The organism is Lentzea alba (assembly GCF_011067745.1).
GTDB classification, from domain to species: Bacteria; Actinomycetota; Actinomycetes; order Mycobacteriales; family Pseudonocardiaceae; genus Lentzea; species Lentzea alba.
Window position 1 is genome coordinate 57,103 of sequence record NZ_JAAMPJ010000017.1, and the last position, 57,671, is coordinate 114,773.

The 57,671-nt window shown below is 68.3% G+C and carries 53 protein-coding genes and 1 pseudogene (1 of these 54 running past the window's edge); 23 read left to right on the plus strand and 31 right to left on the minus strand.

The window, feature by feature from the left end; genetic code table 11:
• The 4 genes in view from G7043_RS42790 to pgl are tightly spaced (each overlapping or abutting the next) and all read left to right on the plus strand, a layout consistent with a single transcriptional unit that may run on beyond the window.
• Nucleotides 1-1,445: the 3' portion of a glucose-6-phosphate isomerase gene (locus G7043_RS42790; RefSeq protein ID WP_313888363.1), read on the plus strand. It extends 142 nt beyond the left edge of the window; only the last 1,445 of its 1,587 coding nucleotides appear in the window; its start codon lies off the left edge, out of view; the stop codon is at nt 1,443-1,445.
• Nucleotides 1,442-2,983, plus strand: coding sequence for a glucose-6-phosphate dehydrogenase (gene zwf, locus G7043_RS42795; protein ID WP_166054585.1), 1,542 nt, complete (start codon nt 1,442-1,444; stop codon nt 2,981-2,983). The genes G7043_RS42790 and zwf overlap by 4 nt, the downstream gene beginning before the upstream one ends.
• A complete protein-coding gene (gene opcA, locus G7043_RS42800; protein ID WP_166054587.1) occupies nt 2,980-4,002 on the plus strand; it encodes a glucose-6-phosphate dehydrogenase assembly protein OpcA in 1,023 nt (340 codons plus the stop codon). Before zwf ends, opcA begins: the two co-directional genes overlap by 4 nt.
• Complete coding sequence (pgl, locus tag G7043_RS42805; RefSeq protein ID WP_166054589.1) at nt 3,999-4,778, plus strand: 6-phosphogluconolactonase; 780 nt, start codon at nt 3,999-4,001, stop codon at nt 4,776-4,778. Before opcA ends, pgl begins: the two co-directional genes overlap by 4 nt.
• A 60-nt stretch (nt 4,779-4,838) precedes the next feature.
• Here pgl and G7043_RS42810 read toward each other — a convergent pair whose 3' ends face one another.
• Nucleotides 4,839-5,669: a M48 family metalloprotease gene (locus G7043_RS42810; RefSeq protein WP_166054591.1), complete on the minus strand. Its 831-nt coding sequence runs from the start codon at nt 5,667-5,669 to the stop codon at nt 4,839-4,841.
• 427 nt (nt 5,670-6,096) lie between these two features.
• Between G7043_RS42810 and G7043_RS42815 the strand changes: the two genes are divergently transcribed.
• Nucleotides 6,097-8,997, plus strand: a complete 2,901-nt coding sequence (locus G7043_RS42815) for a substrate-binding domain-containing protein (protein ID WP_166054593.1) — start codon at nt 6,097-6,099, stop codon at nt 8,995-8,997.
• Here G7043_RS42815 and G7043_RS42820 read toward each other — a convergent pair.
• Nucleotides 8,985-9,374: a response regulator gene (locus tag G7043_RS42820; RefSeq protein ID WP_166054595.1), complete on the minus strand. Its 390-nt coding sequence runs from the start codon at nt 9,372-9,374 to the stop codon at nt 8,985-8,987. The genes G7043_RS42815 and G7043_RS42820 overlap by 13 nt on opposite strands.
• A 92-nt stretch (nt 9,375-9,466) precedes the next feature.
• Here G7043_RS42820 and G7043_RS42825 point away from each other — a divergent pair, with 92 nt between their 5' ends.
• From G7043_RS42825 to G7043_RS42835, 3 genes are all read left to right on the plus strand, one after another.
• A complete protein-coding gene (locus tag G7043_RS42825) occupies nt 9,467-10,195 on the plus strand; it encodes a DUF4360 domain-containing protein (RefSeq protein ID WP_313888364.1) in 729 nt (242 codons plus the stop codon).
• A 75-nt stretch (nt 10,196-10,270) separates the two neighbouring features.
• Nucleotides 10,271-10,900, plus strand: coding sequence for a DUF4360 domain-containing protein (locus G7043_RS42830; protein WP_166054597.1), 630 nt, complete (start codon nt 10,271-10,273; stop codon nt 10,898-10,900).
• A 131-nt stretch (nt 10,901-11,031) separates the two neighbouring features.
• Nucleotides 11,032-12,291 carry a sensor histidine kinase gene (locus tag G7043_RS42835; RefSeq protein ID WP_166054599.1) on the plus strand — a complete coding sequence of 420 codons (1,260 nt, stop codon included), beginning with the start codon at nt 11,032-11,034 and terminating at the stop codon, nt 12,289-12,291.
• On the opposite strand, the gene G7043_RS42840 is transcribed toward G7043_RS42835, so the two are convergent.
• Nucleotides 12,281-13,384 (minus strand): abortive phage infection protein, encoded by a 1,104-nt coding sequence (locus tag G7043_RS42840; RefSeq protein ID WP_166054601.1) that lies wholly within the window; start codon nt 13,382-13,384, stop codon nt 12,281-12,283. The two genes, G7043_RS42835 and G7043_RS42840, sit on opposite strands and share 11 nt — an antisense overlap.
• 38 nt (nt 13,385-13,422) lie before the next feature.
• Here G7043_RS42840 and G7043_RS42845 point away from each other — a divergent pair, with 38 nt between their 5' ends.
• Nucleotides 13,423-14,046 carry a TetR/AcrR family transcriptional regulator gene (locus G7043_RS42845; RefSeq protein WP_166054603.1) on the plus strand — a complete coding sequence of 208 codons (624 nt, stop codon included), beginning with the start codon at nt 13,423-13,425 and terminating at the stop codon, nt 14,044-14,046.
• Here G7043_RS42845 and G7043_RS42850 read toward each other — a convergent pair.
• Both G7043_RS42850 and G7043_RS42855 read right to left on the minus strand, forming a co-directional pair.
• A complete protein-coding gene (locus G7043_RS42850) occupies nt 14,033-15,631 on the minus strand; it encodes a serine/threonine-protein kinase (protein ID WP_313888365.1) in 1,599 nt (532 codons plus the stop codon). The two genes, G7043_RS42845 and G7043_RS42850, sit on opposite strands and share 14 nt — an antisense overlap.
• Nucleotides 15,628-16,251 (minus strand): hypothetical protein, encoded by a 624-nt coding sequence (locus G7043_RS42855; protein WP_313888366.1) that lies wholly within the window; start codon nt 16,249-16,251, stop codon nt 15,628-15,630. Before G7043_RS42855 ends, G7043_RS42850 begins: the two co-directional genes overlap by 4 nt.
• Nucleotides 16,252-16,636: 385 nt before the next feature.
• Here G7043_RS42855 and G7043_RS49025 point away from each other — a divergent pair, with 385 nt between their 5' ends.
• Nucleotides 16,637-17,317 carry a hypothetical protein gene (locus G7043_RS49025; RefSeq protein WP_242643310.1) on the plus strand — a complete coding sequence of 227 codons (681 nt, stop codon included), beginning with the start codon at nt 16,637-16,639 and terminating at the stop codon, nt 17,315-17,317.
• 122 nt (nt 17,318-17,439) lie between these two features.
• On the opposite strand, the gene G7043_RS42865 is transcribed toward G7043_RS49025, so the two are convergent.
• The 6 genes from G7043_RS42865 to G7043_RS42890 all read right to left on the minus strand — a co-directional run bounded on the left by G7043_RS42865 (nt 17,440) and on the right by G7043_RS42890 (nt 21,515).
• Nucleotides 17,440-17,784, minus strand: a complete 345-nt coding sequence (locus G7043_RS42865; protein WP_030470277.1) for an RNA polymerase-binding protein RbpA — start codon at nt 17,782-17,784, stop codon at nt 17,440-17,442.
• 66 nt (nt 17,785-17,850) lie between these two features.
• Nucleotides 17,851-18,093, minus strand: coding sequence for a preprotein translocase subunit SecG (secG, locus tag G7043_RS42870; RefSeq protein ID WP_166054607.1), 243 nt, complete (start codon nt 18,091-18,093; stop codon nt 17,851-17,853).
• 94 nt (nt 18,094-18,187) lie between these two features.
• Nucleotides 18,188-18,976: a triose-phosphate isomerase gene (tpiA, locus tag G7043_RS42875; protein WP_166054609.1), complete on the minus strand. Its 789-nt coding sequence runs from the start codon at nt 18,974-18,976 to the stop codon at nt 18,188-18,190.
• On the minus strand, nt 18,976-20,169 hold the full coding sequence (locus G7043_RS42880) for a phosphoglycerate kinase (protein ID WP_166054611.1): 1,194 nt from the start codon (nt 20,167-20,169) through the stop codon (nt 18,976-18,978). The genes tpiA and G7043_RS42880 overlap by 1 nt, the downstream gene beginning before the upstream one ends.
• A 16-nt stretch (nt 20,170-20,185) precedes the next feature.
• Complete coding sequence (gap, locus tag G7043_RS42885; protein WP_093601264.1) at nt 20,186-21,190, minus strand: type I glyceraldehyde-3-phosphate dehydrogenase; 1,005 nt, start codon at nt 21,188-21,190, stop codon at nt 20,186-20,188.
• Between the two features lie 115 nt (nt 21,191-21,305).
• Nucleotides 21,306-21,515, minus strand: a complete 210-nt coding sequence (locus G7043_RS42890; protein ID WP_166054613.1) for a hypothetical protein — start codon at nt 21,513-21,515, stop codon at nt 21,306-21,308.
• Nucleotides 21,516-21,606: 91 nt separating this feature from the next.
• Here G7043_RS42890 and G7043_RS42895 point away from each other — a divergent pair, with 91 nt between their 5' ends.
• A complete protein-coding gene (locus tag G7043_RS42895; protein ID WP_166054615.1) occupies nt 21,607-23,958 on the plus strand; it encodes an ATP-binding protein in 2,352 nt (783 codons plus the stop codon).
• Here the strand turns inward: G7043_RS42895 and whiA are convergent.
• From whiA to G7043_RS42935, 8 genes are all read right to left on the minus strand, one after another.
• Nucleotides 23,955-24,941, minus strand: a complete 987-nt coding sequence (gene whiA, locus G7043_RS42900; protein WP_166054617.1) for a DNA-binding protein WhiA — start codon at nt 24,939-24,941, stop codon at nt 23,955-23,957. The two genes, G7043_RS42895 and whiA, sit on opposite strands and share 4 nt — an antisense overlap.
• Complete coding sequence (locus G7043_RS42905; protein WP_166054872.1) at nt 24,932-25,900, minus strand: gluconeogenesis factor YvcK family protein; 969 nt, start codon at nt 25,898-25,900, stop codon at nt 24,932-24,934. The genes whiA and G7043_RS42905 overlap by 10 nt, the downstream gene beginning before the upstream one ends.
• A 5-nt stretch (nt 25,901-25,905) precedes the next feature.
• Complete coding sequence (gene rapZ, locus G7043_RS42910; protein ID WP_166054870.1) at nt 25,906-26,763, minus strand: RNase adapter RapZ; 858 nt, start codon at nt 26,761-26,763, stop codon at nt 25,906-25,908.
• A 285-nt stretch (nt 26,764-27,048) separates the two neighbouring features.
• Nucleotides 27,049-27,588, minus strand: a complete 540-nt coding sequence (locus G7043_RS42915) for an HD domain-containing protein (protein ID WP_313888368.1) — start codon at nt 27,586-27,588, stop codon at nt 27,049-27,051.
• Nucleotides 27,589-27,649: 61 nt separating this feature from the next.
• Nucleotides 27,650-29,587: an excinuclease ABC subunit UvrC gene (gene uvrC, locus G7043_RS42920; protein WP_166054621.1), complete on the minus strand. Its 1,938-nt coding sequence runs from the start codon at nt 29,585-29,587 to the stop codon at nt 27,650-27,652.
• 42 nt (nt 29,588-29,629) lie between these two features.
• A complete protein-coding gene (locus tag G7043_RS42925) occupies nt 29,630-30,100 on the minus strand; it encodes a Rieske (2Fe-2S) protein (RefSeq protein ID WP_166054623.1) in 471 nt (156 codons plus the stop codon).
• 106 nt (nt 30,101-30,206) lie between these two features.
• Nucleotides 30,207-30,605: a Rieske (2Fe-2S) protein gene (locus G7043_RS42930; protein ID WP_166054625.1), complete on the minus strand. Its 399-nt coding sequence runs from the start codon at nt 30,603-30,605 to the stop codon at nt 30,207-30,209.
• Between the two features lie 9 nt (nt 30,606-30,614).
• Nucleotides 30,615-31,109 (minus strand): hypothetical protein, encoded by a 495-nt coding sequence (locus G7043_RS42935; RefSeq protein ID WP_109637855.1) that lies wholly within the window; start codon nt 31,107-31,109, stop codon nt 30,615-30,617.
• Nucleotides 31,110-31,491: 382 nt separating this feature from the next.
• Between G7043_RS42935 and G7043_RS42940 the strand changes: the two genes are divergently transcribed.
• From G7043_RS42940 to G7043_RS42950, 3 genes are all read left to right on the plus strand, one after another.
• Entirely contained in the window at nt 31,492-32,925 is a 1,434-nt protein-coding gene (locus G7043_RS42940; protein WP_313888369.1) for a helix-turn-helix domain-containing protein, read from the plus strand.
• The gene (locus tag G7043_RS42945; RefSeq protein WP_166054630.1) at nt 32,925-33,401 is read left to right on the plus strand and encodes a hypothetical protein; all 477 of its coding nucleotides are present in this window, start codon (nt 32,925-32,927) and stop codon (nt 33,399-33,401) included. The genes G7043_RS42940 and G7043_RS42945 overlap by 1 nt, the downstream gene beginning before the upstream one ends.
• Before the next feature lie 131 nt (nt 33,402-33,532).
• Entirely contained in the window at nt 33,533-33,997 is a 465-nt protein-coding gene (locus tag G7043_RS42950) for a hypothetical protein (RefSeq protein ID WP_166054632.1), read from the plus strand.
• A gap of 68 nt (nt 33,998-34,065) precedes the next feature.
• On the opposite strand, the gene G7043_RS42955 is transcribed toward G7043_RS42950, so the two are convergent.
• Entirely contained in the window at nt 34,066-35,253 is a 1,188-nt protein-coding gene (locus tag G7043_RS42955) for an RNA-guided endonuclease InsQ/TnpB family protein (RefSeq protein ID WP_207312487.1), read from the minus strand.
• Nucleotides 35,254-35,273: 20 nt separating this feature from the next.
• Here G7043_RS42955 and tnpA point away from each other — a divergent pair.
• Nucleotides 35,274-35,534, plus strand: a pseudogene (tnpA, locus tag G7043_RS42960) (IS200/IS605 family transposase); the annotation flags it as partial.
• An 81-nt stretch (nt 35,535-35,615) separates the two neighbouring features.
• The gene (locus G7043_RS47910) at nt 35,616-36,476 is read left to right on the plus strand and encodes a hypothetical protein (RefSeq protein WP_207312488.1); all 861 of its coding nucleotides are present in this window, start codon (nt 35,616-35,618) and stop codon (nt 36,474-36,476) included.
• Between the two features lie 54 nt (nt 36,477-36,530).
• On the opposite strand, the gene G7043_RS42970 is transcribed toward G7043_RS47910, so the two are convergent.
• Nucleotides 36,531-36,722: a S1 RNA-binding domain-containing protein gene (locus G7043_RS42970; RefSeq protein WP_166054636.1), complete on the minus strand. Its 192-nt coding sequence runs from the start codon at nt 36,720-36,722 to the stop codon at nt 36,531-36,533.
• A gap of 179 nt (nt 36,723-36,901) precedes the next feature.
• Here G7043_RS42970 and G7043_RS42975 point away from each other — a divergent pair, with 179 nt between their 5' ends.
• Both G7043_RS42975 and G7043_RS42980 read left to right on the plus strand, forming a co-directional pair.
• A complete protein-coding gene (locus G7043_RS42975) occupies nt 36,902-37,864 on the plus strand; it encodes a helix-turn-helix transcriptional regulator (protein ID WP_166054638.1) in 963 nt (320 codons plus the stop codon).
• Complete coding sequence (locus G7043_RS42980) at nt 37,861-38,778, plus strand: sigma-70 family RNA polymerase sigma factor (RefSeq protein WP_166054640.1); 918 nt, start codon at nt 37,861-37,863, stop codon at nt 38,776-38,778. Before G7043_RS42975 ends, G7043_RS42980 begins: the two co-directional genes overlap by 4 nt.
• Here the strand turns inward: G7043_RS42980 and G7043_RS42985 are convergent.
• A complete protein-coding gene (locus G7043_RS42985; RefSeq protein ID WP_166054642.1) occupies nt 38,738-40,504 on the minus strand; it encodes a LamG-like jellyroll fold domain-containing protein in 1,767 nt (588 codons plus the stop codon). The genes G7043_RS42980 and G7043_RS42985 overlap by 41 nt on opposite strands.
• A gap of 196 nt (nt 40,505-40,700) precedes the next feature.
• Here G7043_RS42985 and G7043_RS42990 point away from each other — a divergent pair, with 196 nt between their 5' ends.
• Together G7043_RS42990 and G7043_RS42995 are read left to right on the plus strand one after the other, a co-directional pair.
• A complete protein-coding gene (locus G7043_RS42990) occupies nt 40,701-41,420 on the plus strand; it encodes a sulfite exporter TauE/SafE family protein (RefSeq protein WP_166054645.1) in 720 nt (239 codons plus the stop codon).
• Nucleotides 41,417-42,139, plus strand: a complete 723-nt coding sequence (locus G7043_RS42995; protein WP_166054647.1) for a hypothetical protein — start codon at nt 41,417-41,419, stop codon at nt 42,137-42,139. Before G7043_RS42990 ends, G7043_RS42995 begins: the two co-directional genes overlap by 4 nt.
• Here G7043_RS42995 and G7043_RS43000 read toward each other — a convergent pair.
• From G7043_RS43000 to G7043_RS43035, 8 genes are all read right to left on the minus strand, one after another.
• Complete coding sequence (locus G7043_RS43000) at nt 42,048-43,631, minus strand: alpha/beta fold hydrolase (RefSeq protein WP_166054648.1); 1,584 nt, start codon at nt 43,629-43,631, stop codon at nt 42,048-42,050. The two genes, G7043_RS42995 and G7043_RS43000, sit on opposite strands and share 92 nt — an antisense overlap.
• A 124-nt stretch (nt 43,632-43,755) precedes the next feature.
• Nucleotides 43,756-45,357 carry an alpha/beta hydrolase gene (locus G7043_RS43005; protein WP_207312489.1) on the minus strand — a complete coding sequence of 534 codons (1,602 nt, stop codon included), beginning with the start codon at nt 45,355-45,357 and terminating at the stop codon, nt 43,756-43,758.
• A gap of 62 nt (nt 45,358-45,419) precedes the next feature.
• Nucleotides 45,420-46,391 carry an L-histidine N(alpha)-methyltransferase gene (gene egtD / locus G7043_RS43010; protein WP_166054651.1) on the minus strand — a complete coding sequence of 324 codons (972 nt, stop codon included), beginning with the start codon at nt 46,389-46,391 and terminating at the stop codon, nt 45,420-45,422.
• The gene (gene egtC / locus G7043_RS43015; RefSeq protein ID WP_166054653.1) at nt 46,388-47,113 is read right to left on the minus strand and encodes an ergothioneine biosynthesis protein EgtC; all 726 of its coding nucleotides are present in this window, start codon (nt 47,111-47,113) and stop codon (nt 46,388-46,390) included. Before egtC ends, egtD begins: the two co-directional genes overlap by 4 nt.
• Nucleotides 47,114-47,116: 3 nt before the next feature.
• Nucleotides 47,117-48,406: an ergothioneine biosynthesis protein EgtB gene (gene egtB, locus G7043_RS43020; RefSeq protein ID WP_166054656.1), complete on the minus strand. Its 1,290-nt coding sequence runs from the start codon at nt 48,404-48,406 to the stop codon at nt 47,117-47,119.
• Nucleotides 48,403-49,491, minus strand: a complete 1,089-nt coding sequence (locus G7043_RS43025; protein WP_313888370.1) for a glutamate-cysteine ligase family protein — start codon at nt 49,489-49,491, stop codon at nt 48,403-48,405. The genes egtB and G7043_RS43025 overlap by 4 nt, the downstream gene beginning before the upstream one ends.
• Before the next feature lie 247 nt (nt 49,492-49,738).
• Nucleotides 49,739-52,654 carry a PQQ-dependent sugar dehydrogenase gene (locus tag G7043_RS43030; RefSeq protein WP_207312520.1) on the minus strand — a complete coding sequence of 972 codons (2,916 nt, stop codon included), beginning with the start codon at nt 52,652-52,654 and terminating at the stop codon, nt 49,739-49,741.
• Nucleotides 52,655-52,857: 203 nt separating this feature from the next.
• The gene (locus tag G7043_RS43035; RefSeq protein WP_166054660.1) at nt 52,858-53,010 is read right to left on the minus strand and encodes a hypothetical protein; all 153 of its coding nucleotides are present in this window, start codon (nt 53,008-53,010) and stop codon (nt 52,858-52,860) included.
• Between the two features lie 165 nt (nt 53,011-53,175).
• Between G7043_RS43035 and G7043_RS43040 the strand changes: the two genes are divergently transcribed.
• Nucleotides 53,176-53,769, plus strand: a complete 594-nt coding sequence (locus G7043_RS43040) for a TetR/AcrR family transcriptional regulator (protein ID WP_166054662.1) — start codon at nt 53,176-53,178, stop codon at nt 53,767-53,769.
• Nucleotides 53,770-53,800: 31 nt separating this feature from the next.
• Nucleotides 53,801-55,084, plus strand: coding sequence for a cytochrome P450 (locus G7043_RS43045; protein WP_166054664.1), 1,284 nt, complete (start codon nt 53,801-53,803; stop codon nt 55,082-55,084).
• Nucleotides 55,085-55,291: 207 nt separating this feature from the next.
• Here G7043_RS43045 and G7043_RS43050 read toward each other — a convergent pair whose 3' ends face one another.
• A complete protein-coding gene (locus G7043_RS43050; RefSeq protein WP_166054667.1) occupies nt 55,292-56,767 on the minus strand; it encodes a peptide MFS transporter in 1,476 nt (491 codons plus the stop codon).
• A gap of 143 nt (nt 56,768-56,910) precedes the next feature.
• On the opposite strand from G7043_RS43050, the gene G7043_RS43055 reads away from it, so the two are divergent.
• Nucleotides 56,911-57,474 (plus strand): TIGR03086 family metal-binding protein, encoded by a 564-nt coding sequence (locus tag G7043_RS43055; protein WP_313888372.1) that lies wholly within the window; start codon nt 56,911-56,913, stop codon nt 57,472-57,474.
• Nucleotides 57,475-57,671 lie beyond the last annotated feature (197 nt).

Here is a 57,671-nt window from a genome sequence, read left to right on the forward strand (position 1 = left end):
CGACGTTGCACGAGACGTCCCGAGCACTGCTCCCCGAGCTCGTGGCCCTGCGCGCCGATCTGCACGCCGAGGGCGTCGACCGCGTGGTGCTCGCCGGAATGGGTGGCTCGTCGCTGGCCCCCGAGGTGATCACGCGGACGCAGAACGTGCCGCTGATCGTGCTGGACACCACCGATCCCGCCCAGGTCGCCGACGCTCTCGCCGGTGATCTCGAGCGCACGGTGATCGTGGTGTCGTCCAAGTCCGGTGGGACCGTCGAGACCGACAGCCACCGGCGCATCTTCGAGAAGGCTTTCGCGGACGCGGGCATCGACGCCGCATCGCGCATCGTAGTGGTCACCGACCCCGGTTCGCCGTTGCAGAAGGCGTCCGAGGAAGCGGGCTACCGCAAGGTGTTCCTGGCCGACCCGAACGTCGGTGGCCGGTACTCGGCGCTGACCGCGTTCGGTCTCGTGCCGTCGTACCTGGCCGGCGCCGACGTCGAGTCGCTGCTCGACGAGGCGGCCGAGGTCGCGAAGCTGGTGTCGCAGGACTCGGTCGAGAACCCCGCGGTGGTCCTGGCCGCGATCTTCGGCGCCGCGCACGCGAACGGCGCCGAGAAGATCGTGTTCGCCGACACGGGGTCCGGCATCGTCGGGTTCGGTGACTGGGCCGAGCAGCTGATCGCCGAGTCGACCGGCAAGAACGGCACCGGCCTGCTGCCGGTCGTCGTCGAGGGCCCCGGCGCCCCCGGTTTCGTGGACGCGCGCAGCGACGCCACCACCGTGGCGATCGGACCGGCCACCGGTTCCGCGAACGTCGCGGTCGAGGGCAAGCTCGGCGCGCAGATGCTGCTGTGGGAGTACGCGACCGCGCTCGTCGGCCGGGTGCTCGGCATCAACCCGTTCGACCAGCCCGACGTCGAGGCCGCGAAGAAGGCCGCCCGCGCACTGCTCGACGCGCCGGTCGCCTCCTCCTCGGCACCGTCCTTCGTGGACGGACCGGTCGAGGGCCACGGCACCGACTGGGCTCCGCGCAAGGTCAACACCGTCGCGGAAGCGCTGGCGGCGCTGGTCGAAGTGGCGCCCGACCACGGCTACATCTCGGTTCAGGCGTACTTGGACAGGATCGACGACGCGTCGTTCGCGTTGCTCCGGGCGGAGATCGCGAAGCGGACGCACCTGCAGACCACCTTCGGCTGGGGTCCGCGCTTCCTGCACTCGACCGGCCAGTACCACAAGGGCGGTCACCAGAACGGCGTGTTCATCCAGATCACCGGCGCGTCCGGCGACGACCTGGAGGTGCCCGGCCGTCCCTACACGCTCGCGCAGCTGCAGCTCGCGCAGGCGCTCGGTGACGGTCAGGTGCTGATCGAACACGGTCGCCCGGTGCTGCGGCTTCACCTCGAAGACCGCATCGCAGGTCTGGCCCAGCTCGTCGAGGCAGTCCAGGAGGACGGTTCGTGACCGCATCCGACAAGTGGCGCAACCCGCTGCGGGACGCGCGCGACAAGCGCCTGCCCCGCATCGCGGGCCCGAGCGCGCTGGTCATCTTCGGCGTCACCGGTGACCTGTCGCGCAAGAAGCTCATGCCCGCGATCTACGACCTCGCGAACCGGGGTCTGCTGCCGCCGGGCTTCGGTCTCGTCGGCTTCGCCCGCCGCGACTGGGCCGACCAGGACTTCATGAAGGTCGTCCACGACGCGGTGAAGGAGCACGCGCGGACGCCGTTCAACGAGGCGGTCTGGCAGCAGCTCGCCGAGGGCATCCGGTTCGTGCAGGGCACGTTCGACGACGACCAGTCGTTCGACAACCTCGCGTCGTGCCTCGCGGCTCTGGACGCCGAGCGCGGCACGGGCGGCAACCACGCGTTCTACCTGTCGATCCCGCCGGGCGCGTTTCCGACGGTGGTCAACCAGCTCAAGCGCGCGGGCCTCGCCCAGACGGCACCGGACCAGTGGCGCCGGGTCGTCATCGAGAAGCCGTTCGGTCACGACCTCGCTTCCGCCAAGGAGCTCAACCGCACGGTCAACGAGGTCTTCCCCGAGGAGTCGGTGTTCCGCATCGACCACTACCTCGGCAAGGAGACCGTGCAGAACATCCTGGCGCTGCGGTTCGCGAACCAGCTGTACGAACCCATCTGGAACGCGAACTACGTCGACCACGTGCAGATCACCATGGCCGAGGACATCGGTCTCGGTGGCCGCGCGGGGTACTACGACGGCATCGGTGCGACGCGCGACGTCATCCAGAACCACCTGCTGCAGCTGCTCGCGCTGATCGCGATGGAGGAGCCGGTCTCCTTCAAGCCGTCGGACCTGCGGGCGGAGAAGGTGAAGATCCTCTCGGCGACGCGGCCCGCGGGCCCGTTCGAGGAGACCACCGCGCGCGGCCAGTACTCCGGTGGCTGGCAGGGCGGTCAGAAGGTGCCCGGTCTGCTGGAGGAGGGCGGTTTCTCGCCCGAGTCGAAGACCGAGACGTTCGGCGCGATCACCTGCGAGATCAACACCCGTCGCTGGGCCGGGGTGCCGTTCTACCTGCGCACCGGCAAGCGCCTGGGCCGTCGCGTCACCGAGGTGGCGGTCGTGTTCAAGCGGGCGCCGCACCTGCCGTTCGACGACACCGCGACCGAGGAGCTCGGGCAGAACGCCCTGGTGGTCCGGGTGCAGCCGGACGAGGGCGTGACGATCCGGTTCGGGTCGAAGGTGCCGGGCAACACCATGGAGGTCCGCGACGTCACGATGGACTTCGGTTACGGCCACTCGTTCACCGAGTCGTCGCCGGAGGCCTACGAGCGGCTGCTGCTCGACGTGCTGCTCGGTGAGCCGTCGCTGTTCCCGAAGAACGACGAGGTCGAGCTCTCCTGGGAGATCCTCGACCCGGTGCTGGAGTTCTGGGCGCGCAAGGACGAACCAGCTTTGGAAAAGTACAAGGCCGGTACGTGGGGGCCGCCGTCGGCGGACGCGATGACGGCTCGGACCGGAAGGCACTGGAGGCGTCCGTGATCATCGACCTGCCCTCGACCACCACCTCCCAGATCAACTCGCGGTTGGTTCGTCTGCGTGACGAAGGCGGCGCGACCACTCTGGGCCGGGTGCTGACCCTGGTCATCGTGACCGAGGACGGCCAGCGCACCGACGCCGCGATCGACGCGGCCAACGACGCCTCCCGCGAACACCCGTGTCGCGTGATCGTCGTGGCCCGCGGCGCTCGTCAGGCGGCACCTCGCCTGGACGCGCAGATCCGCGTCGGCGGCGACGCGGGTGCGTCCGAGGTCGTTGTTCTTCGTCTGTACGGAGAACTGGCCAAGGAAGGCGCCTCGTGTGTCATGCCGCTGCTGCTGCCGGACACCCCGGTCGTGGCGTGGTGGCCGTTCGACGCGCCGATCTCCCCGTCCAAGGACCCGATCGGCCAGCTCGCGCAGCGCCGCATCACCGACGCGGCCGCGGAGAAGAACCCGATCAAGGCCCTGGAGTCCCGCAAGGCGCACTACGCGCCGGGCGACACGGACCTGGCGTGGACGCGTCTGACGTTGTGGCGCGCCATGCTCGCGGCTTCGCTGGACCTGCCGCCGTACGAGAAGATCACCGAGGCCGAGGTGACCGGCGAGGCCGACTCGCCGTCCACGGATCTTCTGGCAGCCTGGCTGACGGACAAGCTGAAGGTGCCCGCGAAGCGCTACAAGGCGACTTCGGGCGAAGGCATCGTGCAGGTCAAGCTGGACCGCGCGTCCGGTGCCGTCGACCTGATCCGCCCGGACGGCAAGGTGGGCACGCTCTCGCAGCCCGGCCAGCCGTCGCGCCGGGTGGCGTTGCAGCGTCGTTCGGTCCGCGACTGCCTCGCCGAGGAACTGCGCCGGCTCGACCCCGACGAGGTCTACGCGGCGGCGTTGAAGTCGCTGTCGAAGATCGCGAAGGGCCGCACGCCCGCGCCGAAGCCCGCCGACGATGCTGCCGCTGCCGAGGAGTCTGCTGCCAACGGCAAGGCAGCTCCGAAGAAGTCGAAGGCGAAGGCGAGTTCGTGAGCAATCCGCAGGTAGTGGTCCACCGCGACGGCGACCTCCTGGCCGCCGCCGCGGCGGCCCGCCTGGTCACCCGCATGGTCGACGCCCAAGCCGCCCGCGGCTACGCGTCGGTCGTGCTGACCGGCGGCCGCACCGGCACCGCCGTGCTGGAGCACCTGAACCGCAACGCCGCCCGTGACGCCGTGGACTGGTCCCGCGTGGACCTTTACTGGGGCGACGAGCGTTTCCTGCCTTCCGGTCACGCGGATCGCAACGAGACGCAGGCACGCGCGGCGCTGCTGGACCACGTGCCGGTGGATCCCGCGCGCGTGCACGTGATGGAGCCTTCGGACGGCAAGTTCGGCGACGACCCCGAGGCAGCCGCCGAGGCCTACGCCTCACTGCTGGCCTCCCTGGCCCGTCCCGAAGACCACGGCGACGTGCCGACGTTCGACGTGTGTCTGCTGGGCGTGGGCGAAGAGGGCCACGTGGCGTCGGTGTTCCCCGCTTCTCCTGCTGTCTACGAGAAGGAACGGACCGTCGTCGCCGTCCGCAACTGCCCGAAGCCACCGCCCACGCGCGTGTCGCTGACGCTGTCGTCGGTGCGCCGCGCCCAGGAGGTGTGGCTGATGACCACCGGTGGTGCCAAAGCCGCCGCGGTGGCCATGGCTCTCTCGGGTGCGGGCGAGGTCCAGCTCCCGGCCGCGGGTGCCACCGGCCGCCGTCGCACGTTGTGGCTGCTGGACTCGGCCGCCGCCTCCGCGGTGCCCACCCTGTTCAAACCGCCCCTGGCCTGATTTTGTGCCATGGGGGGCACATTCATGGACCTGACGTCCATGAATGTGCCCCCCATGGCTTTACCTCCGCTGTTGGAGGCGGGCGATCCGCTGGGCGCACGACGGGTGCGAGGCCAGCATCCGCGCCCTGAAGCCTGCCCGTGCGCGGATGTCGTCGTGCCCCTCCCTGATCCAGCGTTGCAGCACCTCCAGCAGCCGCGGCCCGTACCCGAGCTCGGCGGCGACCCGGTCCGCGTGCAACTCGGCCCTCCTGCTCGTCAACGCCACCAGCGGCGCGATCACCGGTACCAGCAACAGCCACGGACTGGCCAGCACCGCGACAATCCCCAACGCCACCACGACAATCATGGACACGATGGCCGCCGTGCCACCGAACGCCTGCCCAATCCGGAGCACGACCACCCCGACCAGGACAACGACGAGAATCGTCGTCCGCGCCGGCAACTCGTACCACCACCGCAACAGACTGATCTTCGTGTGCCCGGCCAGGTGGTGCCCGAGCTCGTGCGCCAGCACCGCTTCCAACTGCTCCGCCGGCAGGCCGAGCGCCGCGGTCGACACCCCGACCACGTGCCCGCCCACCGCCATCGCGTTGATCTCGCGGGAGTTCTGAATCCGCAACCAGTACCGGCTCGGATCAACCCCCGCGTTGGCACACACGTCCTCCAGCAACGGCTGCAGGATCGCGCTTTCCGTCCTGGTGGGCTTCCTGAGCCGGTGCACGACCGCCGCCAGCACCCGATCCGTGGCCGGCACGAACACGATCGCCCCGGAAACCAGCCACACCACCGGAAACACCCACCACGTCTGCTGGCTCACCGCCCGCCCGAGCAACGCCACGACCAGCAGGCTGCTCAACACCGTCGGTACCCCGAGCAACAGCTCGGCCACGGCGGCAACGTGAAATCGTCGGGATGCGCGCATCGTCACCGCCCCTCGGCGTCCGAGCGTCGCAGCCACGTCCCGTTTGTGTCCAGCCGATTCGCCCGTCCCGCCCAACGGGTACGAGGTCCGCAAGGAGCAGGCGAACCTCATCAAGTGGTGGAGCTGAGCAGCTCCACCATCACAGCGACCGGCAACGACGGGTTCGCCGGCGGGAGCGCCGGGTTGCGCGCGAGTCCGTACAACGCGTTCACGAGATCCACCTGAGCAGTTCCTCCAGCGCGACGATCGGCAGCCGGGTGGCCAGCACGGCGTTCACCAGTCGCCCAGGTAACACGGCAGGCATTCCCCCCGACAACGCGTATCATCCCGAAACGCGTTGAGTAGCGGGGGTTTTGTGGCGAACGGCAGTGCGAAGCGACGTCCCACCATCGGGATGATCACCGCTGGCCCGCTGATCGAGCTCGCGGGCGAGCAGTGGCGTGGTGTCAGCGACGGGGCTCAGCACCTCGGTTGCGACCTCGTGTGCTTCGTGGGCAGCGAACTGGACCATCCGGAGCTGTACAAGCGTCGGGCGAACACGGTCTACGACCTGATTTCGCTGAACAGGATCGATGCGCTCGTTGTGTGGACTACGCGCGTGGGGCAGCTCGTCGGGTCCGACGGCATGGAGGAGTACGTCAAGCGGTACGCGCCCATGCCCATCGTGAGCGTTGAGACAGGCCTTGCTCAGTGGCCAACGATTTTGATGAACAACCGCGACGGCATGAAGCAGGCCGTCGACCACCTCATCGAGGTGCACGGCAAGCGCAGGATCGCGTTCATCAGGGGGCCGCAAACGCATGCGGGCGCCCGGGAACGGTTCCTGGGCTACGCGGATTCGTTGCGCAACCACGGGATTCCGTTCGATCCCTCGCTCGTCACGACGCCGGGCTCGTTCATCTGGGAACCGAACGGCGCGGCCGAGTCGGTGCGCAAGATGATCGCGAACGTCGAGGTGCCGCCGGACGCCATCGCCGCCGCCAACGACGACTACGCGATCGGGGTCGTGTCCGCGCTGGAGGGGATGGGCTTCCGCACGCCGGAAGACGTTGCCGTCGTCGGATATGACAACCACACGAACGTCCGCACGCACGACCTCGGCTACCTGGCGCTGGCCGGCGGTGGGACGTCCAGGGTGCAGCGCGAGGTCAACATCGACGCGGCGACGCCCGCGTTCACGACCGTCCGGGCGCCGTTCCACGAGATGGGTTTCCGGGCCGCGGAGCTGGCGCTCGCGCTGGTGCGGGGCGAGCCCACGGTTTCCCGGCAGATGATGCCGACCGAACTGATCGTGCGCCGGTCGTGCGGGTGTCTGCCGTCCGGGCTCGGCGACCACGCTCCCGCGCACGGCCGGCTGAACATCTCCGAGTCGGCTACCGCGTCCACCGTGGCCGACCACCTGCGCGACTCGCTCGGGCCGCTGCAGGCCGCGCTTCCCGAGGGCTGGGCCGAACAGCTCATCGTCGAACTGATGGCGGCGGGGCGCGGTGAGGTCGAGGGCGCGGAGTTCCTCAACCTGCTGGCCGAGTACATCCGCGCGAGCGCGCGCGCCGGGTGCGAACCGGAGCGGTGGTGGCCACCGCTGTTCGACCTGCATCGGTTCGTGACGGCACGGATCAGCGACGCGACACTGATCAACGACCTGTGGCTGCGCGTGCAGCTCCTTGTAGGCGATGCGTTCGCCACGGACGCACGCTTCAAGTACCTCTCGCACGAGCGTCACGACCAGACGGTGCGTGAAGCCGGGCAACGACTCATCGCGTCACGGGACGTGGACGAGCTGACCGACGCACTGGCAGAGGAACTCCCACGGCTCGGCATCCCCGGCTGTCACGTCGTCGCGTACGACACTCCAGGCACGGCGCGCGCGCTCGTCCGGTACGAGGACAACGAGCTCAAAGACGTCCCGGACACCCCGTTCCCCGCTATCAACCTCACGCCGTACCCGTTCCGGCGAGACCAGCCCTTCAGCTCACTGATCGCCCCGCTCTACACCGACGAGGAAGACCTCGGGTACGTGATCTTCGAGGAGGGTCCGGAGCCCGGCTGGATTTACGAGGCCGTGCAGCAGCAGCTCAGCAGTGCGTTGCGCACGATCCGTCTGATGCAGGACTTGAAGGACGCGCGCGCACGACTGGAGGAACGCGTCGGCGAGACCGAGGCACAGCTGCGGCACGCGCAGAAGATGGAGGCCATCGGCAGGCTGACCGGTGGCATCGCGCACGACTTCAACAACATCCTCACGGTCGTGAACGGCAACAGCGAGATGCTGCTGCGACGCACTCTTCAGGACGACCCGCGCCGCACGGCGATCGAGGACATACGGCACGCGGGCGAACGGGCCGCGAACCTCACGAGGCAGCTGCTCGCGTTCACCCGCCAGCAGGTCCTGCACCCGGAGTCGTTGGACCTCAAGCGCAACCTCACCAAAGTGCACTCGATGCTGCGCACGCTCGTGGGCGACCACATCGAGTTGGAGATGCACCTGCCAGAAGACGTGGCACAGGTGTGGGCGGACGCGGGCCAGGTCGAGCAGATCCTGTTCAACCTCGCGGTCAACTCCAGGGACGCGATGCCCGACGGCGGCAAGCTCATCGTCTCGATCGAGGACGCCACGCTCGGCGCCGGCGACACGGGCCGGATCGTGGGCGTGCGGCCGGGCGAGTACGTCGTGATGCGCGTGCAGGACACCGGCACGGGCATGGCGCCGGACGTGCGGGCGCAGGTGTTCGAGCCGTACTTCACCACCAAGCCCGTCGGCAAGGGCACCGGACTCGGCCTGTCCACGGTGTTCGGCATCGTGCAGCAGTCCGGCGGGCAGATCGAGGTCATCAGCACCGTCGGCGGCGGCACGACCGTTGAGGTCTATCTGCCCGTGCCGTACGAACGCGACGGCACGCCGGAAGCACCGTGCCCGCGCCGCACGACGTCACATCAGGGTGCGGGCACCGTGCTGCTCGTGGAGGACGACGCGCAGGTGCGGATCATGGCCCGCCGGTCGCTGGAGACCGCGGGCTACGCGGTGATCGAGGCGAGCGACGGACAGGAGGCGCTGCAGCTCGCCACGGCGCACCGCAGCACGATCGACCTCGTGCTCACCGACGTCGTGATGCCGAAGATGGGCGGCCCCGAACTCGTCCGGCTGCTGCGCTCGACCGGCGCGGCGCCCGCGGTGATCTACATGTCCGGCTACACGACCGACGAGGTCCTCGACGACGAAGTGCTGATCACCAAGCCGTACGTGGAGAGCGAGCTGCTCGAACGCGTCCGCGAGCTCCTGGTTCAGGACGCCTGAGCGCGCTTGGCCACGGCGAGACGAACCGCCTGGTCCAGCGCCTCGATCCGGAACGGCTTCTGCAGGTACTCCGCGATCTGGTGGCCCGCGAACCGGCGCTCCAGCGACGTGCGGTCGTACCCGCTGGTCAGCACGACCGGCACGGTCAGGCCCTCGTGCTCCACCTGAGCGAGCACCTCTTCCCCGGACAGGCCGGGCATGCTGTGGTCGAGCAGCATCGCGCTGATCTCCGCGCTGCGTTCGCGCAGGATCACGATCGCCTCGACGCCGTCGCTCGCCTGCAGGACGCTGAAACCGAGCTCCTCGAGCAGGCTGACGGTGTACCTCCGCACGGGGTCCTCGTCCTCGACCACGAGCACCAGACCAGCTTGCGACATGCGCGTCAGTATGCCGGAACTCATTCGTTTCCTCAGCACCAGGTCGTCAACTATTTCTGGTAATTCTTCACGAACTGCTCCATCAGGATGACATGGGCCATTTGGATCACACCATTGGTTGTGGGTCTGCGCTAACCTTCGCGGCACCGCTGCCGCTCCACGCTGAGAAAGAGGCACCAGGAAAGGCCAACTTCATGCGTAAAGCGACGGCAGCAGCCGCTCTGGCCGTGCTGTTCACATTGTCGTCCGCACCCGCACACGCCGCCACGATTCCTTCGGAACGGGTGACGATCGACGTGGTGACGGTGAACGGTTCCGGGTGCAAGCAGGGCACCGCAGAAGTGATCGTCGCACCGGACAACACCTCGTTCTGGGTGATCTACAGCGACTACCTCGCCCAGGCCGGCAAGGGTGCCGGTGCGACCGAATTCCGGAAGAATTGCCAGCTCAACCTGCAGATCAACATCCCTCAGGGCTTCACGTACGGCATCGCGGAAGCGACCTACGCGGGCTTCGGGCACCTCGAACGCGGTGCGATCGGGCATCAGTCGGTGAATTACTACTTCCAAGGTCAATCAGCGACCACGACGTGGAAGCACTCCTTCAACGGGCCGTTCGACGACAACTGGTCGATCACTCATCGAACCGAGTTCTCGGAGATCATCTGGGCTCCGTGCGGCGAGAAGCGCAATCTCAACGTCAACAGCGCTCTGCGAGTTGACAAAGGTACCTCGGATGCCAATACAAACAGTTTCATGACGATGGACTACCAGCGCGGAGAAGTGCGCACCCTGCATCACTTCTCGTGGAAGCGCTGCTGATTTCCAAAGGCAGTCGTCACCTTCTCCACCACCGCCGCCACCCCACCCTGCGAGATGCGTCGGAAAGGGTCCCCCATGCTCCACGCGGTTGCTGCCGCCCTGCTGGCCTCGTCCATCATCATCCCGCCCGGCGCGCCCAACGACACGCCGCCGCCCGACCACATCACGATCGACATCGTCACGATCAACGGCTCGGGCTGCCCGGCCGGCACCGCCGCGGTCGCCGTGTCCGAGGACAACAAGGCCTTCACCGTGACCTACAGCGACTACCTGGCCCAGATCGGTGTCGGCGCGAAGCCCACCGACCTGCGCAAGAACTGCCAGCTCAACCTGCGGGTCAACGTGCCGCAGGGCTTCACCTACGGCGTCGCCCAAGCCGACTACAGAGGTTTCGCACACCTGGAGCGCGGCGCCTACGCGATCGAGAAGGCCAACTACTACTTCCAGGGCATGTCCCAGACGGAATCCATCGCCCACCGGTACAACGGCCCCGTCAGCGACGACTGGCAGGCCACCGACACGACCGAGGTGGCCGCGATCGTCTTCGCCCCGTGCGGCGAGAAGCGGAACTTCAACATCAACACCGAGCTCCGGGTCTACCCCGGCTCGTCCGACACCACCACGACGACCAGCTTCATGACGATGGACTCGACCGACGGCAACCTCGAAACGACCTACCACTTCGCGTGGAAGACGTGCCCTTAGTGGTGCCGTGACTACCGCACGCGCTCACCCGAGCGTGTGCGGTAGCACATATGTGAGCCGAGCCCCGTACAGATTCGCGTGCAACGGCGTCTTACCCCCTGACGGGGCAGGTCGGGGTAAAGGGGCAGCCAATGCCAACCGCCGCATACGCGCAGTACGGTGAGGATCGGAAGGCTCACAGGGGAGGTCGGATCCTGACCACGACGCTGCTCCCGGCCAGACGGCCGGCACGGACGGCGGCGGGCTCCCGCCGGTCGCGCGTCGATTACCGCGAGGTCCTCGCCGACGTCGTGCTGATCTTCTTCGCCGTGCTCGACGTGTGGTTGCTCGGGCTGTGGATGGAGGCCGACCCCAGCACGGACCTCCCCCCGATCGAGAGCTACCAGGTCTGGCTGAACTGGGTCGCGGTCGCCGCGCTGCTGCTGCGCCGCCGGTTCCCGTTCATCACGCTCCTGCTGACCATCCCCGGCTTCTTCGTCGGCTGGTCGCAGCTCGCCGCGATGATCGCGCTGTACTCGGTGGCCCGCCGCTACGTCGGCGGCTGGCAGACGGGCCTCGCGGCCGCCCTGGTGTGGCTCTGCCGGTTCGTGGCCTGGCCACCGCAGGAACTGATCGACCGGCCCGCGTCGGGCCACTTCCACTCGGCCATCTACGGCTTCCTGGTGGCGGGCCTGCCGATCGCGATCGGGCTGCTGGTCCACGCCCGTCAGGAACTGTCGGACCGCATCGCCGAGCTGGCCGAGTCACGCGAGAGAGAGCGAGTGCTGCACGCGCACGCCATCAGAGCGGACGAACGGGCAAAACTCGCCCGCGAGATGCACGACGTGGTGTCGCACCAGGTCAGCCTCATCGCCATGCAGGCCGGTGCGCTGCGCATGGCCGTGGCCGACGCCGAGCACAAACAGGTCGCGGGCACCATCCGCATGTTGTCGACGCGCACTCTCGACGAACTCCGTCAGCTCGTGTCCGTCCTACGCACCACCGAGGACAACCAGCCGGGCGTCGACGAGCTGCCCGAACTGGCCGCCGACGCGGGCTTCGAGGTGTCCGTGCAGGTCAACGGCCCGGTCGAGGACCTCGCCGCACCAGTGTCCGGCGCCGTCTACCGGACGGTGCAGGAGGCCCTGACCAACATCCGCAAGCACGCCGGCGGGGCGAGCGCGACCGTGCTCATCGACGCCCACGAGGACGACGTGCTCGTCGAGGTGCGCAACACGGCCGCGGCCGACCCGTCGGGTGAGTCGACGCCGCTGCCCAGTGGCGGCCACGGCCTGGTCGGCCTCCGCGAACGCGCCGCGCTGCTCGGCGGCGAGTTCTCCGCGGGGCCGACCGACGAGGGCGGCTTCCTCGTGTCCGCGACGTTCCCGAAGCAGCGAACGGTCAGCGATTGAAGCGCTGGAAGGCGTAGAACGACCTCTTCGGCTCCAGCCGGTACGGCGAGTTCTCGTCGTCGAACCGCTCCCGCATCGTGCGGAGCAGGCTGTACGAGGCCATGTCGTAGTCACGGTCGCGGCACGTCGGATGGTGCGGTGAGTCCGGCGTGATGACCGAGTACAGGTGCGCGCCCTCCACGTCCGGCTGGGTGCCGAACACGCGCAGCATGCGGGCGACGTGCTCGGCCTGCTCGCGTTCGTCGCGCACGAATCCGGGCTTGATCACGGGCGGGTCGGCCTCGTAGTCGACGATGTCCCAGCCCATCCCGCCGGCCGCGGCCGCGCCGGTGAACGTGCAACAGCCGAACTCCAGGATCATCAGCGGCTTGTTCCAGCGCCGGTACTTGTCGAGGTCGGTCGTGTACTCGGCATCGGCCGCGAAGTGCGCGTAGTAGTCGAGGCCGACGATGTCGAACAACGACCAGTCGGTCCACAACGCGTCGGCGCCCGCGGCCGCGCCATAGGTGATGCGACCACCGAACTCCCGCCGGGCGACCTCGACCGCGCGGCCCATGAACTCGCGGAACCGCCGCACGATCGCGGGCCACTCGGCCTCCGGGATCGAGGCCATGTTCTCGAGCCGCTCCAGGAACGTGTCGCCGGGAACGATGCCCGGCGTGAACAGGAAGTGCTCGCAGCCGGTGACGAACTTGATGTTGTCACCGCGCCGCTTGCGTTCGGCGGTGCGGGCGGCCTCCGCGAGGTGGGTGAGGATCTCCTCCTGCGGGTGGTCGTAGAGGCGGGGCTGGACGAACACCTGCAGGCCGTGCCGCAGGGCCGCGTCCGTCGTCTCGGCGAGCCGGCCGAGGTCGGTGCCGAACGCCGTGATGGACGGGCACCGCAGGTCGTTCGCGATCAGCGCGATCTCACGTTCCAGCTGCTGACGGCTCCACCGCACGCGACTCAACGGGTCCCCCGCCGCGTGCAGCACCCCCGTGTCGTAACAGACCCCTCCGCGCAGTCGCCTGACCGCTGAGGCGGTGCCTCCCCCGAGACCGACCAGCGCCGCGGCACCGGCGACCGACTTCAAGAACACCTTTCGACTGATCATCGTTCCCCCTGACTAGTTGCTCAACTAGGCTACTGGTCATGCAACCAGAAAATCAGTCGGGCGGCCAGGAGAAGAGGAGCTTCATCGAGGAAGCCCGGCGCGGTCAGATCGTGGCGGCGACCGTCGAGACGATCGCCGAGATCGGGTACGCGAAGTCGTCGTTCGTGCAGATCGCGCGGCGTGCGGGCATCAGCCCCGGCTTGATCACGTACCACTTCGCCAAGCGCGAGGAACTGATGAAGCAGGTCATGCTGACCGTGCACGACTCGATGGAACAGGCCCTCAGCTCACGGACCGAGGGCTCCGAGAGCTACTCCGCGGCGCTGCGCGGCTTGATCGAGGGTTTCGTGCACTACTGCGCCGAGCACCCTGCCGAGCTGATCGCGATCAGTCAGATCGCGGACGCCGCACGGGACGCCGAAGCGGCCCGCCAGTGGTCGGACGCGCAGAACGCCAGCACGCTCACCGAGCTGGAGGACATGTTCCGCGAGGGCCAGGAGGCCGGGGAGTTCCGCGAGTTCGCGCCGCGCGTGATGGCGGTGTCGGTGATCGCCGCGATGGAGGCCACGCCGGCCGAGCTCATGGCCCGGCCGGACACCGACGTCACTCAGTACGCGAAAGAGCTCGCAGACCTGTTCGAGCTGGCGGTCAGGCGCGCTTAGAGGCCAGCGACGCGCTGATCGCCGCCGCCGCGCCGAACACACCGCACGTGAGCGCGACCATCATCGTCGGTTCGTGCTTCAGCAACACGGACACAAGCAGCCACACGGCCAGACCGAGCCCGAACCCGAGCGGCACCGACACGATCACTGCGGCCATCCCGGTCTGCCGCTTCCGCAACGCCCGCAGGTTCGACTCCAGGTAGGCGAACGTGAAGAGCAGCAACAGCGCCGACCCGGTGCCCATGACGCTCAGCCACGGCGTCTGGTTCGAGACGAGCAGGAACTCCCGGCCGTCCACGGACGCCGTCACCGCGCCGCCGACGATCCACCGCGTGGCGCCGGGCAGCACGAACCCTTCCGGGCTGTTCGGCACGTTCGCCAGCTCGATCCCGGCGAGGGACACCACGAGCTGGGTTCCCTGCTCCTTCACCGGATCCGCGAGGTTGAGGCTGATCTCGTCCAGCTGCCGGCCGGTCGTCACGAACGGCACGACGACCATCGCCAGCAGCGCCACCGCCGCCACGAGCCACAGCGCCCACGGCGTGGACGGCGGCTTGATCACCGACGCGGCCGGCACCAGCGTGCTGCTGCCACTGAGCCGTGCGGCCGGGATCGGGTCCACCAGCGTGGCGCGGATCGGTTGCTGCGCAAGTGAAACGGTGTCGCGTTCGACCGGCCGCAACGACGGGCGCGTGGCCGACGCCGACACCTGCGGTGCGAGGTGCACGGGCATGCCCAGGCGCGTCAGCCAGTCCGGCCCGAACAGGTGGCCCGCCGCGGCCGACAGGTCGATCGCGAACGTTTCCGCGTTGCGGTACCGCGCGCTCGGATCCCGCGCGATGCTGCGCATCACCACGCCCGCAAGGGGTTCCGGCACGTTCTGCAACGGCCGCGGCTCCTGGAAGACCCGCTTCTGGATCATCGCGATGGGCCCGCCACCGCGTTCGAACGGCAGGTCGCCGGACAGCAGCTCGTACAGCACCGTGCCGGTCGCGTAGACGTCCGCGGCAGGCGTCAGGGCGTTGCCCATCGCCTGTTCCGGCGCGATGTACGCGGGCGTGCCGAGGACAGCGCCGCCGTGCGTCACGAGCGTCGCACCCTCCGACACCACCTGGGAGATGCCGAAGTCCGCCACCTTCACCACACCGTTCGAGGTGAAGAGCAGGTTCTTGGGCTTCACGTCGAGGTGCAGCACGCCGGCCTCGTGCGCCGCGTGCAGACCGGACAGCGCCGCCAGCACGATCCCGCACGACTGCTGTGCCGTGAGGCCGTCCGTCGCGAACCGCGACCAGACCGTGCCCCCGTCGAGGCGTTCCATCACCAGCAGGTGCTCGCCCTGCTGCCGCACGTAGTCGTACACCGGCACGATGTGCGGGTGGTCGAGGCGCGCGAGCAGCCTGGCCTCGTGCTCGAACCGCTCGCTCATGCGCGGGTCCTCGGCCACCGCGTGCGGCAGCCGTTTGATCGCCACCGGCCTGCCGAGCTGACGGTGCATGCCGCCGTAGACGACACCCATCCCGCCTTCGCCGATCTGCTCGCCGACGGCGTACTGCGGCAGCGCGGCGACCACACTGGACAAAGTCACCGTTGAATCCTCACGGTATCCACTTCGGACGGTTGCTGCCCACCCGGATGCGGTGTCACATAGCCAAGAATGAACGCGGCCGCCGCGGCGCCCACGATGAACGGGATCTCGGCCGTCGGCGACGGCGCCACCAACCGCAGCACTGACAACGAGATCACCGCCACGAGACCGGTCCCGATCCCGGCCGGCAGGAACCGCATCGCCCGCTGCCAGCGGTTCGCGGGCAGGCGCCGCCTCGCGAGAGCGATGAGCGCGCCGGCCCACGACAACCCTGTCAGCACCAGCACGCCCAGCCCGAACGCCCCGTAGACGGACCACAACGAGCCCTTGATGTCCCCGGTCGTCCCGACGGACGCGATGCTGTCCCGTTGCACGTCGATGACCTCGACCGTGACCGGAAGGAGACCAAGTGCCTGCGACCCCAGGTCCGTGGGCTCCAGCGGGAACGACCGCGTCTCGGAGGTCTTCGGCGGGACGTCGAACGGAACCGTTGTGTCGTAGGTGAAGAAGGTCAACGCGAGCGCGGTGCCGCTGATCCGCACGGTCTTCACGCGCTGCACGGTGTTCGTGTTGTTGCGGACCGTGATGGAGACCCTCGCGGTCTGCGCGGGGTCCAGCACGAGCGTTCCTACTCCAACCGGCCTACCGTCCACATCGGCCTCGAGCAGAACCGACCCGTCCTGTGCGGACGCCGTTGACGGCAGCAGCATAATTCCGCACCACAGCAGTAAACCTGCACCGGCCATGCGACGTCTCACTAGCGCACCTTAGGTTCTGATCCGGGGAGTTGGAATGCGGTCTTTAGGCTTACTCGTGGCATTAGCAGCCGGTGTTACGGTGCTGGTCGCCACACCTGCGGCCGCGCAGCAACAGCTGACGGTGACCGCGAGCCCCAACAGCGGCCCAGCGGGCTCAAGTGCGACTTTCACCTGGTCAGGCTTCATCAGATGCAAGGGCACGATGCGCATCAACTGGGGCGGAAGCGTACTGGCCACCGCACCGTGGGTGGCTAACGGTTCGGTCACCGCGACCATCCCCGCCGGGACCAAAGTCGGCACGTACACCTTCACCGCGACCGACGAGTGCCAGCGCATGGCCCGCAACCAGTTCGTCGTGACCGTGCCGCCGCCCGTCACGACCACGACGCGGCCGCCCGTCACCACCACTACCAATCCCCCGGTGACGAACCCTCCGGTGACCAACCCGCCCGTGACGCGCCCGCCCGTCACGACGACCACCACCACTCCCCCGGTGACCACGACGACGACCACGGACACGCCCTCGTCGTCCTCCGAGACCCCGCCCTCGTCCACCGACGCGCTGACCAACGCCGATGACGGCGTGCTGGTGCTCGACAAGGAGAACATCCAGCCCGGCGACGACCTGACCGCGACCGGCACGGGCTGCCCCAAGGGCGCGAACGTCACCCTGAAGTCGCTCGGCCAGGACGTCGGCCAGACGACCGCCGACGACAAGGGCGAGTTCAAGTCACCGGTGAAGTTCGCGAACATCGAACCGGGCCGGCACAAGGTGCGCGCCGAGTGCGGCATCACGCTGGTCGGCAACGTCGACGTGACGCTGTCCAGCTCGTCCGGCGGCACCACCAGCACGCTCGTGGTGCTGTTGTTCTTCCTGCTCGTAGGCGCCGCCATGCTCCGCCGCCAGTTCGCCGGCCTGCGCCGCTGACCGCACGCGGGGCCCTTTCGTACTGTCAGTGCGAACGAAAGCTCCCCGCGTGCACTTCGAACACACGCGAAAGGGCCGCCTCTCCGCAGTAGAGGCGGCCCTTTCGCGTTGTGCTGTGAGCCCTACGGCTCCTCGCGCTGACGGCGCAGCTTGGCGAGAGCCTCTTCGAGGATCGCCTCACCGTCCGCGTCGGAGCGGCGCTCCTTCACGTACGCGAGGTGCGTCTTGTACGGCTCGTTGCGCGGAGGCGCGGGTGGCGTCTGCTCGTCACGACCTGCCGGCAGGCCGCAGCGCGGGCAGTCCCAGTTCTCCGGAACCTCCGCGTCGACCGCGAAGGAAGGCCGGGACTCGTGACCGTTCGCGCACCAGTACGACACCCGACGACGAGGCGCGGACTCGCCGCGCTCCGACTCACCCATCGGGCCTGCGCCGACGCGGGTACCGCGAATCGCGTTACCACCGGACATCGACCGTTACACCCCCACCAAGTGGTTACCCCAAGCCCCGAAGGGCTTCTGCCGCTGAACGGTTGATCAGACTGACGGAGGCAGCTTGATCAACAGTCCGATGCCCACGATCGCGATGACCCAGATCGCACCGACGAAGAGCGTCAGGCGGTCCAGGTTCTTCTCCACGACCGAGGAACCGGACAAACTCGACTGCATGCCGCCGCCGAACAGCGAAGAAAGGCCGCCACCACGGCCGCGGTGCAACAGCACGAGCAGCACCAGCAGCACGCTGGAGACGATCAACAGGATCTGCAGGAACAGGATCATTTCTTCCTCGCTGTCAGGCAGCCGACGCCATAGAGTACCTGTTCGACTGCCGAACGTGTGCAACCAGTGGGGTTAGTGGTTTATCCAGATCAACTTAGGGTAGAGGCCCGCCGGCAGCCAATGCGCACAGCTTGGTGAATTCGTCGGCCTGGAGGCTGGCACCACCGACCAGAGCGCCGTCGATGTCCTTCTGCCCGATCAGCTCACCGATGTTCGACGACTTCACCGAACCGCCGTACAGCACGCGGACGACGGCCGCGGTCTCCTCGCCGTACTTCTCCGCCACGAACGAGCGGACCAGCGAGCACACCTCCTGCGCGTCGGCCGAGGAAGCCGTGCGGCCGGTGCCGATGGCCCAGACCGGCTCGTAGGCGAACACGATCTTGGCGACCTGCTCGGCCGTGAAGCCCTTGAGACCGTCCTCCAGCTGCTGGCGGACGAGCTCCAAGTGGCCCTTGGCCTCGCGGACGTCGAGCTTCTCGCCGAAGCAGAAGATCGGCGTGACCTCGTGCTTCAGCGCCGCCTTGATCTTCGCGTTGACGATCGCGTCCGTCTCGCCGTGGTACTCGCGGCGCTCGGAGTGACCGACCACCACGTAGTGGCAGGCCAGCTTCTTCAGCATCGCGCCGGACACCTCGCCGGTGTACGCGCCGGACTCGTGCTGCGAGATGTCCTGGGCGCCGTACTTCAGCAGCAGCTTGTCGCCGTCGACCAGCGTCTGGATGCTGCGGATGTCGACGAACGGCGGGAGAACGGCCACCTCGACCTTGGCGAAGTACTTCTCCGGGAGGGAGAAGGCGATCTTCTGCACGAGGCCGATCGCCTCGAGGTGGTTGAGGTTCATCTTCCAGTTGCCCGCGATCAGCGGGAGCCGGGCTGCCATCAGGACTCCAAAACGCTGATACCGGGGAGAACCTTGCCCTCGAGGAACTCGAGGGAGGCGCCACCACCGGTGGAGATGTGCGAGAAACCGTCCTCGGGCAGACCCAGCGCGCGAACGGCCGCGGCGGAGTCGCCACCACCGACGACGGTGAACGCGTCGGAGGAGACCAGGGCCTCGGCGACGGCACGGGTGCCGCCGGCGTAGGTCTCGATCTCGAACACGCCCATCGGGCCGTTCCAGAACACGGTCTTGGCGTCGGCCAGCTTCGCCGCGAACAGCTCGCGGCTGCGCGGGCCGATGTCGAGGCCCATCTTGTCCGCGGGGATCGCGTCGGTCGCGACGACCTCGTGCTCGACGTTGCCGAACTCGGCCGTGACCAGCACGTCCACCGGCAACACGAGCTCGACGCCGCGCTTCTCGGCCTCGGCGATGAAGCCGCGCACCTGGTCGAGCTGGTCTTCCTGCAGCAGCGACGTGCCGACCTCGTGGCCCTGGGCCTTGAGGAACGTGTACGCCATGCCGCCACCGATGAGCAGCTTGTCGACCTTGGTCAGCAGGTTCGCGATGACACCGAGCTTGTCGGACACCTTCGAGCCGCCGAGCGCCACGACGTACGGGCGCTCCAGGTCGTCGGTGAGCTTGCGCAGCACACCGAGCTCGGCCTCGACGAGACCACCGACGTACGCGGGCAGCTTCTTCGCCACGTCGTAGACCGAGGCCTGCTTGCGGTGCACGACACCGAAGCCGTCGGACACGAACGCGTCCGCGAACGCCGCGAGCTCGTCGGCCAGCGCCGACCGCTCGGCGTCGTCCTTGGAGGTCTCACGGGCGTCGAAGCGGACGTTCTCCAGCATCACGACGCCACCGTCGGTCAGCGCCTCGACCACGGACTTCGCCGACTCGCCGACGAGGTCACCGGCCAGCGCGACCTCGGAGCCGAGCAGCTCACCGAGGCGAGCGGCGGCCGGAGCGAGGGAGAACTCGGGGTCCGGCTCGCCCTTGGGGCGGCCGAGGTGAGCGGTGACGATCACGCGGGCGCCCGCGTCGGCGAGGGCCTTGATCGTCGGCACCGACGCGCGGACGCGGCCGTCGTCGGTGATCTTGTCTCCGTCGAGGGGGACGTTCAGGTCGGCGCGCACCAGGACGCGCCGACCCGCGACACCCTCGGCGAGCAGGTCGCTGAGAGTCTTCAACGCAGTGACTCCGAACTCAGATCTTGGACGCGACGAGCTTGACCAGGTCCGCGAGGCGGTTGGAGTAGCCCCACTCGTTGTCGTACCAGCCGACGACCTTGACCTGGTTGCCGATGACCTTGGTCAGCGGCGCGTCGTAGATGCACGAGTGCGGGTCGGTGACGATGTCGGCCGACACGATCGGGTCGGTCGAGTACTTGAGGATGCCGGCCAGCGGGCCCTCGGCGGCGGCCTTGTAGGCGGCGTTGACCTCGTCCACGGTGACCTCGCGCTTGAGCGTGACGGTCAGGTCGGTGGCCGAGCCGGTGGGGATCGGCACGCGCAGCGCGTAGCCGTCGAGCTTGCCCTTGAGCTCCGGCAGCACCAGGCCGATGGCCTTGGCGGCACCCGTGGAGGTCGGGACGATGTTCAGCGCGGCGGCGCGGGCACGGCGGAGGTCGCTGTGCGGCGCGTCCTGCAGGTTCTGGTCCTGCGTGTACGCGTGGATCGTGGTCATGAGGCCCTGCTCGACGCCGAAGCTGTCGTTGAGGACCTTGGCCAGCGGCGCGAGGCAGTTCGTGGTGCAGGAGGCGTTCGAGATGATCGTCTGCGAACCGTCGAACTTGTCCTCGTTCGCGCCGATGACGACGGTGAGGTCCTCGTTCTTGGCCGGCGCGGAGATGATGACCTTCTTGGCGCCGCCCTCGTCCACGTGCGCGCGGGCCTTGGTGGCGTCGGTGAAGAAGCCGGTCGACTCGACCACGACGTCGACGCCGAGGTCCTTCCAGGGCAGAGCGCCCGGGTTGCGCTCGGCGAGGGCCTTGATGACCTTGCCGTCGACCGAGATGCCTTCGTCGGTGACCTGCACGTCGGCGTCCAGACGACCGAGGATGCTGTCGTACTTCAGCAGGTGGGCCATCGTGGCGACGTCACCGAGGTCGTTGAACGCGACGATCTCGATGTCGTGGCCGCCGGCCCTCACGGCGCGGAAGAAGTTGCGCCCGATCCGACCGAAACCGTTGACACCTACACGAACCGTCACGACTGACTCCTTGCGTTCAGCTTGGTAGGAACAAGCCCACCCTATCTGCCGAACTGCGCCGCTGGTCACACGGATAGTGCGTATCTCTTGATCGAGACAGAGAAACCAGCCCTGATTAGGCCGTTCGGCGGCGCAGGGCGCGGAGCATCCAGAGGTACGCGCTCAGCTCCTCCGCGGCCTCCGCGGCGGTGCGGCACGCCTCCGGACTGTCCTCCCGCGCGTCCCTGCCGACGACGGCCGCGATCCGCGCGAGCCACTCGTCGACCACCTGCCGGTCCTGCGTTGGCACGAGCGAGGTGTTGCCGTGGTTCGTCTCCGCTGTCATGACGGGGATCGTGTCCACGCCTCGACGGACCCTTCAATACCCCGAAACAGCGGGTGTTACGGACCGTTACGCGCCGGTACGGTCAATCTCCATGACGGCCGATGCCGCCTGCATGACATGTGGAAACCCGCTCACCGAAGCGGTCGCGGGCCGCCGCTACTGCTCCAACGCCTGCCGTCAGCGCGCCTATCGCGAACGCACCTCGGCACGCGACGACTCCTCCGGTGACTCGGGCGTGCCGACACCGCTGGACACCTTCGTCGGCCGCCGCGAGGAACTGGCCTCGCTGGCCCGCCTGGGCGCGGAGCACCGGCTCGTCTCGCTGGTCGGTCCCGCGGGCGCCGGCAAGACCAGGCTGGCCGTCCAGCACGTCGACAAACGCGCAGATCAGGTGTGGTGGACCGCGCTGGCCTCCGCGTCCGGCGTCGTCCAGGCGATCTACCACGCCGTCGGCGCCCACCCGCTGCCGAACCGCTCGGTGCGCGACGCGGTGATCGCCGAGATCGAGCAGCACCGGCGTCCGTTGCTCGTCCTCGACAACTGCGAGCACCTGCTCGCCGACGTCGCCGACGTGGTGTCCGAGTTCCTGGCCTGCTGCCCGCGGCTGCGCGTGCTGGTGACGTCACGCGAGCCTCTTCGCCTGGCCGGTGAACAGGTTTTCGCGCTCGGCGAGCTGGAATTGCCGCCCGCCGATTGCGACGTGGCCGAAGCCCTGCGTTACGACGCCGTGGTGCTTTTCCGCGATCGTGCCGTCTCAGTGGACCGCTCGTTCGAGGTGGATTCCGCGAACGTCGCCGACGTCGTCGCCGTCTGCCGCTCGCTCGACGGCATGCCGCTGGCGATCGAACTGGCCGCGCGCCGCATCACCGTCCTGTCCCCCGCCGACATCCTTGCCCGATTGGGCGACCGGCTGGCGTTGCTGACCGGCGGTCCGCGCGCCGCCGACGACCGCCACCGCACGCTGCGCGCCGCGATCGGCTGGAGCTACGACCTGCTTTCACCCGCGGAACAAGCCGCCTCGCGCCGGCTCGCGGTGCTCGGCGTGCCGTTCGACCTCGGCGTCGCGAGCGCGGTCTGCGGTGTTCCCGACGCGCTGGAGCTGCTGACCGGCCTGGAACAGAAGTCGCTGCTGGTGGTCGAGCGGGTCGGCGGCCACACGACGTTCCGCCAGCTCGAGTCCGTGCGCCTCTACTGCTATGAGCGCGCCGTTGAGTGCGGAGATGCCTCTCTCGTGGCCGACCGTGTGGTCGAGTGGGTGTGTTCGGTCGTGGAGCCGGAGATCTCGTCGTTCTTCCCGTCCCCGCCGGTCGTGCTGCGCCTGGACCGCAACGTCGGCCTGATCGAACTGGCCGTGACGCGCACGGCGGAGACAGCCGACTGGTCGCGGCACGCCCTCGCGGCCGTCGCCACGGCCTGGACCTCGACCCCGCGCGGCCCGCGCGGCGCTCCTGCCGAGCTGCTGCACCAGGCCCTGTCCCGGCCGATGCCCCAGGCGTCCCGGAGCGCCCTGACCGTGCTGGCCGCCATGCATCACCGGGTGCGCGGCGGCTGGCACGTGACCCGCCGGTTCGCCGAGGAGTCGCTGGCGATCGAACGTGCCGACGCCTGCCGTCCCGGCACCACGGCCCGCGCGCTGGAGGTGCTCGCCTCCGCCGAGGCCCACATCGGCGATCCCGCGCTGGCCTGGCGACTGTTCGACGAGGCCGCCACGCTGCTGCACAACTCGGACGACAAGCTCGCGCGGGCCATCCTGCTGAACTCCTACGGCTGGACGTTGCTGCAGCACGGCGAGGCCGACCAGGCGGCGCCGCTGATCCGCGAGGCGCTGACGCTGACGCGCCTGCTGGGCCTGCCGCACCTGTTGAACCCGGTTCTGCACACCGCGGGCGCCATCGCCTTGGCCCGCAAGGACTGCGCCGAGGCCGTGGACCTGTTCCGCGAGAGCCTCTCCGTGGGTTCCGAACACCCGATGGACCAGTTCTACGACCTGGAAGGCCTGGCACTGGGCCTGGTGGGCGTCGGCTCCGACGACGAACGCGCCCTGTCGCTGCTGACCGCCGCTTCGGTGGTGCGCGCCCGCTACGACTTCCGCGCCGAGCCCTACTGGCAGGCCCTGCTGGACGAGGCCCGCGCGATCTGCCGCGACCGCATCACCGCGGGACGGCTGCGCGCCGCCGAGTCGACCGGCGAGCGGATGTCGTTGGCGCAGGCCATTTCCTACGCCCTGACCGCCCAGCCGCCGGCCGAGGACGACGGCCTGATCTCCGCACGCGAACGGCACGTGGCGACGTTGGTGGCGGAGGGCCTGACGAACCGCCAGATCGGGCAACGGCTGGGGATCTCACCTCACACCGTTGCCCGGCACGTGACGCACGCGCGATCCAAGCTGGGCCTGAGATCGCGCGCTCAGCTGGCGGTCTGGGCAGGCCGCCACACGCTTTAGACCTCTGCTTCCAGCATCTCCGCCGTGACCGCGGACTCCGTGTCCGGCAGGCCGAGGTCCTTGGCCCGCTTGTCCGCCATGGCCAGCAGACGCCTTATCCGGCCGGCCACCGCGTCCTTGGTCATCTGCGGGTCGGACAGCTGCCCGAGCTCCTCCAGCGAAGCCTGCCGATGCGCCAGCCGCAGCGCTCCGGCGGCGGCCAGGTGGTCCGGCGCCTCCGGGCCGAGGATCTCCAACGCCCGGGCGACCCGTGCGGCGGCGGCCACGGCCGCCCGCGCCGACCGGCGCAGGTTGGCGTCGTCGAAGTTCGCGAGCCGATTGGCGGTGGCCCGGACCTCACGCCGCATCCGGCGTTCTTCCCACGCCAGCACCGAATCGTGTGCGCCGAGCTTGGTCAGCATCGCCCCGATGGCGTCGCCGTCCCTTATCACCACGCGCTCGGCCCCGCGCACCTCGCGCGACTTCGACCCGATGCCCATCCGACGCGCCGCACCGACCAGTGCCAGTGCCGCCTCCGGACCGGGGCAGGTGATCTCCAGCGACGAGCTGCGACCGGGCTCGGTCAGCGAGCCGTGCGCCAGGAACGCGCCGCGCCAGGCGGCTTCCGCGTCGCACACGCCACCGGACACGACCGGCGCGGGCAGACCGCGGACCGGACGGCCGCGCGGGTCGAGCAGACCGGTCTGGCGGGCCAGCCCCTCACCGTCCTTGACCACGCGGACGACGTAGCGGGTGCCCTTGCGCAGGCCGTTCGACTGGATCGTGAACACCTCGGCGTGGTGGCCGTAGAGCGCCTGGATCTCCTTGAGGAGCCTGCGGGCGGCGGAACCGAGGTCGAGCTCGGCCTCCACGACCACCCGGCCGGACACGATGTGCAGGCCGCCGGCGAACCTGAGCAGGGAGGACACCTCCGCGCGGCGGCAACAGGTCTTGGATACCGCGAGCCTGCTCAGCTCGTCCTTGACCGCCGACGTCATCGCCACGGGCCAGTCCCTCCCACTCCGGTCTCATCGACCACCTGCCTCAGGCAACCGGCCAGTGCCTCCGGATCATGCCGCTCGGCGGCGTCCGGTGCGGCGATCTTGGCCAGATGTGTGTGCGCGCCCAGTACCGAGGCGGCTCGCGTCAACCGGTCCGGGGTGGGGACCGAGTCGACGTCCGCGATCACCGCGTCCACCTTCAGCTCGGGTGCGTGTTCGCAGACTACGTCCAAATGGCGCTCCGGAGAGAAACCGGCGGTTTCACCCGGTTGGGGGACGAGATTGAGCACGAGGACCTTCTTGGCCCGCGTGCGTACCAGCGCATCGTGCAGTTCGGGCACCAGCAGATGCGGCAACACGCTGGTGAACCACGATCCCGGACCAAGTAACACAAGATCGGCGTCAAGTACAGCCTGTACTGCTTCCGGACAGCCGGCAGGTCGCCCGTTCGGGGCAGTCAGCCGGATGCGCTGCACCAGCCCGGGCGTGGTCGCGATGGCGACCTGGCCCCGGATGCGGCGGACGTCCTTCTCGTCCTCGTCGAGCCCTGTGACGTCGGCCTCGATGTCGAGCGGCTCGTTCGACATGGGCAGCACCCGGCCTTTGACGCCGAGCAGCCGGCAGGTGAGGTCGAGGACGGCCACCGGATCGCCGAGCTGCTCGAGCAGCCCGGCGATCACCAGGTTGCCGACCGCGTGGCCGGCGAGGGCACCCGTGCCTCCGAAACGGTGCTTGAACAGGGACGTCCAGAGCCTGCTCGACTCGTCGTCGCCCGCCAGCGCCGCCATGGCCTTGCGCAGGTCGCCCGGCGGCAGCAGGTCCGAGAGCTCACGCCGGAGCCGGCCAGACGAGCCCCCGTCGTCCGCGACGGTCACCACGGCCGTCACGTCGTCGGTGACCCGCTTGAGGGCCGTCAACGTCGCGTGCAACCCGTGCCCGCCACCCAAAGCAACAGCTTTCAACTTCGTCACTCGCGTCCCAGATCCCTGTGCACGACCTTCACGGCCATGCCGTCCTCGCTCGCCAGCCGCGCGGCCAGCTCTTCGCTCAGGGCCACACTGCGGTGCTTGCCACCGGTGCAGCCGATCGCGAGCGTCAGGTAGCGCTTGCCCTCACGCCGGTACCCGGCGCCGATCAGCCGCAGCAACTCGTGGTACCGGTCAAGGAACTCGTCCGCGCCCTCCTGGGACAGCACGTAGTTGCGCACCTCACCGTCGAGACCCGTCTGCTCGCGCAGCTCGGGGATCCAGAACGGGTTCGGCAGGAACCGCACGTCCATGACGAGGTCGGCGTCCATCGGCAGCCCGTACTTGTAGCCGAAGCTCAGCACGGTGACCCGCGTCCGGCTCGCGGCCTCGGTGCCGAAGGAGTCCTCGATCTTGGCCCGGAGCTGGTGAATGCTGAGCGCACTCGTGTCGAGCACCAGGTCGGCCTCCTGCTTGAGCGGCGTGAGCAGGATCCGCTCGGCCTCGATGCCGTCCTGCAGCCGCCCGTCCCCCTGCATCGGGTGACCACGCCGCACCGCCTCGAACCGGCGGATCAGCACGTCGTCGGTGGCTTCGAGGAACAGCACGCGCGGCTTGTACCCGCGCGCGTCGAGGTCCTTGATGATGGCGGCCAGGTCCTCGGTGAACGCGCGGCTGCGCACGTCCATGACGACCGCGACCCTGGTGATCGCCCCGCGCGCCTGCGCGCCGAGCTCGACCATGGTGGCGATGAGTTCCGGGGGCAGGTTGTCCACGACGAACCAGCCGAGGTCCTCCAGGCACTTGGCCGCGGTGCTGCGGCCCGCACCGGACAGCCCGGTCACCACGGCGACTTCGATGCCGGACTTCTCCGCGTTCACGACTACGACTCCGTTACCTGTTCATGAGCGCGTTGTAGACGCTCTCGTTTGGGCAAGCTCGATGTTGGGGCCACGCCACGACTCGGCGCGCCCGCGGTGAGTCTCCCCTGGAACGGCTCCCGCGTGCGGCAGGTTCGACACTTGAGGCGGGCGTGCCGTGGTCGCGGTCACGATCCTCGTCCGGTGCGCGGCTCTCGTGCAGGACGAACGGGAACAGGGTGACCGCTGTGTCAGGTGTGACCGGTGAGAGGTGGGGCATCGCGATCACGTCCTGACCGGGTGGCTCGACTGGTAGGCCAGCCTGGCGTCCGCTCCCGACGCGATCCGGTCCAGCTCGTCGTCCAGCGCCAGGAAAACCTCCCACGGCTCCTGGTCGGAGGCGGCGGCGAGGCGGGCGGTGACCAGTTCCTCCAGATCCTGGACGCGCTTGGCCTTCCAGACCTTGTCGGCGAGGCTGACCAGCAGGTCTTCGAGGCTCGACCCCGCCGACCAGGACCCGTGCGTCCCGGCGAACCGGGCCAGCCGCTCCTCCACCCCGTGCTCCCGCAGCAACTCGTGGCCCGCTGGCTCGTGCGCCGCGCCGGGGCCGGACAACTCGTTGGGGTGCAACACCTTCCCGATGTCGTGGGTGGCGGCGCCGAACAACACAGCGGCGCGGTCGAACGCGGCCGCCGGGTGGTGCCGCGTCACCCAGTCCGTCAACTGGCACGCCACGTCGTGCACCACGCGCAGGTGAGCGACGAGGCGTTGTGGGGCGTGCAGTTCCGACAACATGGCCGAAACGGCTTCGGGCAACGGTTCCACTACGTCGCTCCCACGATGGACCCGACCACGGCCCTGAACGTGCGGATCAGCCGGAGGATCGTCACGACACCGGCTTTCCATCGCCGGCCGAGCCCGCCGCGGCACCCGCGCTCGCCCCGGACAGGGTGGCCACCACCGCCTCGGCGGTGCGGCGGCCCACACCGGGGACCTCGCTGACTTCGTCCACTGTGGCCTGCTTGAGCTTGCGGACCGAGCCGAAGTGCTTGAGCAGCGCGGCTTTGCGGGTTTCGCCGAGGCCGGGCACGTCGTCCAGTTCGGAGACCGTCATGCGCTTGGAGCGCTTTTGGCGGTGGTAGGCGATGGCGAAGCGGTGCGCCTCGTCACGGACCCGCTGCAGCAGGTACAGGCCGTCGCTGGCGCGGGGCAGGATCACCGGGTCGGGCTCGCCGGGGACCCAGACCTCCTCCAGGCGCTTGGCCAGGCCGACGACCGCGACGTCGGTGATGCCCAGCTCGGCCAGGACGTCGGCGGCGGCGGTGGCCTGGGGGCCGGCGCCGTCGACCACCAGGAGGTTGGGCGGGTAGGCGAACTTGCGGGGCTTGCCGGTGTCCGGGTCGATGCCGGGGTTCGGGCCGCCGGACGCGGTTTCGCGCAGCATCGCCTGGAAGCGGCGGCGGACCACCTCGGCGATCGAGGCGACGTCGCCTTCGGTGGCGGCCTCGCGGATGGCGAAGCGGCGGTACTCCGACTTGCGGGCCAGGCCGTCCTCGAAGACGACCAGCGACGCCACCACGTCGGTGCCCTGGACGTGGCTGATGTCGATGCACTCGATGCGCAACGGCGCGGTGTCGAGCGCCAGCGCGTCCTGGATCTCCTGCAGGGCGGCCGAACGCGCGGTCAGGTCGCCGGCGCGGCGGAGCTTGTGCTGGGCGAAGGCCTCGGAAGCGTTGCGCGCCACCGTTTCCATCAACGCCCGTTTGTCACCTCGTTGGGGCACGCGCAGAACGACTCGCGAGCCGCGTTGTTCGGACAGCAGGTCTTCCAGCGCGGCGGCGTCGTCCGGCAGTACCGGGACCAGCACCTCGCGCGGGGTGTTCTCGGTGTTGTCGCCGTAGAACTGCATGATGAACTGGTCGACCAGCGCCGCGTCGTCGACCGCCTCCACCTTGTCCAGCACCCAGCCGCGCTGCCCGCGCACCCGGCCGCCGCGCACGTGGAAGACCTGGACCGAGACCTCCAGCTCGTCCTGCGCGAACGCCATCACGTCCGCGTCCGTGCCGTCGCCGAGCACGACGGCCTGCTTCTCCATCGCGCGACGCAGCGCGCCGAGGTCGTCGCGCAGCCGCGCGGCGCGTTCGAACTCCAACTCCTCGGCGGCCGAGGTCATCTCGCGTTCCAGCCGGCGGATCATGTGATCCGTCTTGCCCGCCAGGAAGTCGCAGAAGTCCTCGACGATCGCGCGGTGCTCGTCCGCCGACACCTTGCCGACGCACGGCGCCGAGCACTTGTCGATGTACCCGAGCAGGCACGGGCGCCCGATCTGGTTGTGCCGCTTGAAAACGCCGGCGGAGCACGTGCGCGCGGGGAACACGCGCAGCAACAGGTCCAAGGTCTCGCGGATGGCCCACGCGTGTGCGAACGGACCGAAGTACCGCACGCCCTTCTTGCGCGGACCGCGATACACGTGCAGCCGCGGGTAGTCCTCGAACAGCGTCACGGCGAGCACCGGATACGACTTGTCGTCGCGATACCGGACGTTGAACCGCGGGTCGAACTCCTTGATCCAGTTGTACTCGAGCTGCAGCGCCTCGACCTCGGTGGTGACGACGGTCCACTCGACGGAGGCGGCCGTCGTCACCATCTGCCGCGTGCGCGGGTGCAGCCCGGCGAGATCCGCGAAATAGGAGTTGAGCCTGCTGCGCAAGCTCTTCGCCTTGCCGACGTACACGACCCGGCCACCGGCGTCGCGGAACTTGTAGACGCCGGGAGCCTCAGGAATCGTGCCCACAGCGGGGCGGTACGTCGAGGGATCTGCCACGCCGACAAGACTATCGACGAGGTCTGACAAAAACAGAAAAGGTCAGGTCAGGACGATCTGGTCGCCGTCCACCTTCACCGCGACCGCACGCAGACCGGACGTCGCCGGCCCCTTCTTCACCGCGCCGTCCGCGGTGCCGAACTGGCTGCCGTGCGAAGGACAGGTGATGGTGCTGCCGGAAGGCTCCGCGACGATCGAACCCTGGTGCGGGCAGGTCGCGTCATAAGCCTTCACCTCGGTGGCGGAGATCCGCGCCACGACGATCTTCTTGCCACCAGGTGCGTCGACCACGGCGCCGCCGCCCTCGGGAACGTCCGCCAGCGCGACGAGTTTGGTCCCGGCGGAACCAGCGGATCCCGTGGATCCGGTGGGGGTCGAGCCGCCCTGCGCGGGTGTGGAACTGGTGCCGGGAGAAGTGGAGCTGCACGCGGTCACGAGCCCGCTGGGCACGGCGAGGGCCACCGCGATTCCGCACAGCGCCGCCCGCCTGTTGACCAGGCTTTCGGTGTTCACGACCGTTCCTCCGTGGTGGTGGGTGTCCGGGGTCACATCACAGCATTACGCGAAATGGTCACCGGAAGTTCAGCGTGAACACCAATGCACAGCAAACGCACAGGTCTCAAGCGAGCACCAAATCTTCACCGGAAAGCGTGATGGCAACCTCGGTCAACCCGGAAGTCGCAGGTCCTTTGCGGACGGCGCCCGAAGCGGGGTCGAAAGCGCTCCCGTGCAGCGGGCAGGTGATGACGCCACCGGCAGGAGGGTTGACCATGGAACCCACGTGCGGGCAAGCGGGGTTGAAAGCGCGGAATTCACCCGATCGAGGCTGCACGACCAACAGCTGGGCGTTGCCGGGCATGTCCACCAGCACGCCACTGCGGACGGGAACCGAGGCGGCGGAAGCCACGCGGTCCCCTGGCCGGGCGGTCCCCACACCACCCGTCTTGCGAGGAGCAGGCTCGCCACAGGCGCTCAACGCGGCGACGAGCCCACACAACAGCACTGAACGACGATCCACGAGCACCGATTATCGGCGCTGGTCCTCCGCGGCAGCCGTCCGGGCCAGTGCCAGCACGGCGGTGAACGGCGGGAACCAGTGGCGCGAGTGCGACGGCGGGTTCGCCCACCGCAGCGATCCGTACCTGGTCATCGTGGGTGGCAGCGCGATCCGGTGCGGGGATCGCACGAACTGGACCTCCGGTGGCGCCTTGAGGTGGGTCGGCAGCAACGCCACCAGCTCGGCCAGGAAGATCCAGTGTTCGCGGGGGCCGGGGATGACGGTGACGGGCCCGGCCAGCATGCGCGACTTCAGATCCGCCAGCACTCGCGATCCGATGCGCGCCGGCATGGCCAGCGCTGTCGTTGCGGGGCCTAGAGGTAGGAAGACTCCCTGCTCGGTGACGGTCACCTGCCAGCCGAGCAACCGGTAGCCGGCGACTGCCTCGCCGATCGCCCGTGCGTGTCCCCTGTTCTGTGGGATCCCGGCACTTCCGGTGCCGGTCTCCGCGGTCGTGATGCTCATCGGCGGTCGTCCTCCCCGGTGGTGGGTCAGGCACTGGCAGAACCACGGGGATCGGCCCGCGCCCCTGCGATGTGCAGGATGTGTCCCACTTCACGCCAACACCACTCGTCCGCTGCATGAGCCTCATGCAGCGGACGTATGAAGCTCATCCGCCGCACGGGGGCACCAGGACTGCGACACGCGAATTCATTACGTCTTATGCATGAGATGGATGGACTGACGATCACGTCTCCGTACACTTGGTGAACGCTCAGTGACGGGGGCGATGCCGATGGATACCGCGAGACCCAAATCCAGACGCGCTTGCCCGTGTGGGGCGTTCATCGCCGCCGACAACACCGATCGGCTGTGTCACCGGTGCCGCCGCAACGCTCGTGCGGACGTGCACGGACCACCTGAGGTCCCGAACGACTTCTGGGACCACCCCGCGATCGCGGCCGCCTGCACCGACCGCGACATGGGTGCGCTGATCTCCGCGTACCGGCACCACCCCCAGCACCTGAGCCGGGTCACGCAGGACCGCATGGCGGCCTGGCTCGGCATCAGCCAGGCGCAGCTCTCGCGTTACGAGTCGGGCGAGAACCAGATCGACCGCCTCGACCGGCTGCGCCACTTCGCGCTCGTGCTCGGTGTGCCGGGCGAACGACTGTGGTTCGACCGAGTCGTCATCCCAGCTCAGGTGGGCTCACCCGAAACGAGCCCACCAGACGTGCTCGCCGCCCCGTGGGAGGCGACGAGCATTGCCCGTTCGGTCGAAGAGACGGCGAGGAGCGACTTGGCGATCAGCAGACGAGCGGCGCTCGCGGGAGCCGCCGCGGTGACGGTGGGATCCGCACTGGTCGAGCCGCTGCAGAGGTGGTTGCACCCCCTGCAGAACCTGTCGAAGTGGTCGTCGCACTCGGCGATCAGCGAGGAGGAGCTCGTAGCCCTGCAGCGCGTGGCCGACGGCCTGCGCGGCTGGGGCGGCAGGGGCGGGTTCGGACTGGCGCGCAAAGCCGTGCTGGGTCAGCTCGACGAGCTGGCGGAACGACTGGGCCGCGCGCCTTCGGGCCCGACGACGGAACGCGCGTTCTTCATCGGCGCGGAACTGTCCAAGGTGGCGGCGAGCATGTCGTTCGACGCGGGCCTGCACAACGCGGCCCAGCGCTACTACGTGCTGGCCATCCGGATGGCCAAGGCCGGCCACAACGACGGCTTCGCGGCCCTGTGCCTCGCCGCCATGGCGAGGCAGATGTTCGACCTGGGCCGCCCGGAGGACGGATTGGAGCTGGTCCAACTCGGCCAGTACGGCACCCGCCGCACCGGCACACCCACTCTGAAAGCCCTGCTCCTCACCCGTGAGGCCTGGGCCTACGCCCAGATGGGCAAGACCAGGGAGTTCCACCAGGCCGTGGGCATGGCCCAGGACAGCTTCGCGCAGCGCGACGCGGACACCGAGCCGCGCTACCTGCACAGCTTCGACGAGGCCGAACTGGAAGGCGTGATCGGGGCACGGTGCCGCGACCTCGCCATGCACGACCCGGCTCAAGCGGTGTTCGCCGAACAACACATCCGGCGAGCCCTGGAGCTGCGGGACCCGTCGAAGGTGCGCAACCGCGCGTTCGACGTGATCGGACTGGCGCGCACCAAGATGGTCGCGGGAGACCCGGAGGCGGCGTGCGGGTTGATCAACGAAGTCCTGCCGACGGCGGCGAAGCTCTCTTCCGGGCGCGTTCTTCGCAAACTGGAGGATTTCGCCAAGGAAGCGGCACGGCACCGCCACATCCCCGCCGTGCAGGACACCCGCGACGCGATCAGAGCGATCCGGACGGCTTGATGCGCGTCGGCATCACCGGGCACAGCAACCTGGTCCCCGAGTGCGTCCCGGCCGTCCAGGCCGCGATCACCGAGGTGCTGGACGGGCTGGGCCACCCCCTGGTCGGCGTCACCTGCCTGGCGCCGGGCGCCGACCAGGTCTTCGCCCGTGCCGTCCTGGACCTCGGCGGCCAGGTCGAGGTCGTCCTACCGGCCCTCGACTACCGCGACCGCCTCAAACCGCACCAGCTGGCCGACTACGACGAACTGCGCGCGGCCGCCACCGTGGTCAGCGTCCTGCCGCACATGTCGTCGGGACGCCTCGCCTACGTGGCCGCCAACGAACGCATGCTCGCCTCGGTCGAGATGCTCGTGGCGGTGTGGGACGGCGTGCCGGCCCAGGGCAAGGGCGGCACGGCGGACGTCGTGGAACAGGCACGGGCGAGCGGCGTGCCGATCGAGGTGGTCTGGCCACCGGAGGCCCGCCGGAAGTCTTGAGCGTGGTCCGATGCGAATCGGACCACGTACCGAGACACCACTACTCCAGCTGAGGGAAGTTCGTCGGCAACCGGACCAACTCAGCCCGCAGCCCTAGCCCCACCCACCTACCTTGATCACGATTTCAGGGCATGGCAGCCGAACCGTTCGCCCGCCTGGCCGACCGCCAGCACGCGCTGCGAACAGCCCTCCGAGCCCTCCAAGCCGCGGGCCCCGGCAGCCCGGACTTCCCCGCACTCCTCGCGGACACGAACCGCGAAGTCGAAGCCGTGATGCAGGCCCGCCGAGACGTGGAGTCCGCAAGGCTGACCGTCCCGAACCGCGCAATCGCCGCAGCCACCTCCACGGCGGCGCTGGTCGTCGCGGTCGGCTGGTTCGACGCCTGGTCGCTGCTCTCCCTCCTGCTGGCCGTCGCCACGGCCGCGGCGGTCCTCGTGGACCCCACCGGCCGCAAGATCTGGGAACCTCGGGCCAGGACCACGGCCATCACCGCGGCTCTGGTGGCCACCCTGCTCACCCCGCTCGCGAACGGCTGGGCGACCCTCGTCACCGCGCTGGGAATCGCCTGGTGGGCCTGGAGGACGCTCAAGTCATGAACTCGTCCCTGAAGGAACGAGCTTGCCAACCGCCGCAAGCGGCGGTTTCCAGGCTTGCTGCTGCCGTCCTAGCTGGCTGCCAGGATGGGCGCTGCGTCTGGGCGCATGACTTCGCCCCAGCGCACGACACCACGAGCCGCGATGTTGTGCGCTGCGTTGTGGTCGGCGTGCCCAACGAAGTCACACCGGCCACAATGGAATACCGCCTGACTGCGGCGGTTGCGTTTGTCAACGTGCCCGCAGGCATGGCAGGTCTGCGAGGTGTAGGCCGGATCGACCTGCGCCAACACCACACCAGCCTGCTGGGCCTTGTAGGTCAGGAACTGACCGAGTTGAGCGAACGCCCAGGAATGCAGCGTGGCCCGTTGGGGCTTGCGAAGCCGTACCCGGTCGCGGATTCCCGTCAGTTCCTCGACGGCGATCCCGCGTCCGGTGCGTTCAGCCTCGGCCACGATGGTCTTGCTGATCCGGTGGTTCACGTCGGCCGCGAACCGTGCCTCCTTGCGGTGGCGTTTCTTCAGCAGCCGTCGCGCGGAGGAGGTCTTCTTGGCCTGCAACCGCTTCCGGATTCGTTGCTGCCGCTTGCAGTAGCGGTTCAGGCGCGCCCCGGAAAACCGGTCACCGTCAGAGGTGGTCGCGATGTTGACGATGCCCAGGTCGACCCCGAGGAACCCGTTTGCCGGGTCCTGCTGAGCGGCCTCGGGATTCTCGACCACGGCGTGCAGCAGCCACACTCCGTCCCGGTGCAGCAGATCGGTTTCTCCGATCGCCGTTCGGGAGCGCAGCAGGGCGAGATGCCCGGGATTTCCGACGATCCGCACGTTGCGGAGTCGACCGGCGGTGGTCCAGACAGATACCGTGCCCTCGCGGCCCACATCGCCGAGCTGCCAGGACAGGCAGCGGGCGTCGAACGGCTGCGCCGCGTGCAGGCGGAAGACGATCGGGGTGTTCTCGACCTTTCGGCGTCGGTCCGACCCTGGCGGCCCGTAGTTGCCGGCCGTGAGGTTGGCCCGCAATGTCGTGTAGGCGTCCACGGTCTTGCCGATCACCCGGATCGCGGGCTGCGCGCCCAGCCCGAACTGTTCCCGCAGTTCGGTGTAGAAGCGTTTGTGCACGTCGAACTTCCGGAACACGCGGTGGGTGCGCATCTGGCCGGAGAGCCAGGATGCGGCGGCGTTGCAGGTGTGCAGGGTGGCCAGCAGCGCCGACGCCTGCTCGGGCGTAGGCAGCAACCGCACCTGCACGACCTGCTTCACGTTGGTCATCATACGTATGCGCCGTCCTGGGCGCGGAGCTGCGCGAGTTCAGCGGCGAGACCGACCACGTGCGCTACCCGCCCAGTCTGGCCCTGCCTACACTGGTCAACAGTCTCAAAGGCGTCTCCTCTCAACGCCTGCGGCAGGAATTCTCCGCGCACATCTGCCAATGCCTGTGGGGGCAGCACTTCGTGTCGCCCTCCTACTTCGCCGGGTCGTGCGGTGGTGCGCCCTTGTCCGCCCTCAAGGAGTACATCGACCAGCAGAAGCGTCCCGACTGACGGCCCACTACGCGGGCAGCGCAAGCCGGGATCGGCTCGTCCTGGCCGTGAACGACCAGGCTTCCGCCGATTGGAGGCCAAATGAAGAACATCGACCCGGTCAAGGCACTGGACGACAAGGTCGAGCGCCTCAAGAAGGACGTCAACCAGCTCACCACGCGGATCGAGAACGGCCAAACCGAAGCCGCCCAACAACAACTGAGCACGAACAACCAGTTCCGGGACACCACCCGCAAGATCGCCAAGACCAACGAGCGGGTCACCGAACTGGCGGAGAGCGTCCACCGCCTCGAACGGCTCCTGGTGGCGCTGAACCGGAAGGTCAGGGCGAGCGAGACCCAGAAGGCGGACTTCGACAGCTGGCCGGAAATACCCAAACCCCTGATCGCCAAGATCCTGGCCGGCCAGGAAGCCTACGCGCGCAAGGCTTTCACCCCGCAGGAAGCCAAGGACACCCGCAAGGCCATCGCCGAGTACGACCGCAGGGCGGCGGAGGCGATCGACGCGGCCGAGGCGCTGACCACCCTGCCCGCGAACGCGGAAGCGTTGTGGCGCAAGAAGTACAAGCAGTGGCGGGCGATCACCGAGCACGAGCGGCCGCAACCACCCGACGAAAACACGCACGCCAGGGACACCGCTGCCAAGTCAGCGGGGAACGAGGCCGTGGCGGAGGCACGGCAGAAGATCCGCAGCCGCATCGAGGACGCGGTCGCGCGCGATCTGCTGTTCCCGGCGTGGTTCGAGAACATGCTCGGACCGGCCGCACCGCCCGGCAAAGCGGACGATTGGCTTTACACCGCAACGGATGTCGTGTTGTACCGGCTGCTGCACGACGTCACGAGCCCGGCGGACGCGCTCGGTTCGCCGCCCCAGGAACAGGGGCACCGCCGAACGCTCCACGACCGTCTGATCGTGGAGTGCGCGAACTACCGCAAGCCCTGAAAACGCGGCAAGCCGTGAAAACGCGGGCAGGGCGCCTCTGCCCGCGCACTCACGTCACGCCAGCTCCAGGCTGAAACGCTGCTGTTCAGCGTCCACCGCGAGCACCTTCACCTGCACCGAGGCACCTACCGCGGCCTGTTGGCCGTGCAGGAGCCCGTGTGCACCGGCGGGGTGCTCGACGAAGGAACCGAAGGGAACGGTCGAGACGACCTTCCCCGAAAAGACATCACCAACGTTGGGAAGCATTGCGCATCACCTCCTCTCCCAAGCGCATCTCCAACTGAGAAGCGCGGGATCCGGAGGGGCCCTGATCAAGTCAGGGCCGGGCAACCGTTCCGCTCACGGCACAAGGCCGACCCGGCAGTCATGACACGAACCCTAACCATCACAGGCCGTTGTCCGCAACGGAATCTAGACTTCCTCACATGCTGGAGACGTCCGCACGGCTGCTGAAGCTCCTCTCGCTGTTGCAGGTGCGGCGCGACTGGACGGGTCCCGAGCTCGCGGACCGGCTCAGCGTCGACGTCCGCACGATCCGCCGCGACGTCGACAAGCTCCGCAGCCTCGGCTACCCCGTCACGTCGCTGCCCGGCGCGACCGGTGGCTACCAGCTCGGGGCCGGCGCCGAACTCCCGCCGTTGCTGCTCGACGACGACGAAGCCGTGGCCGTCGCGGTCGGACTCAGGACCGCCGCGAACGGCACGATCGCGGGCATCGAGGAGACGTCGATCAGGGCGCTCACCAAGCTGGAACAGGTCCTGCCGAGCAGGCTGCGCAGACGGGTCCAGGCGCTCCAGGCGCACACCACTCCCCTGATCGCCGCGGGTCCGACCGTCGATCCGGAAACGCTGACGATCATCGCCGCGGCCTGTCGCGACCACCAGCAGCTGCGGTTCACCTACGCCTCAACGCGCGGCGAGCCGGCGAAACGGCTCGTGGAACCGCAAGGGCTCGTGCACACCGGCCGCAGGTGGTATCTCGTCGCGTGGGACGTGTCCAAAGAGGACTGGCGCACGTTCCGGGTCGACCGCATCACCACCGAACCCACTCCCGCCGCCCGTTTCGTGCCCCGCGAGCCACCGGCGGAAAGCCTGGCCGAGTTCGTGTCGCGCCAGGTCGCGTCCAGCGTCTACACCTACCAGGCGGTGCTGACGATCAAGGCCCCGCTGCAGACCGTCGCCGAACGCACGTCCCCGATGTCCGTTTCGCTGGAACCGATCGACGAGAACTCCTGCCTGATGCGCACCGGCGCGGAGTCGCTCGACCGGATGGTGTTCCACCTGCTGTTCATCGGGCTCGACTTCGAGGTGCACGAGCCGAAAGAACTCGCGGACCACATCGGATTGCTCATCACCCGCCTGCAGAACGCGATTACAGTGCAAGAGTGACAGTGGACTTCGCGACCGCCGCGGACCCGTTCCGCCGGGAACTGCTCGCGCACTGCTACCGGATGCTCGGCTCGCTGCACGACGCCGAGGACCTGGTGCAGGAGACGTACCTGCGCGCGTGGAAGGCGTACGGCCAGTTCGAGGGCCGCTCGTCGGTGCGCACCTGGCTGTACCGGATCGCGACGAACGTCTGCCTCACCGCGCTCGACACACGCACCAAACGGCCGCTGCCGTTCGGGTTGACGACCAGCGCGACCGAGCGCGACCCGCTGACCCAGGATCACGAGATCCCGTGGCTGGAACCGTTCCCGACCGACCCCGCCGCGATCGTCACGGAACGCGAGTCCACCCGGCTGGCGTTCGTCGCGGCGCTCCAGCACCTGCCGCCACGCCAGCGCGCGGTGCTGATCCTGCGCGACGTCCTGAGGATGTCCGCCGCCGAGACCGCCGATGAGCTCGACATGACCGTGGCGGCCGTCAACAGCGCTCTGCAACGGGCCCACGCGCAGCTCAAGGACCTCACCGAGGAACAGGTCACCGAGCCCGCGGACGCCAAGCCGCTGCTCGACCGGTGGGTGAAAGCGTTCGAGGCCAAGGACATCCCGGCGATCATCGGGATGTTCGCCGAGGACGTCGTCTGGGAGATGCCGCCGTACCCGCAGTGGTACCTGGGCCCGGAAATGGTCGCGTGGCACCTCGCGAACCAGTGCCCGGCCGTGCCGCACGGCGCCAGGATGATCGCCGCGGAAGCGAACGGCCAACCCGCTTATGGGCTTTACCTGCGCGCAGAAGACGGTGTGTTCCGGCCGTTCAACCTCCAGGTCCTGGAGATCGCGACCGACCGGATCACGCGCGTCTCGTCGTTCTTCGACCTCAGTCTGTTCCCGCGATTCGGGCTGCCTTCGATCGCATGAACTCGGAACGGTCCAGCGGCCGGTTCACGACCCGCAGGTCGCCGATCCAGCCGTGCAACGACTTCTCGACGATCTTGTTGTACGCGTAGGCACCGACGAGCCACGGATCACCGGCGGTCGAGATGCCGCGCGCCGGTGTGGAAGGGTTGCGCAGCAAGGGAGATCCGTCGACGTAGAGCGTGGTGTGCGTACCGTCGTTCACCACCGCGACGTGCCACCACGTCTCGTAGTGCATCTCGTGGCCCCAGTTCGTGGAGATGCCCGCCTGGTTGCGCGGGAACACCGCCCACTGCAGCGCACCGCCATCCGCGAGGTTCAGCGTCGCGATCGGCTCGCTCGGGTCGTCAGCGGTCTTGCCGGCCGCCGTTCCGGGCGCGAGCTTGGTGAACAGGCCGCACCACGGGTGGTCGAAGTCCGCGGGCAGCTTGAGGAACAGCTCGATCGTGTACCCGCGCTCGAACGTCTCGCGGTTGATCGGCGCGGAATCCACAGTGGACAGGTAGCCGTTCTTGCCGAAGTACAGCGAACGGTGCGACGGCGCGAACCGGTGATGATCATCGCCTGGAGCCAGCGTCCCGGTCTGCTTGAGGTCGTTCCCGTTGCCCGACAGGTCCTTCAGCCCTTCCCCGAGCCGCCAGTACGCGACCGTGCCGCGCACCAGCACGTCGCGCACGGGTTGAGCGGGAGGCAGCACCGGCGGGTCGAAGCGCGCGAACCGCTGTTCGAAGTCGATCGGCACGCTGAACCTGTCGGCCGGGCCGGTCAGTTCGGTCTCGTTGCGTTCCAACGGGTTGAGCGACCTCTTGCCGAGCAGCCACGGCGACAGCGTGCGCACGTCGATCGTCTTGCGGTCCAGGTCGAAGTGGTACAACCGGATCATCGCGCCGCCGCCGTAGTAGCGGTCCTGGTAGTTCGTGATGTGCACGTGCACGTCGTTGCCGGCGGTGTTGCGCAACGTCGCCCGCGCCGGCGGCCAGAAGTGCCCGTTCAACGTCAGGAAGATCTGGTCGTTGTCCTTGATCAGCTCGTCCCACAGCTTGCGGCCGTAGTCGGACATCACCGCGGCACCGTCACCGCCGTCGTGGACCAGCTCGTGCGTGGTGAGGATGACGGGCAGCTTCGCGTGCTGCCGCAGAACCGACCGCGCCCACTCGAAACCCTTGGCGGACATGCGCCAGTCCAGCGCGAGCACCAGCCACTCCTTGCCGCCCGCGCGGAACACGTGGAACGAGTTGTACCCGTCCGCGCTCGCACCGCGGAACGTCGGCGAGTCGCGGAACCGCTGCGGCCCGAACCGGTCCAGGTACGGCGTGCGGCCGCGCTGGTCGTCGGTGCGCGAGTCCGGCAGGTCGTGGTTGCCCGCGAGGACGCTGTACCCGACCCGGCGGCGGTCGAGCACCTCGAACCGCTCGCTGATGTCGTCGATCTCGCTCTTCTGCCCGTTCTCGACGAGGTCGCCGAGGTGGCTGACGAAGACGATGTTCTCGGACTTCCGGCGGTCGACCAGGTACTGCAGGGTCGCCTTCAACGGCGCCGGGTCGCCCCGGTCGAGATCGAACATGTACTGCGTGTCCGGGATCACGGCGAGCGTGAACCGCCGCGCCTCAGGGTCCGGCCGCCCGCCGCCGACAACGATGTCAGCGCTTGCGGAACCGGGCGTGACCAGGGCGGCAGCGGCGGCGGTCGCACCGGTGCCGAGCAGGAAGGAACGACGGGACGCAGTCATGGCGCGGAGCGTAAGTGCGCTTCACCAACACCACGCGAACAGCAAGCAAAGCTTGGCCTGCCGAGTGCACGCGGGGAGCTTTCGTTCACTTGGAGCGCACGCGGGGCCCCCGCGTGCTGCGTGACAGCACGCGGGGGCCTTTCGTACTGCGTGACAGTACGAAAGCTCCCCGCGTGCGTCGATAGCATGGCTAACTATGTCTTGGGGGTTGCTGGCGGTGGCCGGGGTGGTTGTCGCGCTCGGCGGGGTGTTGCAAGGGTTGATCGGGTTTGGACTGGCACTGATCGTGGTGCCGATCCTCGCGTTGCTGGATCCGGCTTTGCTGCCGGTGCCGGTGCTCATGGTCGCCACTGCGCACGCGTCGATGTCGCTGGTGAGGGAGTTCGCCGACGTCGACTGGCGCGGCGTCGGCTGGGCGATGCTGGGCAGGCTGCCGGGCACGGTCGTCGGGATCCTGATCGTCGACGCGCTCGACCCGAAGGGCTTCGGTCTCGTGGTCGGCGGCTCGGTGTTGGCGTGTGTGCTGCTGTCCATCACCGCCTGGCGCCCGCAACCGGAGCCGAAATCGCTGGTCACCGCAGGGTTCGCGAGCGGCTCGTTCGGCACGGCGACGGCGGTGGGCGGGCCGATGGTCGCGCTGCTCTACCAGAACCAGGCCGGACCGCAGGTCAGGGCGACGCTGGCGGCCTTCTTCGTGCTCGGCTCGGGTGCCTCGATCGTCGGACTGCTCGCGGCCGGGCAGGTGCACGCACACCAGCTGTGGGCGGGGCTCGCGCTGATCCCGTTCCTGGTGGCCGGGTTCCTGCTGTCCGGGCCGTTGCGCAAGCGGTTCGACGCGGGCGGGATCCGCACGCCGATGCTGATCGTGGCGGGCGCCAGCGCGGTGGTGCTGATCGTGCGGAGCGCACTCCTGTGATCTATTGGTTCTCGGGCGCGCTGGCGGCGGTTCTGCTTCTGCTCGCCGTGGCACCACGGCCCGCGTGGGTGGCGCTTGCGATCGCCGGAGCGGGGGCGTTCGCGGCCGTCGAGGCGGTGCCGAGCGCACCCCCCTCTTGGCCCGGCTGTCCCAACGGCGCCAGCGCGTGCATTCAGATCGGCTGGTACACCGGCGAGGAAGACCACGAGCCGAGCTTCATCAGGTTTCTCTACGACTGGCCCACCGTCCCGGCCTGGCTGGTCGTCGCCGGCGTACTGGGCTGGGCGATCCGGCGCCGCAGCTGGCGAACAGCGATCGCCAGCGCGGTCTACGGCGCGGCGGTGTTCGTCATGCCGTACGAAGCCCCGATCGTGCTTCTCGCGGCTGCGGCGGCTGCGATCGGACCGCGCAGGGACGCCCACTACCTCGCCGGTGTCGGGCTCTTCGCACTCGCGTGGACGGACCTGCCGTGGACGTTGCTGATCACGATCACCGTCACGCTCGCCCTCGGAATCCGGGCCGTGGCAACGAAGAACGGCGTCAACGCGGCCGCGGCCCTGGTTTCTTTGGCCTCGGCCCCGCTGACGCCGTTCCTCAGTGCGGGAGTGCTGCTGACAACCGTGTTGATCAGGCGAACGGCTGCACGTTCGGCTGGAACACCGAACCCTCGGCCGGCGCGACCAGATCAACCAGGTACTTCGCCACCGCCGCGTCCGTAGCGGCCGAGCGGCCGAGGATGCAGTGGCCGAACGAGTCGACGCTGATCAGGCGAGCGTTGCCGAGCTGCTTGGCCATGCGCTGCGAGAACAGGTACTGCGTCGCCGGGTCGTAGTAGTTGCCCACCACGACGATCGGGTTCGCCGTCTTGCGGTTCCACGGGCCGATCCAGCGGTCCGGGTTGCGCGTCGGCCACGTCGGGCAGGCGAGCAGGTCGGACGCGGCCTGGGAACGGCCGAACGTCGGCGACTGCTTCTCCCACTTCGCCGCCGTCTGCTCCCACAGGCGGTTGGTGCGGGCGAACGGCTTGTCGGTGCAGTTCACCGCGAAGTACGAGTCGTCCGCGGTGTACGGGGTGTCCGGCAGCGGGTCCACGTCGTAGCGGCCGGCACCGTTGTTCAGCGGCGCGGCGAGCTCCACCGCGGTCTGGACGCTGAGAACACCGGCAACACCGGGGTTCAGTGCGACGTGGACGCTCTGCAGCCACGCGACCAGGGCCGCGAAGCGCGGCACCGAGTAGAGGTCACCCGACACGCGGCCGATCACGTCGGCCAGCGTCACCTTGGTGCCGTTGGGCAACGTCGCGGGGCCGGCCGCCAGGGCCTTCTTCATGGCCTCGAACTTGCCGCGCGCATCGCCGGCGAACGCGCACTTCGCCACACCCGCGCTGTCACAACGCTTCAGCATCGCGTCCAGCGCGATCTCGAAGCCCTGCGCGCGCTGGCGGTCGTACTCGGTGCCGTTGGTCAGGCGCAGCTGCGGGTCGACGTTGCCGTCGATCACGATCGCCCGAGACTTCGACGGGAAGATGTTGGCGTACGTCGAGCCGATCAGCGTGCCGTACGAGAAACCGACGAAGTTCAGCTGCTTGTCGCCGACGGACTCGCGCATGACGTCGAGGTCGCGCGCGACGGCCTCGGTCGACATGTGGTTGAGCAGCGGGCCGGCGTTGATCTTGCAGTACGCGCTGTAGTCCTTGGCCGCGGTGATCGAACTGCTGATCTCCGCCTTGGTGGTGGGCAGGCTGTACCAGCCCGCGTTCACCGCGTCGGACTCCTCCTGGGTGCGGAAGCAGCGCAGCGGCGCGCTGCGGGCCACGCCACGCGGGTCGAAGCCGATGATGTCGAACCTGTCCAGCACGGCAGGCTGGAAGTAGTTCTTGGCGATGGCGCCGCGGATCAGGCCGGAACCGCCGGGGCCACCGGGGTTGAGGAAGATCGAGCCGATCTTGCGGGACGGGTCGTTCGCCGGCCGCTTCATCATCGCGATGCCGGTCTTCTCACCGCGCGGGCGCGAGTGGTCGACGGGCACTTCCTGGGTGGTGCAGGAGAGCCGGGCACGTTCTTCGGGCGTCACGGTCGCCGGAAGCGTGGCCAGGACGTCTGCCGCGCACTGCCCCCAGGCAGCGGGTCTGACGACGGAGGCCTCGGTCTGGGCGGAAGCGGTGCCCAGACCGGTAACTGCGGTGCCGAGCACGAGCGCACTCGTGATCAAGACACGGACTGCGGAAGATGACGTCACGGATGCACCCCATCACCGACGGTGCACCGTTTGTACCCGTCGTTCGGAGGGTTGTGTCCCAGAGACGACAAGGACACAACCCTTCCTCACGGACGAATCAGAACGGTTGGACGTTCGGCTGGTAGACCGATCCGTTCACCGGAGCGGTGAGGTCGACCAGGTAACGGGTCACCGCCGCGTCGGCACCGGCCGAGTCACCGAGGATGCAGTGACCGAACGCGTCGACGCTGATCAGCCGCGCGTTGCCGAGCTGCTTGGCCATGCGCTGCGAGAACAGGTACTGCGTCGCCGGGTCGTAGTAGTTGCCCACCACGACGATCGGGTTCTTGGTCTTGCGGTTCCACGGGCCGATCCAGCGGTCCGGGTGGCGCGCCGGCCACGTCGGGCAGGTCAGCAGGTCGGACGCCGCCTGGTAGCGGCCGAACGTCGGCGACTCCTTCTCCCACTTGGCCGCCGTCGAAGCCCAGTTGCGGTTCGACTTCGTGAACGGCTTGTCGGTGCAGTTCACCGCGTAATACGAGTCGTCGCTGGTGTACGGCGTTTCCGGCAGCACGCGCACGTCCGCGCGACCGCTGAGGTTGTTCAGCATCGGAACGTCCACAACGGACTGAACGGCCAAAGCCGCAGCGGCCGACGGGTTCTGCGCGGCGTGGATCGACTGCAGCCAGGTCGTCAGGGCCTTGAACGTCGGCGGGCTGTACAGGTTGCTCGCCGTGCGGCCGACGAGGTCGGTCAGCGTGACGACAACACCGCCGGGCAACGTCGTGGGGCCCTTGCGCAGGTTCTCGCGGATGTTGTCGAACTTCTTGCGAGCACCACCGGCGAACGCGCACTTCTCCACGCCGACCGAGTCACAACGCTTGAGCATCGCGTCCAACGCGATCTCGAAACCGCGAGCACGCTCACGGTCGTACTGCGCGCCGTTGGTCAGACGCAGCTGCGGGTCGACGTTGCCGTCCAGGACCAGCGCACGCGACTTGGCTGGGAAGATGTTCGCGTAGGTCGCGCCGAGCAGCGTGCCGTACGAGAAGCCGACGAACGTCAGCTGGCGGTCGCCGACGGCCTCGCGCATGACGTCGAGGTCGCGGGCGACGGCCTCGGTCGACATGTGGTTGAGCAGTGGGCCGGCGTTGATCCCGCAGTAGTCGGTGTAGACCTTGGACTGCCGGATGGAGCTCGCGATCTCGTCCTTGGTGATCGGCAGCGCGAACCAGCCCTCGTTGACCGCGTCGGCCTCCTCCTGGGTGCGGAAGCAGCGCAGCGGCGCGCTGCGGCCGACACCGCGCGGGTCGAAGCCGATGAGGTCGAACTTCTCGAGGATCTCCGGGGTGAAGAAGCTGGAGCCGTACGCGCTGTAGATCAGGCCGGCGCCACCGGGGCCGCCGGGGTTGATGAACAGCGAGCCGATCTTCTTCGCCGGGTTCAGCGCCGGGCGCTTCATCATGATGACGCCCGTCTTGTCACCACGCGGGCGCGAGTGGTCGACGGGCACTTCCTGGACGGCACAGCTGACCTTGTCGCGCTGGGCGGCGGGAATCTCCGCGAGCACGTCGGCCGCGCACGGTCCCCACGCGGCAGGTCTGGCGGTGGATGCGGCTTCGGGCTGGGCCGAGGCGGCGCCCAGACCGGAGATGACGGTGCCGAGCGCGAGCGCACTGACAAGCGCCACGCGCACGGCACGCGTAGTTGCAGGAGTCATCGATGCAGCCCATCACTGTCGACGGACCGCTTGTACCCGCCTATCGGAGGGTGTTGTCCCGGTTACACCGCCTGGGCGAGCGAAACCGCGAACCTTCCCTCGGTGTCAGTCCACCAACGATGCAACGCGAATCCGCCGTATTCCAGCTCTTCACGCACGCCTTCCTCGCGGAACTTGGCCGACACCTCGGTCCGGAGTTCCTCGCCGGCGTGGAAATCGACGGTCAAGCCGAGTTCCGCGATCGTCACCCGCATGTCTCGTTTGGCGCGCAGGCGCATCTCGATCCACTCCTGCTCGGCGTTCCACAACGCCACGTGCTCGAACGCCTCGACGTCGAAGTCTCCGCCGACCTCGCGGTTGAGCACGTTCAGCACGTTGCGGTTGAACTCCGCCGTGACGCCCTGCGCGTCGTCGTACGCCCGCACCAGCGTTGCGGGATCTTTCACGAGATCCGTGCCGAGCAGCAGCCACTCCCCCGGCTCCAGCACATCACGGACCGTGCGGAGGAACTTCTCCCGCTCCTCCGGGATGAGGTTGCCGATCGTGCCGCCCAGGAACGCCACCACGCGCGGCGACTCACCCGGCAGCAACGACAGGTGTTGCGTGAAGTCGCCGACCACGCCGTGCACCCGCAGGCCCGGGTAGTCGGCCATGATCGCGTGCGCGGCGTCGGTCAACGCCGACACCGACACGTCCTGCGGCACGAACTCCTGCAACGTGCCGTGCTCACGCAACGCGCTGAGCAGCAACCGGGTCTTCTCCGACGACCCGGACCCCAGCTCCACCAGCGAATGCGCCCCGGTCGTGGCGGCGATCTCGGCCGCGCGGTCGGCGAGCACCTCGCGTTCGGCGCGCGTCGGGTAGTACTCGGGCAGGCGCGTGATGTCCTCGAACAACTCGCTGCCCACCGCGTCGTAGAACCACTTCGGCGAGACCCACTTGGGGTTCGCGGTCAGTCCGGCCCGCACGTCGGCACGTAGCGCGTGTGCGGCGTCCTCCGGTTTGAGATGAACGTCCAGCACCGGCTCGGTCATAGTGGTCGAACCTCCACAGTGGATGGAGCGGCGGTGACCACGTGCCGGTCGGGGATCTCCCGCCAGCCCGGGTCGTCGTCAAGCGGTTCGGACGCGAGCGTCACGCTCTGTCCCTGAACCAATACCCACAGGGCGTGTGTCCACGTTGTCCCCACGAGCACTTTTCCGTTGGTCAGCAGGAAGTTCAGGCGCGACTTCGGAGCCGCGTCCGCAACCTCCCGCACGAGTTCAACAAGCACCTGGTCCGGGTTCTTCCCGGTCTCCAGGCGACGTCTGAGGACCGCCCACAGCAGCGCCGAGTCCGTCGGCGCGTCCATGGTCAGCAGATCCGTCACGTCGAGCGTTTTCGCGAGCCCCGCCACGGTGTGCGGCCAGCCGTCCACCCGTCCGTTGTGACTGAACAGCCACGTGCCGTCGGTGAACGGCGCGCAGGCGGCGTCCGCGACGGGCATGCCGACCGTCGCGGACCGCACCGCCGCCAGGAAGGCGGAAGCCTCGGTCGTCGCCAGCTGCCGCAGGTTCGCGTCGCTCCACAACGTGCCGGCGCGCCGGTACCGGACCGGGCCGGGGAACCAGCCGACGCCGTAGCCGTCGACGTTCACGGTTCCACCGGCCCGCATGTCCTTCGGTGCGTACGACTGGCGCTCCAGGGAGTGCGGCGCGTCGAAGAGCAGCCTGGCCAAGGGCAGGGCGGGGCCCAGGTAAGCCAGATGGCGGCACATCTCTCAGGCGTCCCTGGCGCAGCGGAAGCCCGCGAAGATCTGCCTTCTGATCGGGTAGTCCCAGTTGCGGAACGTCGACCGGATCGCGGACTTGTCGGTGCCGAACGAACCACCGCGCAGCACCTTGTAGTCCGGTCCGAAGAAGACCTTCGAGTACTCGGGGTACGGGAAGACCTCGAAGCCCGGATAGCCGTGGAAGTCCGAAGAGGTCCACTCCCAGACGTCACCGATCAGCTGGTGCACGCCCGCGGGCGAGGCACCCTTGGGGTACGCGCCGACCGGTGCCGGACGCAGGTGCCGCTGCCCGAGGTTGGCGTGGATCTCGGCCGGATCCTCGTCGCCCCACGGATAACGCCTCGTCGTCGCGGTCTCGGCGTCGTAGCGGGCGGCCTTCTCCCACTCCTGCTCGGTCGGCAGCCGCTTGCCCGCCCACGTCGCGTACGCCTGGGCCTCGTGGAAGCACACGTGCACCACGGGTTCGTCCGGCACGATCGGTTCGGTGACGCCGAACGCGGTGCGGCTGAACGAGTTCCCCTCGCGGTGCCAGAACCGCGGCGCCACCAGCTTGGCCGTCGTCCGGTGCTGCCAGCCCGCGTCCGTCCACAGTCGACGGTCGTCGTAACCGCCGGCCAGCACGAACTCGGCGTACTCGGCGTTGGTGACCGGGGTGGTGTCGATGAAGAACGCGTCGACGTGGACGGTGTGCGCCGGCCGTTCGTTGTCGAGCGCCCACGGTTCGTCCGACGTGCCCATTTCGAACGGTCCGCCCGGAATGAACGCTTCCGTTGCGGGCACGAGGTTTCCGGTGGGCGGCGGCGGTGCGTGCAGGACCGGTTCGCCGGTGCGCAGCTGGTGCGTGGCGAGCATCGTCTCGTCGTGCTGCTGCTCGTGCTGCACGATCATGCCGAACGCGAAGGCGTTCTCGACGAGCCGGCGGCCCTCCAGCGGGACCTTCTCCAGCACGTCGAACACCTTGCCGCGCACGTCTCCCACGTACTGGCGGGTCTCGACAGGACTGAGCAGCGGTAACTCGGGCCGCACGCTCCTGGCGAACTTGAACGCGTCGTAGTACTCGTCGATGTCGCTGCGGACCGGTTCGCGTCCGCCGACGTCGCGAACGAGCCAGAGCTCTTCCTGGTTGCCGATGTGCGCCAGGTCCCAGACCAGCGGCGACATCAGCTTCGAGTGTTGCCGGACGAGGTCGTGCTCGTCGACGGCGTCGGTCAAAGCGGTGGAACGCGCGCGCGAACGCAACAGTTCCTCCGCCACGTGCTCGCGGAGTTCTTCGGTCACAGCTTCCCCTCAAGCTCCCGACTGATGGTGCTGATCTGGTCATGAGAAAGACCGGTGCGGTGCAACGACTCGATGCCCAGCGCGACAACGTCTTTCGCCGCTCTGGCAATGCGTTCGTCCGCCATTCCGTGCCGGGCGGCGACGAGCCACCGCCCGGCCGCCCGTTCGGTCGCCGCCAGCACACCGTCCACCACGGACGGGTCGCTGAACAGCGCGACGAGCAGCGCACTCGGCGCGATCCACCCGCCCGGCGCGGGTGTGTCGAGGTAGCGGATCTCGATGTACCCGCGTGGTCGCACCGGCGGGAACATCGTGGTCAGGTGGTAGTCGAGGTCGTCGCTGGTGGGGCTGCGGTCGAGCGCCCCTTCGATCCAGTCGCCGAACGTCAGTCTGCGCGGCGGAATCCAGCTCGGACTCGGGCCGCGCACGACGATCACGGGCGTGTCGATGACCCGCCGCGCATAAGCCTGTGCCGGATCGGCGCACACAGCACTTGGTCTGGTGCGCACGGGATCCGTGCCGTAGAGCGTCCGCATGCGCGCCGACGCCCAGTTTTCGTGCATGCCGCCGATGCTTGGCGAGTTCGCGAACAACGCGATGAGCACCGGCCCGAGTTGGTGCACGGCGGCCCATCTGTCCCTGAGGTGCTTCTCCTCGCCGAAGTCCAGGCAGACCTGGAGACCGGCGGTGTTGCACATCATCGAGATGCCGTCGTGGCCGAGGTGGCCGAACGCGTGCTCCATCGCGGCGTAGCGCGGCACCTGGAGCATGCGCATGGGTCTGCGGTGCTGGTCGGCACCGCGGTCGCCGAGCACGAGACCGTGGTCCGCCAGCAGGGCGGTGAGCTGGGAGATGTCTTCGGTGACCGTGCGGAAGAGGTCCGGGAGGCTGGTGCAGGGAGGAGTGGAGATCTCGACCTGCCCGCCCGGTTCGACGGTCAACGGGGTGCCGCTGGGAAGCGGCCGCTGGGGGCTGTCCGGAACGAGGGTGGGTGGCGCGTGCTCACCGAGAGCAGCGGCCAACCTGTGCTTGTCTAGCGTCTGACCTGGGTCTTCGGCGTGGTGCACGGTCCATTCGAGCTCCACGCCGAACAACCTCGGAGGCCCGTGTTTGAAACAGACCGAGGCCACGTAGGCCTCGGCCTCAGCGCGGTCGGCGAACCTCGCCGGCGCCGGTTGATTACGCAACGCAGTCACGCTGCCACACTCCCCGTGATCGTCTGGCGCGTTCGACGCTACACGCGGGGTCTGACAGTTGCACGGGTTGAAAACCTTACGAATCAGGGTCCTGGCTGTGCGCACGCGTGTGCACAGCCAGGACCCTGAAATCAACTCACGTACGGGCGTTGGAACGCCCGCGCAACACGGTGTTGGCCGTCGACGCGTTCTTGATCGCCGTTTCGATCTGCGCCATCGTGGACGACGAAGTGATTCCCGGAACCGTCGCGGTGTTCAACGCGTACAACGTGAACGTGTACGGGTTGGTGGAGCCACCGGGACAGGGTCCGAAGAACTTCTGCGAATTCGCACCGGACCCCATCGCCTTCTGCTTCGCCCCGCCCTGACCAGGCACGGTGAAGCCGGAACCGAGATTTTCCGGCAACGAGGACGTCGCAGCCGGAATGTCCCAAATCGCCCAGTGCAGCTTGTTGCCGTTGTTCACCCGGTCCGCGAAAACAATGGCGTAACCGGCGGCACCGGTGGAGGCACCCCACGCGAGCGGCGGCGACGGGTCCTGGCCCGCGACACCATCACCCGCGCACGTGTGCTTGGCCGGAATCATCGCGTCGTCCGCGAATGCCGAGGACGTCAGCTTGAAGCCGCCGCCACCACCGCCCGAGTACTGGATGTCGATCAGCAGGACGCGGTCGTTGTTCGCGGTGCCGTCCTTGTCCGTCGACGTGGTCAGCCAGATGTCGCCGTCGTGGTCGACCTCGACCGTGCGCAGGCGGTTGTAGGTGCCCTGGAAGTACACCTTCTGGTCGACCAGGTTGTCGTTCGCGTCGATCCGCAGGCGGTAGACCCGCTGCCCCACCGTCGTGGCCACGAAGACGTGGTCGTTGATGATGGTGATCCCGGACGGCGAGGCCTGCGACGTCGACCAGGTCTTCTTCGGCGCGATGTACCCGGAGCAGCTGCCCGAGGTGCCCTCACAGGCCGGGTAGCCGTAGTTGCCGCCCTTGGTGATCAGGTTGACCTCGTCCTGCGTGGAGTCGCCGAACTCCGCCGCCCACAGCCGGCCCTTCGAGTCGAAGTCGAGGCCCTGCGGGTTGCGGTGGCCCTTCGACCAGACTGCGTTGCCGAACGGGTTGTCGGACGGGATCGAGCCGTCCAGGTTGATCCGCAGGATCTTGCCGTTGAGCGAGTTGTTGTTCTGCGGGTTGTTGTCCGGGTTCTGCGCGTCACCGACGGACACGTACAGCTTGCCGTCCACCGGGCCGTACCGCAGGCGGCCGCCGTTGTGGTAGCGGTTCTTCGCGATGCCCTGCAACAGGATCTGGTACGAGCTCTGCACCAGCGCGCCGTTCTCGTACTTGATCCGGATGACGCGGTTGCCCTCGGATGCCGTGTGGTAGACGTACAGCCAGTGGTCGGTCGCGAACGAAGGCGAGACCTCCAGGCCGAGCAGACCGCCCTCACCGTTGGTGCCGACCGCCTGGCTGATCTTGCCGGCCAGCGTCTTCGTGCCGCTCTTGGTCAGCCGGTAGATGTTGAACGTGTTGCGCTCGCTGAACAACGCCGAGCCGTCCGGCAGGAACACCACGCCCCACGCGACGTCGACACCGGACGCGATCGTGGACACCGCGCCGGGGTCGGGCGTGCCGGTCGGGCCACCCGCGGCCGGGGTCACCTTGATCTCGTTGGAGAACCCGGACTGGTTGCCCTTCGCGTCCTTCGCCAGGACCTTGAACGCGTACTCGGTGCCGGTGGTCAGCCCGGCGACGGTCGCCGAGGTGGCGGTGCCGTCCGCGGACTGCCGGTTCTGGCCGTTGACGTAGATGTCGTAGCCGGTGACGCCCACGTTGTCCGTGGAGGCGTTCCAAGCCAGGTCGACCGACGTCGCACCCTTGGCCGGCGAACGCAGGTTGCCGGGCACCGTCGGCGCCTGGGTGTCCGGCGGCGCGGGCTGGGTGCGTCCGATGACGTTGTTGGAGGCCTGCGAGACGTTGTTCGCCCGGTCCTTCGCGAACACGGTCCAGTCGTAGTCCGTGTCGGGCTGCAGACCGGTGGCGGTCGCCTCCAGGACATTGCCGACGCTCGCGACGTGCTGGCCGTGCTGGTAGATCTCGTAACCGACGACACCGATGTTGTCCGTGGCCGCTTCCCACTTCAGCGACACGGTGCTGGACGTCGAGCTGACGAACTGCAGGTTCTTCGGCGGCGTCGGGGGCTCGTTGTCGACCGGGCCGACCAGCACGGCGGACAGCTTGTCCGCGTTCGGGCCACCGTTCGCGGTCGTCGCGGTCGCCTTGATCTTGTTGGCGCCCGCGTGCAACGCGACCCTCGCGGTCCGCGTCTGCCACGTCGTCCACGCGCCGGTGCCGGGGAACGACACCGTCTGCGCGGCCGCACCGTCCACGGTCACGCTCACGGGCCGGTCGGTCGTCGTCCCGTTGGCGTACCGGAACGTCAGCTCGTGCTCACCACCCTGGTCCGCGGTGATCGTGTACTCGACGGACGAGCCGGCCACGTTGTCGTAGTTGACGAAGCCCGTGCCGGAGAACCCGGCGTGGTTGGACTCCACGGCGCCCTGCGAGACCGTCGCGTTCTCCGCTTCCTGCTCGAGAGCGGGCACCGCGTCGGTCTCCTCGACCTCCACGTAGTCGAGGTTCGGCCCGCCGGTGGCACCCGTGGACGTGAGCTTGATCTTGTTGGCGCCCGCGTTCAGGTTCACGGTGTTGTCCACCGACACCCACGTCGTCCACGCCCCCGTGCCCGCGAAGGCGCGCTCGTCGACCGCGAGGCCGCCGTTGACGCTCACGTCGACCGGCCGGTTGTCCGCGGTTCCGTTGGCGTAGCGGATGACCAGCTTCGCCTGGCCGGCCTTCGACGCGGTCACGGTGAACTCGACCGAGCTCCCCACGACGTTGTCGACGTTGACGAACCCGGTCCCGGAGAACCCGGCGTGGTTCGACTCGACCACGCCCTGCGAGATGGTCGCGTTCTCCGCCTCGTACCTGACCGGCGCCGCGAAAGCCGACTCCGGTACCGACATCACTGCGATGGTTGTCGCGAACGCGACACCCATCGTGCCGAGCGCGCGCAACGCCCGACCTCTGCTCGGTGCCACTGTTGTGCCTCCCACAAGACGGGGTAGGGGGATCACTCCATGCGGCGGCGGTGTGCAGCTATTGGATAGAAACTTTCCTAACTGTCGCGCAGATCACACCACCACGAGTCAACTGCTGTCAACCCCTGCGCGACGTGCGGGAAAGCGCTTACCCAATACCGTTACGAGTCCCGGTTTTGCGCCAGTGCGGCAATGAGATCCACGACCGTCTGGCTCACCAGCAGATCGACCACGTGCACGCCTGTGGAGGCGCGCCGCTGCCACCCGAGACGCTCCGCGAGCGTCGACAGCTTGATGATCTCCTGGGTCTCCATGGCGATGGAGGATATTGGTGACGCCGCGCACGTCCGCGCAGGCCCGCCCGATGATCCACACTAAAGGGATTCCGGCGAGGATCGCCGCTAAGATCACACTGACGGACGTGTCCAATCCGTACGTACGGATTGGATTTCCCACCCTCCCCCTGCGACCATCTACCGGTGCCCAGGGTCAGTCAGGACCACCTAGACGCCCGCCGCCGTCAGATCCTCGACGGCGCGCGTTCCTGTTTCGCGCGTCACGGCTACGAAGGTGCCACCGTACGCCGTCTCGAAGAGGCGACGGGACTCTCCCGCGGCGCCATCTTCCACCACTTCCGCGACAAGGAGTCGCTCTTCCTCGCGCTGGCCGAGGACGACGCCCTCCGCATGGCCGACGTGGTGGCCGAGCAGGGCCTCGTCCAGGTCATGCGCGACCTCCTCGACGAACCGGAGAAACGGGAGGAGGAGCACGCGGCGGACTGGCTGGGCACGCGCCTGGAGGTCTCCCGCAGGCTTCGCACCGACCCGGACTTCCGCGCGCGGTGGGCCGAGCGGTCCGAACAGCTCACGGCCGCGACCCGGCAGCGCCTCATCCGCCAGCGCGAGGCCGGCAACCTGCGCGACGACGTCGACGTGACGGTCCTGACCAACTTCCTGGAACTGGTCCTCGAAGGCCTCGTCTCGCACCTCGCGATGGGCCTTCCGGCGGACGACATGGAACCGGTGCTCGATCTGGTCGAAGAAACCGTGCGCCGCCACCGCCGCAGGTCTTGAAGGTTCTTCACTCAAACCTCAATGTGGACGCATGTCCACGCTGAAGACCACCGCCCAGTTCTTCGCGCTGCGCACCCTCGTCCGCGGCTACGCGCTTTTCGGTGACCCGTACGCGGGTGTCATGGCCTCGCCGCCGGACCGCGATCCGTACGCCATGTACGAGAAGGTGCGCGCGAAGGGCGACATGGTCCGCAGCCGCATGGGCGCGTACGTGACGCCGTCCCGCGCGATCTGCGACTCGGTGCTGCGGGACAACCGGTTCCTCGTCGCGACCTTCGACGAGGCGTCGATGGGGCCCAAGGTCGAGCTGATCGACAACGGCGAGAAGATCGTCAACCCGGTGCAGGACTCGTTCCTGATGATGAACCCGCCCAACCACACCCGGCTGCGCAAGCTCGTGCAGCCGTTCTTCACGCCCAGAGCGTTGAAGGACCGCACCGAGTCCATCCAGCGGATCGTCCGGAACTACCTCGACCGACTCGACGACCGGTTCGACGTCGTCAGCGAGTTCGCCTCACAGGTGCCGATCCAGGTCATCGCGGACCTGCTCGGCGTGCCCGACGACCACAAGGAGATCTTCGCCCGCTGGGGCAGTTCGCTCGCCGAGACGCTCGACGGCGTGTGGTCGCACAAGCAGCTGAAGAACCTGCACGCCACCATCGTCGAGTACAACGACTTCATCGACGTGCTCATCGACGAACGCCGCCACAACCCCCAGGACGACCTCGTCAGCTACCTCGTGACGCAGCACGACGACCTCAGCCGTGAGGATCTCGTTGCCACCACTGGGTTGTTGCTGTTCGCCGGGTTCGAGACGACGGTCAACCTGATCAGCAACGGCGTGCTGAAGGCGTTCGAGAACCCGCACACCGTCGCGCCGCTCGCGCAGAGCCCGGAGTACGCCGAGGGGTTCGTGGAGGAGGTCCTCCGGCTCGACCCGCCCGTGCAGTACACGATCCGCTGGCCGAAGGAACGCCTCGAGCTCGCCGGGGTGTCACTGCCGAAGGGCATGCCGGTGATGCTCATGCTGGCGGCGGCGAACCGGGACCCGCGGGTGTTCGCCGACCCGCTGAAGTTCGACCCGACGCGGTCCAACGCGCGCGAGCACCTGGCGTTCTCCGCCGGCATCCACTACTGCATCGGTGCGGGGCTGAGCCGCATCGAGGGCGCGGTCGCGTTGCACGAGTTGTTCAAGCGCTTCCCGAACCTCGCACCGGACGGCCCGATGGCGCGGCGGAAGTCGAAGCTCATCCGCGGCGCGTTGCGACTTCCGGTGCGCGCGAACGAAACCAAACGGTCACTGGCAGTGAACTAGAGCTGACGTGGGGCGAGTTTCGTCGCAGCACGTGCTCGACTTCACCCGGCTGGAGCAATGTTCGTGCCCCAATGACACATCTGCGTAGTGCATCCTTGAAGGTGAGAGGGAGACCCGCCGCACCGCCGCCGCGACGGGCCTCCCTCTCACCTTGTTGATGAGGGGAGCTTTCATAAACCTCAGGTTTATGAAAGCTCCCCTCATCAACTACTCGACGCCGGACATCAGCTTGCGGATCGCCGGAGCCGCGACGGCCAGCGCGACACCGAACACGATCGCGGCGCCGCCCAGCGTGAAGAAGTACGCCGAGGGGCTCGTCGTGTAGAACTTCACGAGCTGCGCGGCCACACCGGTACCGGCCGACACCGCGAGGAACCACAGGCTCATCGTCTGCGAGGCGAACGCCCTGGGCGCCAGCTTCGTCGTCACCGACAGGCCGACCGGCGACAGCATGAGCTCACCGGCGGTCATGATCAGGAACATCACCACGAGCCACAGCGGCGTCACCTTGCCGTCGGCAGCCGAGTTGCTCGCGAAGTACATGAGCACGAACGACAAACCGACCAGCACCAAAGCACCCGCGAACTTCCGCGGCGTGCCCGGCGCGCGGTCAGCGAGCTTCAGCCACAGCCACGCGAACACCGGCGCCAGCACGATGATCATGATCGGGTTGATCGACTGGAACCAGGCGACCGGGAACTCCCAGCCGAACACGTGGTTGTCGACGTGCGAGTCGGCGAACTCCGCGATGACCGACGCGCTCTGCTCGAAGATCAGCCAGAACATCGCCGCCGCGATGAACAGCGGGATGTACGCGAGGACGCGCGGCTTCTCCTCCGGCAGCGTCTTCTTGCTGCGCAGCATCACGGTGAAGTACGTGATCGGCAGGACGATCGACATGATGCTGATCATGAGGATGACGCCCTCGACGCCACCCAGCAGGTACGAGACGACGCCCAGCGCGCCGATCGCGACCACGACGCCGCTGATGAGGCCGTAGACGCGCCCCTTCTCGGCCGGCGGCAGCGGGTTCGGCGCCACGGCGGCCGAGCCGCGCAGGTTCTTGCGGCCGATCCGGTACTGGATCAGGCCGAGCGCCATGCCGACCGCGGCGACGGCGAACCCGGCGTGGAAGCTGATGCCGTCGGCCAGCGCGCCGGTGATCAACGGCGACACGAAGCCACCGATGTTGATCGCCATGTAGAACACCGTGAAGCCGGCGTCGCGACGCGTGTCGTGCTTCTCGTAGAGCCCGCCGACGACGGTCGAGATGTTCGGCTTGAGCAGGCCGGTGCCGATGACGATGAAGACCAGGCCGAGGTACACGCCCGTGATGCCGATCGGCAGCGCCAGCGCGATGTGACCGCACATGATCAGCACGCCGCCGTAGAACGTCGCCCGCTGGCCGCCCCACACGCGGTCGGCCAGCCAGCCGCCGGCGACACCGGACATGTAGACCGCGGTGCCGTAGATCGCGACGACGGACAGCGCGAGCGCCTTGTCGACGCCCAGACCGCCTTCGGACACGGCCGTCCACAGGTAGAGGCCGAGGATGGCCTTCATCCCGTAGAACGAGAACCGTTCCCAGAGTTCGGTGAAGAACAGCGTGGACAGGCCTCGGGGGTGCCCGAAGAAGCCCTTGTCCTGCGCGGAGATGCTGGCGCTAGGGGCGCTCACGATCATCGTCCTCTCGTGTCAACGATGTCACGGCGGATCCGGGGAACATTACGCCGAACGCTCGTACGGTTAGAAATCAGGGTTGCGTCCAAGTGGCCCAACTCTCACGCCGGGGTGCGCGATTGAGCGGGATTTGATGCACTGCTGGGGTGGACTTGATCGAGGCGCACGGACTGGCGATGACGGAGTTCGACCGTCGGGTGCGGGAGATCGCACCCGACCAGTGGGTGCTGGGTACCCCGTGCCGGGAGTGGTCGGTCAGAGATCTGGTCGGCCATCTGGTCTATGAACAGCTCTGGGCCCCGGAGTTGCTGGCCGGCTGCACCGTCAAGCAGGTCGGTGACCGCTTCGACCACGACAACCTGGGCGACGACCCGCTGGTGTCCTGGGTGGTGGCGGCCGCGGCGGCGCGCGAGGCGTGGCTGGAGCCGTCCGCGCTGGCCAAGACCGTGAGCGTGTCCTGGGGGTCCATCGACGCCGAGGAGTACTGCTGGCAGATGACCACGGATCTCGCAGTGCACGCGTGGGACCTGGCGCGCTCGATAGGCGCCGACGAACGCATTGATCCCGAGCTCGCCTCGACCGTTCTGGCTTACGTCGAACGAAACATCGACGAGTGGAGCGAAAGTCCGTCGTTCGACTCACCGGTACCGGTCGCGGCGGACGCGGACGACCAAACACGGCTGATAGCACTGCTGGGACGCAAGCCATAGCCCCCTTTGCTCTTGAAGCGCCCCGCCACGCATCCCCCTGAGCCTCCTGCGTGGCGGGGCGCTCCTCCCCCGATCGCGGCCCGCCTGATCCCCCCGGACTGGCTGACCGCACCGCATTTCTACAGGTTGATCGTTGTCCGGTGTCGAAGCGCGATCACCGGACAACGACCTCCGGACAACAAAACAGCGCTGTCCCC

Excerpts from the sequence above, each read along its gene's own strand:
- G7043_RS43045 (WP_166054664.1), top strand. The coding sequence starts at position 53,801 with ATGTCCACGCTGAAGACCACCGCCCAGTTCTTCGCGCTGCGCACCCTC.
- G7043_RS42895 (WP_166054615.1), top strand. The coding sequence starts at position 21,607 with ATGACGGCCGATGCCGCCTGCATGACATGTGGAAACCCGCTCACCGAA.
- G7043_RS42890 (WP_166054613.1), bottom strand. The coding sequence starts at position 21,515 with ATGACAGCGGAGACGAACCACGGCAACACCTCGCTCGTGCCAACGCAG.
- secG (WP_166054607.1), bottom strand. The coding sequence starts at position 18,093 with ATGATCCTGTTCCTGCAGATCCTGTTGATCGTCTCCAGCGTGCTGCTG.
- tpiA (WP_166054609.1), bottom strand. The coding sequence starts at position 18,976 with ATGGCAGCCCGGCTCCCGCTGATCGCGGGCAACTGGAAGATGAACCTC.
- G7043_RS42825 (WP_313888364.1), top strand. The coding sequence starts at position 9,467 with ATGGGCCATTTGGATCACACCATTGGTTGTGGGTCTGCGCTAACCTTC.
- G7043_RS42820 (WP_166054595.1), bottom strand. The coding sequence starts at position 9,374 with ATGTCGCAAGCTGGTCTGGTGCTCGTGGTCGAGGACGAGGACCCCGTG.
- egtD (WP_166054651.1), bottom strand. The coding sequence starts at position 46,391 with ATGACCGAGCCGGTGCTGGACGTTCATCTCAAACCGGAGGACGCCGCA.
- G7043_RS42845 (WP_166054603.1), top strand. The coding sequence starts at position 13,423 with ATGCAACCAGAAAATCAGTCGGGCGGCCAGGAGAAGAGGAGCTTCATC.
- G7043_RS42830 (WP_166054597.1), top strand. The coding sequence starts at position 10,271 with ATGCTCCACGCGGTTGCTGCCGCCCTGCTGGCCTCGTCCATCATCATC.
- G7043_RS42835 (WP_166054599.1), top strand. The coding sequence starts at position 11,032 with ATGCCAACCGCCGCATACGCGCAGTACGGTGAGGATCGGAAGGCTCAC.
- egtC (WP_166054653.1), bottom strand. The coding sequence starts at position 47,113 with ATGTGCCGCCATCTGGCTTACCTGGGCCCCGCCCTGCCCTTGGCCAGG.
- G7043_RS42945 (WP_166054630.1), top strand. The coding sequence starts at position 32,925 with ATGCGCGTCGGCATCACCGGGCACAGCAACCTGGTCCCCGAGTGCGTC.
- G7043_RS42865 (WP_030470277.1), bottom strand. The coding sequence starts at position 17,784 with ATGTCCGGTGGTAACGCGATTCGCGGTACCCGCGTCGGCGCAGGCCCG.
- G7043_RS42975 (WP_166054638.1), top strand. The coding sequence starts at position 36,902 with ATGCTGGAGACGTCCGCACGGCTGCTGAAGCTCCTCTCGCTGTTGCAG.
- G7043_RS43030 (WP_207312520.1), bottom strand. The coding sequence starts at position 52,654 with ATGGGTGTCGCGTTCGCGACAACCATCGCAGTGATGTCGGTACCGGAG.
- G7043_RS42935 (WP_109637855.1), bottom strand. The coding sequence starts at position 31,109 with ATGAGCATCACGACCGCGGAGACCGGCACCGGAAGTGCCGGGATCCCA.
- G7043_RS42970 (WP_166054636.1), bottom strand. The coding sequence starts at position 36,722 with ATGCTTCCCAACGTTGGTGATGTCTTTTCGGGGAAGGTCGTCTCGACC.
- G7043_RS43050 (WP_166054667.1), bottom strand. The coding sequence starts at position 56,767 with ATGATCGTGAGCGCCCCTAGCGCCAGCATCTCCGCGCAGGACAAGGGC.
- G7043_RS42815 (WP_166054593.1), top strand. The coding sequence starts at position 6,097 with ATGATCACCGCTGGCCCGCTGATCGAGCTCGCGGGCGAGCAGTGGCGT.
- G7043_RS43035 (WP_166054660.1), bottom strand. The coding sequence starts at position 53,010 with ATGGAGACCCAGGAGATCATCAAGCTGTCGACGCTCGCGGAGCGTCTC.
- G7043_RS42985 (WP_166054642.1), bottom strand. The coding sequence starts at position 40,504 with ATGACTGCGTCCCGTCGTTCCTTCCTGCTCGGCACCGGTGCGACCGCC.
- G7043_RS47910 (WP_207312488.1), top strand. The coding sequence starts at position 35,616 with ATGAAGAACATCGACCCGGTCAAGGCACTGGACGACAAGGTCGAGCGC.
- G7043_RS42840 (WP_166054601.1), bottom strand. The coding sequence starts at position 13,384 with ATGATCAGTCGAAAGGTGTTCTTGAAGTCGGTCGCCGGTGCCGCGGCG.
- G7043_RS42990 (WP_166054645.1), top strand. The coding sequence starts at position 40,701 with ATGTCTTGGGGGTTGCTGGCGGTGGCCGGGGTGGTTGTCGCGCTCGGC.
- G7043_RS43005 (WP_207312489.1), bottom strand. The coding sequence starts at position 45,357 with ATGACTCCTGCAACTACGCGTGCCGTGCGCGTGGCGCTTGTCAGTGCG.
- G7043_RS42950 (WP_166054632.1), top strand. The coding sequence starts at position 33,533 with ATGGCAGCCGAACCGTTCGCCCGCCTGGCCGACCGCCAGCACGCGCTG.